This is a genomic window from Paenibacillus agricola (assembly GCF_011440305.1).
Taxonomy (GTDB): Bacteria; Bacillota; Bacilli; order Paenibacillales; family NBRC-103111; genus Paenibacillus_S; species Paenibacillus_S agricola.
Window position 1 is genome coordinate 1 of record NZ_JAAOIW010000008.1, and the last position, 57,671, is coordinate 57,671.

Annotated in this window: 52 protein-coding genes; 22 read left to right on the top strand and 30 right to left on the bottom strand. The window is 46.5% G+C overall.

Translation table 11 applies throughout. From position 1 onward, the window contains the following. Positions 1 to 503 precede the first annotated feature (503 nt). The 6 genes from G9U52_RS20835 to G9U52_RS20860 form a co-directional block, all read right to left on the bottom strand. On the bottom strand, positions 504 to 1,370 hold the full coding sequence (locus G9U52_RS20835; RefSeq protein ID WP_166152591.1) for an inositol monophosphatase family protein: 867 nt from the start codon (positions 1,368 to 1,370) through the stop codon (positions 504 to 506). Between the two features lie 224 nt (positions 1,371 to 1,594). Then, positions 1,595 to 2,365, bottom strand: a complete 771-nt coding sequence (gene fabI / locus G9U52_RS20840) for an enoyl-ACP reductase FabI (RefSeq protein WP_166152592.1) — start codon at positions 2,363 to 2,365, stop codon at positions 1,595 to 1,597. Between the two features lie 131 nt (positions 2,366 to 2,496). Next, on the bottom strand, positions 2,497 to 3,483 hold the full coding sequence (gene uvsE, locus G9U52_RS20845) for a UV DNA damage repair endonuclease UvsE (protein WP_166152593.1): 987 nt from the start codon (positions 3,481 to 3,483) through the stop codon (positions 2,497 to 2,499). 132 nt (positions 3,484 to 3,615) lie between these two features. After that, complete coding sequence (locus G9U52_RS20850; protein ID WP_166152594.1) at positions 3,616 to 3,936, bottom strand: hypothetical protein; 321 nt, start codon at positions 3,934 to 3,936, stop codon at positions 3,616 to 3,618. Between the two features lie 87 nt (positions 3,937 to 4,023). Then, the gene (locus G9U52_RS20855; RefSeq protein ID WP_166152595.1) at positions 4,024 to 5,154 is read right to left on the bottom strand and encodes a D-alanine--D-alanine ligase; all 1,131 of its coding nucleotides are present in this window, start codon (positions 5,152 to 5,154) and stop codon (positions 4,024 to 4,026) included. A 140-nt stretch (positions 5,155 to 5,294) separates the two neighbouring features. Beyond that, a complete protein-coding gene (locus tag G9U52_RS20860; protein WP_166152596.1) occupies positions 5,295 to 6,335 on the bottom strand; it encodes an amidase domain-containing protein in 1,041 nt (346 codons plus the stop codon). Positions 6,336 to 6,605: 270 nt separating this feature from the next. Here G9U52_RS20860 and acnA point away from each other — a divergent pair, with 270 nt between their 5' ends. Further along, a complete protein-coding gene (gene acnA, locus G9U52_RS20865; protein WP_166152597.1) occupies positions 6,606 to 9,314 on the top strand; it encodes an aconitate hydratase AcnA in 2,709 nt (902 codons plus the stop codon). 122 nt (positions 9,315 to 9,436) lie between these two features. On the opposite strand, the gene G9U52_RS20870 is transcribed toward acnA, so the two are convergent. Next, on the bottom strand, positions 9,437 to 13,354 hold the full coding sequence (locus G9U52_RS20870) for an S-layer homology domain-containing protein (RefSeq protein WP_166152598.1): 3,918 nt from the start codon (positions 13,352 to 13,354) through the stop codon (positions 9,437 to 9,439). A 310-nt stretch (positions 13,355 to 13,664) separates the two neighbouring features. Here G9U52_RS20870 and G9U52_RS20875 point away from each other — a divergent pair, with 310 nt between their 5' ends. Next, positions 13,665 to 15,059, top strand: a complete 1,395-nt coding sequence (locus G9U52_RS20875; RefSeq protein WP_166152599.1) for an S-layer homology domain-containing protein — start codon at positions 13,665 to 13,667, stop codon at positions 15,057 to 15,059. A gap of 193 nt (positions 15,060 to 15,252) precedes the next feature. Here G9U52_RS20875 and G9U52_RS20880 read toward each other — a convergent pair whose 3' ends face one another. Further along, positions 15,253 to 15,996, bottom strand: a complete 744-nt coding sequence (locus G9U52_RS20880) for an IclR family transcriptional regulator (RefSeq protein ID WP_166152600.1) — start codon at positions 15,994 to 15,996, stop codon at positions 15,253 to 15,255. Between the two features lie 279 nt (positions 15,997 to 16,275). On the opposite strand from G9U52_RS20880, the gene G9U52_RS20885 reads away from it, so the two are divergent. Further along, entirely contained in the window at positions 16,276 to 17,304 is a 1,029-nt protein-coding gene (locus tag G9U52_RS20885) for an alpha/beta hydrolase (protein WP_166152601.1), read from the top strand. 56 nt (positions 17,305 to 17,360) lie between these two features. Here the strand turns inward: G9U52_RS20885 and folE are convergent, their stop codons facing one another. The 7 genes from folE to G9U52_RS20920 form a co-directional block, all read right to left on the bottom strand. Beyond that, the gene (folE, locus tag G9U52_RS20890; protein ID WP_166152602.1) at positions 17,361 to 17,951 is read right to left on the bottom strand and encodes a GTP cyclohydrolase I FolE; all 591 of its coding nucleotides are present in this window, start codon (positions 17,949 to 17,951) and stop codon (positions 17,361 to 17,363) included. A 24-nt stretch (positions 17,952 to 17,975) separates the two neighbouring features. Further along, positions 17,976 to 18,188, bottom strand: coding sequence for a YneF family protein (locus tag G9U52_RS20895; RefSeq protein ID WP_166152603.1), 213 nt, complete (start codon positions 18,186 to 18,188; stop codon positions 17,976 to 17,978). A gap of 97 nt (positions 18,189 to 18,285) precedes the next feature. Further along, on the bottom strand, positions 18,286 to 19,320 hold the full coding sequence (locus G9U52_RS20900) for an HD-GYP domain-containing protein (protein WP_166152604.1): 1,035 nt from the start codon (positions 19,318 to 19,320) through the stop codon (positions 18,286 to 18,288). 71 nt (positions 19,321 to 19,391) lie between these two features. Continuing rightward, the gene (gene queG / locus G9U52_RS20905) at positions 19,392 to 20,567 is read right to left on the bottom strand and encodes a tRNA epoxyqueuosine(34) reductase QueG (RefSeq protein WP_166152605.1); all 1,176 of its coding nucleotides are present in this window, start codon (positions 20,565 to 20,567) and stop codon (positions 19,392 to 19,394) included. A 52-nt stretch (positions 20,568 to 20,619) separates the two neighbouring features. Beyond that, the gene (gene lepB, locus G9U52_RS20910; RefSeq protein ID WP_166152606.1) at positions 20,620 to 21,213 is read right to left on the bottom strand and encodes a signal peptidase I; all 594 of its coding nucleotides are present in this window, start codon (positions 21,211 to 21,213) and stop codon (positions 20,620 to 20,622) included. A 3-nt stretch (positions 21,214 to 21,216) separates the two neighbouring features. Further along, positions 21,217 to 21,777: a DUF402 domain-containing protein gene (locus G9U52_RS20915; RefSeq protein WP_166152607.1), complete on the bottom strand. Its 561-nt coding sequence runs from the start codon at positions 21,775 to 21,777 to the stop codon at positions 21,217 to 21,219. A 280-nt stretch (positions 21,778 to 22,057) separates the two neighbouring features. After that, positions 22,058 to 22,480, bottom strand: a complete 423-nt coding sequence (locus tag G9U52_RS20920) for a GNAT family N-acetyltransferase (protein ID WP_166152608.1) — start codon at positions 22,478 to 22,480, stop codon at positions 22,058 to 22,060. Positions 22,481 to 22,842: 362 nt separating this feature from the next. On the opposite strand from G9U52_RS20920, the gene G9U52_RS20925 reads away from it, so the two are divergent. The 3 genes from G9U52_RS20925 to G9U52_RS20935 all read left to right on the top strand — a co-directional run bounded on the left by G9U52_RS20925 (position 22,843) and on the right by G9U52_RS20935 (position 25,764). Then, positions 22,843 to 23,460 (top strand): superoxide dismutase, encoded by a 618-nt coding sequence (locus G9U52_RS20925; RefSeq protein ID WP_166152609.1) that lies wholly within the window; start codon positions 22,843 to 22,845, stop codon positions 23,458 to 23,460. Positions 23,461 to 23,935: 475 nt separating this feature from the next. Then, positions 23,936 to 25,054, top strand: a complete 1,119-nt coding sequence (locus tag G9U52_RS20930) for an HD-GYP domain-containing protein (RefSeq protein WP_166152610.1) — start codon at positions 23,936 to 23,938, stop codon at positions 25,052 to 25,054. A 23-nt stretch (positions 25,055 to 25,077) separates the two neighbouring features. After that, positions 25,078 to 25,764 (top strand): Crp/Fnr family transcriptional regulator, encoded by a 687-nt coding sequence (locus G9U52_RS20935; RefSeq protein WP_166152611.1) that lies wholly within the window; start codon positions 25,078 to 25,080, stop codon positions 25,762 to 25,764. Positions 25,765 to 25,791: 27 nt separating this feature from the next. On the opposite strand, the gene mutY is transcribed toward G9U52_RS20935, so the two are convergent. Further along, the gene (gene mutY / locus G9U52_RS20940; protein WP_166152612.1) at positions 25,792 to 26,937 is read right to left on the bottom strand and encodes an A/G-specific adenine glycosylase; all 1,146 of its coding nucleotides are present in this window, start codon (positions 26,935 to 26,937) and stop codon (positions 25,792 to 25,794) included. 68 nt (positions 26,938 to 27,005) lie between these two features. Between mutY and G9U52_RS20945 the strand changes: the two genes are divergently transcribed. From G9U52_RS20945 to G9U52_RS20955, 3 genes are read left to right on the top strand one after another with little or no spacing between them, the layout of a single operon-like run. Next, positions 27,006 to 27,869 (top strand): AraC family transcriptional regulator, encoded by an 864-nt coding sequence (locus G9U52_RS20945; protein WP_166152613.1) that lies wholly within the window; start codon positions 27,006 to 27,008, stop codon positions 27,867 to 27,869. 55 nt (positions 27,870 to 27,924) lie between these two features. Beyond that, a complete protein-coding gene (locus G9U52_RS20950) occupies positions 27,925 to 28,545 on the top strand; it encodes a hypothetical protein (protein ID WP_166152614.1) in 621 nt (206 codons plus the stop codon). Then, the gene (locus G9U52_RS20955) at positions 28,542 to 29,006 is read left to right on the top strand and encodes a c-type cytochrome (RefSeq protein WP_243767476.1); all 465 of its coding nucleotides are present in this window, start codon (positions 28,542 to 28,544) and stop codon (positions 29,004 to 29,006) included. Before G9U52_RS20950 ends, G9U52_RS20955 begins: the two co-directional genes overlap by 4 nt. Positions 29,007 to 29,013: 7 nt before the next feature. Here G9U52_RS20955 and acpS read toward each other — a convergent pair whose 3' ends face one another. The 3 genes from acpS to G9U52_RS20970 form a co-directional block, all read right to left on the bottom strand. Beyond that, positions 29,014 to 29,436 carry a holo-ACP synthase gene (acpS, locus tag G9U52_RS20960; RefSeq protein WP_166152615.1) on the bottom strand — a complete coding sequence of 141 codons (423 nt, stop codon included), beginning with the start codon at positions 29,434 to 29,436 and terminating at the stop codon, positions 29,014 to 29,016. Between the two features lie 319 nt (positions 29,437 to 29,755). Further along, complete coding sequence (nadE, locus tag G9U52_RS20965) at positions 29,756 to 30,565, bottom strand: NAD(+) synthase (RefSeq protein ID WP_166152616.1); 810 nt, start codon at positions 30,563 to 30,565, stop codon at positions 29,756 to 29,758. Between the two features lie 147 nt (positions 30,566 to 30,712). Beyond that, on the bottom strand, positions 30,713 to 31,147 hold the full coding sequence (locus G9U52_RS20970) for a BrxA/BrxB family bacilliredoxin (protein WP_166152617.1): 435 nt from the start codon (positions 31,145 to 31,147) through the stop codon (positions 30,713 to 30,715). 306 nt (positions 31,148 to 31,453) lie between these two features. Between G9U52_RS20970 and G9U52_RS20975 the strand changes: the two genes are divergently transcribed. Both G9U52_RS20975 and G9U52_RS20980 read left to right on the top strand, forming a co-directional pair. Beyond that, entirely contained in the window at positions 31,454 to 32,068 is a 615-nt protein-coding gene (locus G9U52_RS20975) for a DedA family protein (RefSeq protein WP_166152618.1), read from the top strand. A 1-nt stretch (position 32,069) separates the two neighbouring features. Continuing rightward, positions 32,070 to 33,350 carry a BaiN/RdsA family NAD(P)/FAD-dependent oxidoreductase gene (locus tag G9U52_RS20980; RefSeq protein WP_166152619.1) on the top strand — a complete coding sequence of 427 codons (1,281 nt, stop codon included), beginning with the start codon at positions 32,070 to 32,072 and terminating at the stop codon, positions 33,348 to 33,350. A 2-nt stretch (positions 33,351 to 33,352) separates the two neighbouring features. On the opposite strand, the gene lspA is transcribed toward G9U52_RS20980, so the two are convergent. Next, on the bottom strand, positions 33,353 to 33,844 hold the full coding sequence (gene lspA, locus G9U52_RS20985; protein ID WP_243767477.1) for a signal peptidase II: 492 nt from the start codon (positions 33,842 to 33,844) through the stop codon (positions 33,353 to 33,355). Positions 33,845 to 33,955: 111 nt separating this feature from the next. On the opposite strand from lspA, the gene G9U52_RS20990 reads away from it, so the two are divergent. Next, positions 33,956 to 34,465, top strand: coding sequence for a hypothetical protein (locus G9U52_RS20990; protein WP_166152620.1), 510 nt, complete (start codon positions 33,956 to 33,958; stop codon positions 34,463 to 34,465). Positions 34,466 to 34,530: 65 nt separating this feature from the next. On the opposite strand, the gene G9U52_RS20995 is transcribed toward G9U52_RS20990, so the two are convergent. Then, the gene (locus G9U52_RS20995) at positions 34,531 to 35,418 is read right to left on the bottom strand and encodes a cation diffusion facilitator family transporter (RefSeq protein ID WP_166152621.1); all 888 of its coding nucleotides are present in this window, start codon (positions 35,416 to 35,418) and stop codon (positions 34,531 to 34,533) included. Positions 35,419 to 35,773: 355 nt separating this feature from the next. Between G9U52_RS20995 and G9U52_RS21000 the strand changes: the two genes are divergently transcribed. The 3 genes from G9U52_RS21000 to G9U52_RS21010 all read left to right on the top strand — a co-directional run bounded on the left by G9U52_RS21000 (position 35,774) and on the right by G9U52_RS21010 (position 38,322). Then, the gene (locus tag G9U52_RS21000) at positions 35,774 to 36,172 is read left to right on the top strand and encodes a DUF4870 domain-containing protein (RefSeq protein WP_375790269.1); all 399 of its coding nucleotides are present in this window, start codon (positions 35,774 to 35,776) and stop codon (positions 36,170 to 36,172) included. 211 nt (positions 36,173 to 36,383) lie between these two features. Beyond that, the gene (locus G9U52_RS21005; RefSeq protein ID WP_166152622.1) at positions 36,384 to 37,352 is read left to right on the top strand and encodes an aldolase catalytic domain-containing protein; all 969 of its coding nucleotides are present in this window, start codon (positions 36,384 to 36,386) and stop codon (positions 37,350 to 37,352) included. Positions 37,353 to 37,503: 151 nt separating this feature from the next. After that, positions 37,504 to 38,322 (top strand): SPL family radical SAM protein, encoded by an 819-nt coding sequence (locus tag G9U52_RS21010; RefSeq protein ID WP_166152623.1) that lies wholly within the window; start codon positions 37,504 to 37,506, stop codon positions 38,320 to 38,322. A gap of 188 nt (positions 38,323 to 38,510) precedes the next feature. Here G9U52_RS21010 and G9U52_RS21015 read toward each other — a convergent pair whose 3' ends face one another. Next, positions 38,511 to 39,914 (bottom strand): NAD-dependent malic enzyme, encoded by a 1,404-nt coding sequence (locus G9U52_RS21015; RefSeq protein ID WP_166152624.1) that lies wholly within the window; start codon positions 39,912 to 39,914, stop codon positions 38,511 to 38,513. A gap of 482 nt (positions 39,915 to 40,396) precedes the next feature. Here G9U52_RS21015 and G9U52_RS21020 point away from each other — a divergent pair, with 482 nt between their 5' ends. Further along, positions 40,397 to 41,149 (top strand): C40 family peptidase, encoded by a 753-nt coding sequence (locus tag G9U52_RS21020; RefSeq protein ID WP_166152625.1) that lies wholly within the window; start codon positions 40,397 to 40,399, stop codon positions 41,147 to 41,149. A 190-nt stretch (positions 41,150 to 41,339) separates the two neighbouring features. On the opposite strand, the gene G9U52_RS21025 is transcribed toward G9U52_RS21020, so the two are convergent. The 5 genes from G9U52_RS21025 to coxB all read right to left on the bottom strand — a co-directional run bounded on the left by G9U52_RS21025 (position 41,340) and on the right by coxB (position 45,789). Then, positions 41,340 to 41,795, bottom strand: a complete 456-nt coding sequence (locus tag G9U52_RS21025; protein ID WP_166152626.1) for a DUF420 domain-containing protein — start codon at positions 41,793 to 41,795, stop codon at positions 41,340 to 41,342. Positions 41,796 to 41,936: 141 nt separating this feature from the next. Next, complete coding sequence (locus G9U52_RS21030) at positions 41,937 to 42,251, bottom strand: cytochrome C oxidase subunit IV family protein (RefSeq protein WP_166152627.1); 315 nt, start codon at positions 42,249 to 42,251, stop codon at positions 41,937 to 41,939. Position 42,252: 1 nt separating this feature from the next. Then, positions 42,253 to 42,873, bottom strand: coding sequence for a cytochrome (ubi)quinol oxidase subunit III (locus G9U52_RS21035; protein WP_166152628.1), 621 nt, complete (start codon positions 42,871 to 42,873; stop codon positions 42,253 to 42,255). Beyond that, positions 42,870 to 44,723 (bottom strand): cytochrome c oxidase subunit I, encoded by a 1,854-nt coding sequence (gene ctaD, locus G9U52_RS21040; RefSeq protein WP_166152629.1) that lies wholly within the window; start codon positions 44,721 to 44,723, stop codon positions 42,870 to 42,872. Before ctaD ends, G9U52_RS21035 begins: the two co-directional genes overlap by 4 nt. A 31-nt stretch (positions 44,724 to 44,754) precedes the next feature. Then, positions 44,755 to 45,789 carry a cytochrome c oxidase subunit II gene (gene coxB, locus G9U52_RS21045; protein WP_166152630.1) on the bottom strand — a complete coding sequence of 345 codons (1,035 nt, stop codon included), beginning with the start codon at positions 45,787 to 45,789 and terminating at the stop codon, positions 44,755 to 44,757. A 317-nt stretch (positions 45,790 to 46,106) separates the two neighbouring features. On the opposite strand from coxB, the gene G9U52_RS21050 reads away from it, so the two are divergent. From G9U52_RS21050 to G9U52_RS21065, 4 genes are all read left to right on the top strand, one after another. Then, the gene (locus tag G9U52_RS21050) at positions 46,107 to 46,793 is read left to right on the top strand and encodes a YhcN/YlaJ family sporulation lipoprotein (RefSeq protein WP_166152631.1); all 687 of its coding nucleotides are present in this window, start codon (positions 46,107 to 46,109) and stop codon (positions 46,791 to 46,793) included. A gap of 293 nt (positions 46,794 to 47,086) precedes the next feature. Then, on the top strand, positions 47,087 to 49,132 hold the full coding sequence (locus G9U52_RS21055) for a DEAD/DEAH box helicase (RefSeq protein WP_166152632.1): 2,046 nt from the start codon (positions 47,087 to 47,089) through the stop codon (positions 49,130 to 49,132). A gap of 198 nt (positions 49,133 to 49,330) precedes the next feature. Beyond that, positions 49,331 to 49,921, top strand: coding sequence for a guanylate kinase (locus G9U52_RS21060; protein WP_166152633.1), 591 nt, complete (start codon positions 49,331 to 49,333; stop codon positions 49,919 to 49,921). A gap of 246 nt (positions 49,922 to 50,167) precedes the next feature. Further along, on the top strand, positions 50,168 to 51,361 hold the full coding sequence (locus G9U52_RS21065; protein WP_166152634.1) for a virulence factor: 1,194 nt from the start codon (positions 50,168 to 50,170) through the stop codon (positions 51,359 to 51,361). 95 nt (positions 51,362 to 51,456) lie between these two features. Here G9U52_RS21065 and G9U52_RS21070 read toward each other — a convergent pair whose 3' ends face one another. Beyond that, a complete protein-coding gene (locus G9U52_RS21070) occupies positions 51,457 to 52,374 on the bottom strand; it encodes an MBL fold metallo-hydrolase (RefSeq protein ID WP_166152635.1) in 918 nt (305 codons plus the stop codon). A 139-nt stretch (positions 52,375 to 52,513) separates the two neighbouring features. Between G9U52_RS21070 and G9U52_RS21075 the strand changes: the two genes are divergently transcribed. Continuing rightward, a complete protein-coding gene (locus G9U52_RS21075; RefSeq protein WP_207953111.1) occupies positions 52,514 to 52,699 on the top strand; it encodes a hypothetical protein in 186 nt (61 codons plus the stop codon). Positions 52,700 to 52,875: 176 nt separating this feature from the next. Then, positions 52,876 to 53,076, top strand: coding sequence for a toxin-antitoxin system YwqK family antitoxin (locus G9U52_RS21080; protein WP_166152637.1), 201 nt, complete (start codon positions 52,876 to 52,878; stop codon positions 53,074 to 53,076). Positions 53,077 to 53,394: 318 nt separating this feature from the next. Here the strand turns inward: G9U52_RS21080 and G9U52_RS21085 are convergent, their stop codons facing one another. Further along, the gene (locus G9U52_RS21085) at positions 53,395 to 55,551 is read right to left on the bottom strand and encodes an ABC transporter ATP-binding protein (protein ID WP_166152638.1); all 2,157 of its coding nucleotides are present in this window, start codon (positions 55,549 to 55,551) and stop codon (positions 53,395 to 53,397) included. Between the two features lie 49 nt (positions 55,552 to 55,600). Beyond that, positions 55,601 to 57,343, bottom strand: a complete 1,743-nt coding sequence (locus G9U52_RS21090) for an ABC transporter ATP-binding protein (RefSeq protein WP_166152639.1) — start codon at positions 57,341 to 57,343, stop codon at positions 55,601 to 55,603. Positions 57,344 to 57,671 lie beyond the last annotated feature (328 nt).

Genomic DNA, 57,671 nt, shown 5'->3' on the forward strand with positions numbered 1-57,671 from the left:
AGCGTTCGTCCTGAGCCAGGATCAAACTCTCCATTAAGGTAGAACTTGAGTTGCCTCATTCTTTACATCTGGCGAGAACTTGCATTCTCTATTTTACTCACTCGTTGATTCAGTTTTCAAAGGACAATTCTTATTCATAAACCGTTTAATAAAACGTTGATTGCCTTATTTTATTTTGCTCGTTTTACCGAGTTTATTTTATTGGCAACTCAATTACTATACCACAACACTTCGTATAAATGCAAGTGTTATTTTCTTTCATCTTTTTGTGTAAGACCCGATGAATTTCAGTAGCATGTAGTCCGTTTTTAGCGGCGAGAAGTAATATATCATATAGTTCCATTCTAAGTCAAGCCTAATATTAAATTTATATTTCTCGATGACTGCTTTCTGCGAAAAACCCTAATCTACGGGGCTTTTCATGCCACTCTGGAGCAAGAAACCCAAATTAATAAGGCTTCTGCCCGTTCCTTGTAGGGAACAAGCCGAAGCCTCCATCTTACTCACTTTTTAATCGCAACTGCATCTGCCAGCACAAGCTCTTGCTGAAGCTCACCATGGATAGCACCATTAGTTGCTAGAACATTTCGCACCTTCAAATTATAAGGGTTGCCTTCGGTATCCGTTACCGCGCCTCCGGATTCTTGAATCAATAGGGCTCCCGCTGCCATATCCCAAGAATTCAAGCCTATCTCCCAGAACCCACTTAAGCGGCCGGCAGCCACATAAGCCATATGCAAAGCAGCAGAACCAGCGACACGTACATTCCTCACTTTGGGGCATAGTGCATTCAAGCCGCGAAGATTGACAGGAAGAGCACCTTCTCGATCTGCTGGCAAGCCAGTAGCAATCAGGCTGTCAATCAGCTTCGTTTCAGAGGATACCTTCATTCGTTTGCCCCTGACATAGGCACCTTTACCTTTCTCAGCAACGAACAGCTCATTATGGATCGGATTGTAAACAACACCTACGATGACCTCACCTTTGTGAACCAATGCGATAGAAACACTAAAAAAAGGAAAACCGTGCACGAAATTTGTAGTGCCATCTAATGGATCCACAACCCACAAATATTCGGCATCACTTACATCTTTTAATGCTTGTGCAGAAGCTTCGGGCCCAGGCTCCACCCCTTCTTCACCAAGAATTGAATGATGCGGGAAATGGGTCTGAATTAAATTCCGAATCATTTTCTCCGCGCCTTTATCTACTTCCGTTACAAGATCATGAGGGGAATACTTGATTTGCAGGCTGTTGAAGTCCCCTAATTTGCTTTGGATCCATTCTCCAGCCTTAGAGGCCGTATTAATCGCTACTGCCGTAAAGCTTTTACTTCCAACCGTGAAGGACGTATTTCCTTCGTTAGACATTTCTATCAGCCCTTTTTTCTTCCAAGATTTTTTATAGTAGCGATACAACTACTAATCAGTATAGTGAATATACGCTTTAAATGCTACAAAGTTTCATATCGACCGTAGGTTTCACCCATCTCTTCAACAATTTCTCCCCCAAAAAAGCAAAAAACCGTCGAGAACCCCCAACAGTTTTGCCTAAATATCCATTATTCCCTGTATCACTCTATTAAACTTCTGTTTTATACACCTACAATATGATACCCATTATCCACAAAAATAATTTCTCCTGTGATGCCGCGGGACAAATGGCTCATTAAAAAGAGTGCTGTATCTCCCACTTCTGCAACCTCGGTTGTCCGGCGCATCGGAGCTTTTTCCTCAACACTGCGAAGAATCGAGTTGAAATCCTTAATTCCTTTAGCAGCCAACGTACGGATTGGGCCTGCTGAAATCGCATTAACGCGAACATTAAACTGCCCAAGGTCATTTGCTAAATAGCGGACACTCGCTTCAAGAGCCGCCTTAGCCACACCCATTACATTATAATTTTTCATTGCACGTTCTGCACCAAGGTAAGTCATCGTCATAATGCTTCCGCCTTCAGTCATTAACGGGTACATGCGTTGGGCTACAGCCACCAGTGAATAAGCACTGATGTCATGCGCCAATGCAAACCCGTCACGTGAAGTATCGACGAATAATCCCTCAAGCTCCTCTGTTTTGGCGAACGCTATACTATGGACAAGTCCATGAAGCACACCGAACTGCTCCTTCAAAGTAGCTGCCAGCGAATCGATCTCCGTATCAACTGTAACGTTACAAGGAAGGACAACTGTATTGGGTAATGTGCCCGCCAGCTTGCGCACACGTTCCTCTACACGTTCATTTTCATACGTAAAAGCAATTGCTGCCCCTTGAGAAGCAAGCGACTGCGCAATAGCCCATGCAATGCTACGATCATTCGCAACACCCATAATTAATATATTTTTGCCGGATAACAATCCATTCATTGAACAAATTCCCCTCTCCACATCAAAATGAGGCTTCGCCTATCTATTCTTACTCAAGGTACTTCATTTAACTAAATATTTCAAGTAATAATACCCTATGGGTTTTAAAAAAAGCAGCTATGCATAGGCACTTACAGCTTAAAAGACGCTTGATTCAAAATAGTCAAATCTTCTTCCCCGTTAATATCCCTCATGAGCCGGATCAGGGCATCATCCTTCTTTTTGGCCTCGATCATGATGTCTAGACTTGGAGTGTGGGGTGCTATGGCGCGCAAAAAATCCAGCAATGGCTGAGCTTCAATATAATCAGCATGGCCACGCACATCTTTTTCGTTTTTGGGACTGGATACATGGATCTTGGGTGGGAGAGCGTTCTCTGAGCCTTGCTCCTTTTGCCCTTCCCAGGTTTTGAGGATGCGCGTCCATAATGCTGTACAGTCCGCTCCGTCTTCCTCGTGGTTAATTTCGTGGTGATGGATGTCGAGCACCATTGGTGCGCCTACTTCCTCACAAACGTTTAATGTTTCCAAAGCCGTAAAGGTTTTGTCATCATTTTCAATCGTTATCCGTTCGCGAATACGCTCCGGTAGCTCCTTAAAACGTTCAATAAACCGCCCGGCCGCCGCTTTTTTATCTCCGTACATGCCACCGATGTGGATATTGCATTTCGCTGAATTATCTAAGCCCATTGCTTCCAGCATCGTTACATGGCGCTCTAGATCCAACAACGAGCTTTGCAGAACGTCTTTACGCGGCGTGCTCAGCACGGTAAAATGATCCGGATGGAAGCTTAATCTCATCCCGTTCTTAATCGCATAGCTGCCCAGCTCTGCAAAGGATTCCGCAAGCACCTCCATAGGATCCCAGCCCTTGAGCATTTCATGCCCGAGTAGCGGGATGAGCTTAGACGAGCAACGATACATTAAAATATCATAGGCTCGATTATGCTTGAGCAGGCGCAAAGTGTTGTGAAGATTCTCGGCTGCAATGCGTTCTAGCTTGCGTACCGCTGCGTCACGGTCGTTTAATTTGTCGAAACTGGTGGCTGTCATCGTTTTGGAAGGGGATGCATTGGACACCCGCATTGACATTGCGACATAACCAAGACGTACAATCATAATGAAAATCAGCTCCGGTTATCAAGATGTACGGATAGGTTGCCCTAAACCGCCATAAGTTATATAGAAAAAGAAACACCTTCCCGCAGCCTTTTGCCGCGTAAGATGTTCGTGAAAACATGTTATATGGGATCAGATCTGGGCAAGGCTAAAAAACATTTCATAAGCCAAAGCAGTCTGAACACGCGATTCTTCCTCTGTAAGCCTCCGTACCAGCACCATCTCAACCTGAGTGATCTCTTCGCCCTGAAAATTAATTTCGGCAATCGATACCAGAATTTTGACAATAGCTACAGCTTTGTTATCCAAGCTATAAGCGATAACCATTTGACCCGTTGGGAACACGCGAAAGCCGCTTTTGACCATTTTACTGCGGCCATACTCTAATAATTCATAGAGCTCCTGCTCGGATTTGAACTTGCATACGGAATTGAACTCAGTTTGAAATCCCATACGTATTCCCCTTTCACGGCATTGTTCTATAACTATAGCATACGGGAAGTAGGGCAACTACGCAAGCAGGCAAACGAAGTTACAGCTTTATAATTCAAAAGAATATTGTAAACGCTGCTTCTCATTATGGCGCTGCAACGCCAGTACAATCAATTCATCCAATAGCTGGGCATACGGCTTGCCTGTTTCTTTCCATAGCAAAGGATACATGCTAAACGGCGTAAAGCCTGGCATCGTATTGATTTCATTAATAAAAATATGGTTATCTTCTTTACGCAGGAAGAAATCAATCCGGGATAGGCCGGAGCCATCCACTGCCAGGTAGGCGCGAAGCGCAAGCTCCCGCAGACGTTCAGATATATCCGCAGAAATTTCGGCTGGAATAACCATGGAGGAGGTGCCATCTACATACTTAGCTTTGTAATCATAAAATTCGTTAGAAGACAATACTTCACCCACTACAGAGGCTTCAGGCTCGTCATTGCCAAGGATAGCTACTTCAACTTCACGGGCATCGACGTTCTCTTCGACAATGACCTTTCGGTCAAACTGGAAGGCATATTCGACAGCATCAATAAGCTGCTCACGGTTACGGGCCTTATTGATGCCTACACTGGAGCCCAAATTGGCAGGCTTCACGAAGCAAGGATAGCCGATTGATACCTCAATTTCCATAATAAAATAAGCATTGTCTTTCTCCCATTGCTTTCTTGTAAAATGGCGGAACAGGCATTGGGGCAAGCCCTCCTGTTCAAATACTCTTTTCATCATCACCTTGTCCATCCCAACGGATGAGGCCAATACCCCGGCTCCAACATAAGCAATGTTAGCCATTTCCAATAACCCTTGGATCGTGCCATCCTCCCCAAACGTGCCATGCAGCAGCGGGAAAACGACATCAAGCTTATTGATTGAAGCCTGTGAATTCAGATCAACTCCCTGTACATTAGCGTACTGGAGCGAATTAATAATAGGCTGGATCGCCGATACTTCGTCCGTTACCAACGATGGCTCAAAAGCTAATTCAGCCAGATGCTCAGGCGGTCCCTGGAGTTGGGGGCCTGAACGCCACTCTCCCTGTTTGGTTATGTAAAATGGAATAATATCATATTTACTCATATCAATGGCTTTAATTACGGCAAGTGCGGTTTGTAATGAAACCTCGTGTTCCCCAGACTTTCCTCCATAAATTAAGCCAATGCGAATTTTGTCGCTCATAATAACCTCCGAATAAAATATTAGGCATGAAATGTTAAGCATGAATAGTAATAAGGTGAATCCCGTAAGCTAGTATGGATCTGATCAAATGAAATGGAGCTAATTAAATTAACATGCATTTACGCCAAGCTACGCTAATATCAAGGTGCATCTATGACATGCAAAAAGGAGTACCGCGTTTTTTCGGTCCAAGCATATGAATCCCTGTAGCTCCAGTACCGGTGCCTGCTGTTTGTTGTATGGGCATTAACCAAAGGCATTCCATTGGCATCTTTGGCTGTGACGACCGCGCTATGCCGGAAACGCCCGTCGCCCTTCCAATCGTAGCTGATCACATCGCCTAGCTCAAGTAAATCGGCTGTCTCTGCCTCTTCTACTTGCCATCCGCTATGATTATTCATCATATATGCTTGCAGGCTTTGTGCGACTGCCCAACTGAAGCTCCAATGCTCTTGTCCATTATGGCGGCCCCTGTACCACCAGCCGGAATCCCTTTTTCCAGTATAGTGCATTGGGGCTCCTCCTGCAAAGAGACATTGGGATACGAAGTTGGTGCAATCCACTTCAAATTCGATGTAAGCCGGATTTGCCTTATCCCACCATAATTCGGCATATTGGATCGACTTATTGCGGTCATACTTAAATTGCCTAGGGGAGCGATCCAAGTATGGGAGAACCTCATAATTCAAAAAAGGCATTGATGGCAATTTTACGAAGAGGTCATCCTCCCCAGAGTTGCCATATTCCGATATTCGGACTTTATCCGGCAATTGGGTATCCACCCTAATATGATCAGGATGATCACCTTCATGACCTGTAACTTGAATTTGGGTAATGACCCACCTGCCGCCTTGCTCTTGGAGTGTAATCCGTTCCCATTCGACACGTTCCTCCTGGTGCTCAGCAAGCCCAATCATTCCAACTGCTACCTGCCTCAGCCGAACAGCGGCTGTAACGGCCCGAGGCTGCTCTGAGGCCTGCACAATGGTAAGTCTCGCCTCATGCTTCACAGGGAAGAACTGACGGTCCTGATCGGTTTGTGAGGCCCTGGCCAAGCGTTTGATTTGCGCTTGCAGGTACTGGGTATCGGTAACAAAGGGCAGCAAAGGCACCACCGTATAGTCCAAATTCATTTGGTTTTTATAATGAACATATTCATAGAGCGTCGTTTTCCATGACATCCGGCTACCCCCATTTTGAGTGAAATGAACTCTATTTAAGATCGTTCAGGATGAGCTCATAAACGTATTGCGATTATTCCAATATATGAAGGAACACGAGCAATAATGATTCAAATTAGCCTTTACGTAGCGACCTTCAGCATGTATACTTAAACTATAGCAATTATGAAATCGCGTTTCATTGAGTGAAACATAAATAGCGGTTGAATACATTTTCACGATAAGCTCCAAGAGGAACTATGAACTACAATTCAGAGGAGGAACTCAACAATGGCTAGAGAAGATCACTATTCCGTCCGCAAGCCGCTGGAGGTTAATGGAAAGACTTATCATTACTACAGCTTGCCCGGTCTGGAACAACAAGGACATGGCAATATTGCCGCGCTGCCTTTTTCAATTAAGGTGCTTTTGGAGGCAGCTGTTCGCCAATTCGACGGCAGAGCCATCACGGCAGAGCACGTCAGACAAATCGCAACATGGACTGAAGCACGGGACGAGAAAGAAATTCCCTTTATTCCAGCACGTATAGTTTTGCAGGATTTCACTGGTGTTCCCGTTGTTGTTGATTTGGCTGCAATGAGAGATACCGTAAAGCTTGCTGGCGGCGACCCTAAGCAAATCAATCCGCTTGTACCTGTGGATTTAGTTATTGACCACTCTGTAATGGTTGATGCTTTCGGTACTAAGGATGCTTTGGAAACGAATATGAATATCGAATTCGAGCGTAATGAAGAGCGTTACCGTTTCCTTCGTTGGGCACAAACCGCTTTCGACAATTTCCGTGCAGTTCCCCCTGCTACAGGTATCGTCCATCAAGTAAACTTGGAATACTTGGCATCTGTTGCTGCAACTAAAGTTATCGATGGCGAGACTGAAGTTTATCCCGATTCCTTAGTAGGTACGGATTCCCATACCACGATGATTAACGGTCTAGGTATTGTAGGCTGGGGCGTTGGCGGGATTGAAGCAGAAGCAGGCATGCTCGGACAGCCTTTGTATTTTGTTACACCTGAAGTTATCGGCTTTAAATTGACGGGTAATTTGCCAGAAGGCTCAACCGCTACGGATTTGGCTTTAACGGTTACACAAATGCTTCGTAAAAAAGGCGTTGTTGGTAAATTCGTTGAATTTTATGGTCCTGGGCTTAGCAATATCAGCTTGGCTGACCGTGCAACAGTTGCCAATATGGCTCCTGAGTATGGCGCAACGGTCGGTTTCTTCCCTGTCGATTCCGAATCGCTTAATTATTTAAGAAGCACAGGCCGTGAGGAAGATCAAATCGCACTTGTCGAAGCTTACTATAAAGCACAAGGTATGTTCCGTACCGATGATACACCTGATCCGACTTTCAGCGATGTAGTCGAACTGGATATGTCAGCAATCGTTCCAAGCTTGGCTGGTCCAAAACGTCCACAGGATCGCGTTGAGCTTACTTCGATGAAGGAAGCCTTCCACGATATCGTCCGTACACCTATCGATAAAGGTGGTTATGGACTAAGCGATGCCAAAATCGAAGAAGTAGTCGATGTGGTCCATGTTAATGGCGATATTAGTAAAATGGGCACAGGCGCCGTCGTTATTGCCGCTATCACTAGCTGCACGAACACGTCCAACCCAAGCGTTATGATTGGTGCCGGCTTAGTTGCCAAGAAAGCAGTAGCACGCGGTTTAAGAAAGCCTGCTTACGTGAAAAGCAGCTTAACTCCTGGCTCCCTTGTCGTAACCGACTACTTACGTAACGCCGGATTATTGGAGCCTCTTGAAGCATTAGGCTTTTATGTTGCCGGTTATGGCTGTGCTACCTGTATCGGTAACTCCGGTCCATTACCGGATGAAGTCGCCCAAGCTATTACTGATAACGATATGACGGTTGCTGCTGTATTATCAGGTAACCGTAACTTCGAAGGTCGTGTGCATGCTCAAGTGAAAGCTAACTACTTGGCTTCGCCTCCTTTGGTTGTTGCTTATGCTATAGCAGGTACAGTCAACATCGACTTGGCTAATGATCCTATTGGGTATGACCAAGCTAACCAACCCGTCTACTTGAAAGACATCTGGCCTTCCAACGCAGAGATCCAAGAAGCTATTGGTGTAGCGATGAGCCCTAGCATCTATCGCGAGAAATATTCCAACGTATTCCGCGCTAACGAGCGTTGGAACGCTATTCAAATACCAGAAGGCGATTTGTACGAATGGGATGAAAAATCAACCTATATCGCAAATCCGCCATTCTTCGAGCGCCTTGGCGATGGCGTTGCCGATATGGCCGACATTCGCGGCGCTAAAGTGTTAGCCTTGCTTAGCGATTCGGTAACAACTGACCATATCTCTCCCGCCGGTAACATTAAAGCTGACAGCCCTGCTGGTAAGTATTTGATGGAGCATGGCGTTAAAAAAGAAGATTTCAACTCTTACGGCTCCCGCCGCGGACACCATGAAGTGATGATGCGCGGAACGTTCGCTAATATCCGGATTCGTAACCAGGTTGCTCCTGGCACAGAAGGCGGCGTCACGACTTACCTGCCAACCGGCGAAGTGGAATCGATCTATGATGCTTCCATGAAATACCAGGATCAAGGCACGAATCTTGTCGTTATTGCCGGTAAAGAATACGGAACAGGCAGCTCCCGTGACTGGGCAGCAAAAGGAACTTTCCTACTCGGCGTTAAAGCCGTAATTGCCGAAAGCTTTGAGCGGATCCATCGCTCCAACTTGGTCGGTATGGGCGTATTGCCACTGCAGTTCAAACCAGGGCATGGTTGGAGCACTTTAGGCATTACGGGTACGGAAACCTTCGATATTACGGGCTTAGACAATAATGTTCAACCCGGCCAAGATGTAACAGTCACCGCCACCCGTCAAGATGGTACCAACTTTACCTTTGAAGTTGCTGTTCGGCTTGATAGTACGGTTGATGTAGATTACTACCGTAACGGTGGCATTCTGCAGACGGTATTGCGTCAAATGATTGCGGAATAGTCCACTGATAGCGAAAAAATGAATTGAATAAAAGCACTAACAAGTACAGAAATAAAAAGCGTTGGTTTACATCCTCGGATGTAAACCAACGCTTTTTTTATGTGGCTGCTGTTTCAGTGGAGCTAGGATAATGTCGCAGGAAGTGCCTTGGAATATTTTTGCAATATTCGAACCGCTATTTGCCCGATTTCGTCTCTAGTAATGTAAGAAGTCGGTCTAAAGTTCAAAAGTGGTTTCGCTGTACTCGGAAGTGGTGAAACGACGGGACTACCCACCATAATTCCCAAGCTATTAACTGCATCGACAGCCGGTAAATTATAGTAGTCAATGCTATCACCATCTGCAAAAGCTTTAAACACATTCGCTTTGAGCTTCGCATCGTTCATCGCCATCTTGAGGTTCATTGCACGTGATATCATTACGGCTGCTTGTTCACGTGTTACAAAGTCCCCAACTCCGAATATTCTCTCACTAACACCTTGAACAATACCAGCGCGAGCTGCTGTTTCTACACTCTCGTAATCCCAGAGGATGGTTCCTCCCCCACTTCCCGGAAGTACATCATTAAAGGAATTAGTATCATCATAATTCGGCTTCATTCCCAATGCACGAACGAGAATCGTAGCAAATTCACCACGTGTAGCATTTTCCTTTACACCAAAATCATCAGAAAACATAGCATTCATATACCCTTTAGCCAAGAGCGCTTGTAAAATATTACGAGCCCACGAGCTTTTTGTAATATCGTCATAACCAAATTTCAGCTTGCCTACCATGTAATAACCAAACTTATCGAAAGGAACTGTAATGGTTTTAGCCTTGGTATCAACGACACCTCCTAGGTTCTCCCAATACTTAGTTCCTGCTTTATCGCCCATGAAAAATACAGTAACCTCAGAGGCTGCTTGATCTACCACATTATCATCGTATCTCAGCACCAACGTGCCACGTTCACTTGGTGCGATGATTCTTTCCGATTCATACTTTGTAAATGTATTGAGTGAAGGGCCATCCGTAGAGTAGGGAGTTACGCCTCCAGTTACTGATTTATAATCACCTACTAAACGCTCACCTAACCCTCCTGAAATCCAATAAAGGTCGGATATTCTCATAAAGTTCATACGACCCTGAGTGGAAGTGACCAAATTGGATAAAGCCGGGTCAATAGGTATGGCGACTCTTGAACTTGTTCTATCATCTGGGTCCTTACCTACGATCTGGTTATAATCATTCACCAATTCAGTATTACCATCCTTTGGATTAGCAAGCCCGAATAGCAAATCAACTTGTGGCTGGATCTTGCCATCAATAACCCGGCGCAGCACGTTGTTTTTGGGAAAGGTTAATTGGATAGCCTTATCAAAAACAGAATGCTTGGTTCCCATCGGCTCCATGTACATCGCCCCGACTGCAGGATTACTCACATAATTAACAGTGACCGTGTCTGTGAGGTCTCCACTTGGTCTTTTTACTACCACCGCAATCTTGTTTTCAGAATCCGCCTTTAGTCCTGTTAAGGTGTATACATAACGATTCGTAAGGTCATCCCGCAATACAGCTGATTTTCCGTTAATTAATACATCTGTGGCTCCCGCTGCAAGAACATCGAATAAAACAAAGTTCTTATTCACAATGATTTTATCACCTGTGTTGGCTCTAGGTGACAATATCTCGAAAGCTTGCTTCTGACTTAACACAGTCATCGTGTAGCTAGTTGTAGCTCCACTAGCATTTAACATACTAATCGTAAAGGTATGGGTGCCTAATGGAATAAGTACATTATTCAATCGTATTTTAAACGCATTTGAATTCCCAGCAACATCAACCGAGGTATACTCAGGATCAATTACCGAATTGACTTCGCTAACTGTTACAGGCGGAGTAACACGATAAATCTGTGCTCCATCCTTGCTGATGATAACATCGACAGCTCCAGAACCTTCCAAATAGAAATCCATCTTGGTAAGCGATGTAGTGTAGTTATTGTCAGTACCCAATATAAATTCCGGTGATGCCGGCAAGTAATCGGTTTTGGTACTGCTGCTCAAGTTGCCTCTCTGTATGGTAACCTTAGCTGGTGGCGTCAAAGGACGAACATCGAGAATTTTCGGTGTATTGCTATTGACGATATAAAATTTGACTTCTTTCACATACTGGCGTAAATATGGCTGAGCATCCGTAGTATCTCTATAATTAATAATAATTTTCAAAACATTCTCACCAATTAAAAGCGGTCCGGGTCCCACAGGAGCCGTTTCTGGTAGCTTTAGCGCTTCTGCGGTGCTGATCATGCCAGTACTGCTATCTATGATTAAATATGGAACTGCAGCAGCAGTAGGATAATAATCTGTCCAATCTATATTATTAATGATCAACTGCGGCCGACCTTGGAGACCTTGCATTCTATTATCAAAACCAATGGCTGCCCCTTTTAAAACGGGAAGTTCATTAATGGAAAAGACTTGACCTTCGTACAGATTCTCAAGTTCAATGTAGTTTTTGGAGACAAAGGTGACTTTTGCCGTTTTGGAAACGGGATCTGATGACACCGAGAACGCAATGGTTTGAGTACCCTGTGGTAAATCAGTGATCTTAAAAATTTGACCTTTGTTCTTGACATTCCCAGCGTGAATATCTAGATCAACCTCTGTAATAGTAATCGGCGACAATCCGAGTGGCTGAAGAGCCACCTTTAATTCTCCAGCAACCAGCGGCTTGGAGGCTTCTACCAAAACATAAAATTCTGGAGTTATTACCTGAGAGCCATCTAAGGGCTGAGTAAGGACGGTGTCATCAAAAATAGCGGGAGCTGGATCATACTTAGGAATTAACGCAACACTCTTTACGATAGTTTTGCCAGAAGCCCAAATAAAAGGAAATGCATCTTCCACTACGATAGGTGTAGTTGTTCCACCTGGCGCAAAAACAAATTTAATCTTAGCTTCCGCTGACACAACAGAAAGATCCAATGGGACGCCTGAAAGCTCCACTAATTTGAATGCAGAAGCTCCGTACGTATTGGTAATTACAGTACCATCATTGAGCCCCGTTACAGGGGTGACCACTCCACCAACAGTAAGCGTTGTGTTGAGTGTCGTTAATGGAGTGCTGCTGTAGGGAATTAAAAACTGTAGCTTCATTGTAGCTCCAGGGGCTGTGCCTGTAAAAGTTGGCGGGGTGGATGCCAATAAGTCGGTATTGACCTCACCTAGAGGAGGATCACCAGCGGCAACAGAATCTTGCGTCGCTTCAACTATGGTGAATGGGCTAGCCGATGTATAGTAATAGACCTGACGCCTTAATACAACGGAATCCGTAGCATTAGACAGCTTAATCTCCAGCTTGTTGAGCCCAGGCTTTAAGTTAATTGCCGGAGCATCAAACCTGCCATCATTGAGCACGCTCGCTTTGATCCCATCAATGAAAACCGATGTTACATTGGTAGTAGTCCCTTGAATGTAAGCAGAGCTTGAGCGGACTACCAAGCTGGTGCTTTCATTAAGCTCGTAGGTTTCACTATCCGAAAATATTTGCAAGGTGTTAAGAATCGGAGCCCGATCATACAGCACATAGAACACATTCTTAACTGGCTCCAACCCATTAAGACCTGTAAATGTTAATTTGTTGTAACCTTCGAATAATTGTACATTACTTACTTGAAACCTTTTAATGTTGGTTGAAGATACCGATACAGGTGTATTGAACGTCATGCCGATAGGCTCTGTCCATGCCGCTACTCCACTTGGAGGGGTAACCGATACCATTTGCTGCACAGTAAGAGCCATCGAAGTGCTCGTGACCTGTTGAAATATCCCACTAATGGCAATAGTGCTGGAATTGCTAATCATTGCATTAGTACGATTCAAACCGGTTGGCGTAATTACCGGATCTATGGCTGACGAATCAGCTAATTTCTTGTCATCAGGGATGAAGAATTTGATGTCTGCGGCTTGCGCAGCTTGTAAAGGGATAAGGGACAGCAGTAGAGCAAATAAAACGGTATAGTTTATTATTTTCTTCAGATGCTTTACGTATTTCAATGCAATCGCTCCTTTATATTCATTCCTATTTTGAACCTGCCGTTCCTTACACTGGCTTTACTTTCACCACCTTACATGTTGGACTCCCTTTAATATGATTTCACCTGACAAAGAACTCTCCAATAGACTATAATCTTATATCGGCTTGTCCACGAAGTTTTTTTAACAATCACAGAAAAAAGTTCCACATGAACTGGCTTTCCTAAAGATTGCCTCTGAAGAATCGACAGATTCTCTTATATTAGAAGAAATATCAACTTTTCCTTGTGCATTTCCGATATTATAAAAGATAGGATTGGAGGATTGTATAATGATAGGTACACCCGTAAAAAGAAAGATGAAGTCACTCGTTGCGCTGTTAACCCTTGCCATGCTCTTACCCGGACCACCTGCCAAAGCCCAAACTACCTTCAGCGATATCGATATGCAGCAAAAAGCATGGGCGGTCAGCTCCATCTATGTCATGTCGGAGCACCAAGTGCTTACAGGTTATCCAGATGGGACGTTTCGACCCGATGAGACGGTCACCAAAGCCGAATGGACACAGATGATTTACAAGCTATTTAATACATATCGTCCTAATCTGACGGCTACTGGACAGCAGAAGGTTAACAGCCTCTCAGATGTCACAGCTCAGCATTGGGCTTATAAGCCCATCTCGGAGATCTACAACCATTCCTTTCAATGGGGAGTATTTGGAATGGATCCTAGTGGACGGCTGACCTTTCAGCCAGATACTAAGCTAAGCCGCCTTGAGCTGTCTAATCTGCTATATTCCTTTTTCGATACCCGTTTAATTGACCGGCGCCTAAGTCCCAATGATGTCTGCTCCGTTGTGTCCCAGCTGAATGATTTTCCTGTACAAATTTTTAAAAGCAAGGAAGAATATGATGCCGCCGTCAAAGGGGACAAGCGGCTGGAAAGCGTAAATGTCCAAATCACGACCAGCAACGGTGTCTTACCTACCTTCTTCATGGGTACAAGCGTAGCTGATTGCGCCTTCGGTACGGATGGCTTCTCTAATGCACAGGCGAGCGTCCTTGCGAGCCTACAAGCTTCTGGAATTATGACGGCTACGACTGATGGTTATTTCCGTCCATTGGATAAAGTGACACGTGCAGAAGCGGTAACTATCCTAAACCGGATCTACAACTTTCTTAAGAAAAACTATTGGTTACCCGATTACTCCAATATTGATCTTGAACAAGCCAACACGGTTGACCAAAGCAACGGAGGCCTAAGGGGTTCGATCGGTGATTCTTCCAATCCTTACGGAGGCTCAAGTGGAGGCAGCACTTATAGCGGATCCAATCCAAATGCGGTCAAGGTCAAAGATTATTTCAAGCTACAGGGTCCTAATAACAATCAAGGCTCCATTGCCAAGAACCTGAGGAAGGATGGGGAAATTGAAACCGCCATCAGCCCCCAGGATTATAATTACCTGAGCCTTGAATTAGTCAGCCAGGACAAGGCAGAAATGGTCGACCTCTATGTTACGATCGATGGTAAAATTACTCTTATTAAACAAGAAGATATGCCAACGACAATTGCGGTCAACGGTGTTCAATCGGTTGGACTTCGTACACAACTGCGGAATACGTCAATCTCCATTAAAAAGGGAGGAACGGTCACCTTGTCAGTTAGACTGGACAAACAAAACCCCACCCCTGTTACAGACCCAGCCTCACCTATTCCTACGATGTAGGACAACCTGCCTTAAGCCACTGGAACCGCTTGAACGGTTCCAGTGGCTTTTTTGGGGCTCCGGCCAGAGCCTATGCTAAACGAATCCTAACCCTAATCATTACTCAGTTCCTAATGATAAGCAAAAGAACCTTCTTACCCTTACATGTAGGGCGAAGGTTCTTTTTTGTCTTTTCGGAGCCTTCAGGCTCCATTCACCTGACCATCTTGCCCATGCGGCGAGCCGCTTCGAGCAGTACAGGGGCATGCTCCTTCATCTTCTCCAGTGTGAGCCGATTGGACGGCCCACTCACGGCAAGCGAAGCTACCAAGGTGTGGGCTTGGTTGAAGATTGGTACTGCCACTGCCGCCGCTCCAAGCTCGCGTTCCTCCACACTTGTCGCATAACCTTGCGATAAAACATCGGCAAGCTGCTTCAAGAACACACTACGCTCCAGACCAACCGGCATATTTTTAGCCTTCATCAGTGCTTCTTGTACCTGTGGCTCGGCAAAAGCAACCAGGATCTTGCTTGATGCCCCTACATACAGCGGCAGCCTCGCCCCAATCGCGGCAACACGCCGGATCGCTTGGTTGCTCTCCACAGCCTGAATGCGAACCCGCTCCAAGCCATCGCATACATACAGACTGATTGTCTCATCCAACTGGTCTCGCAGCCGCTCCATTTCGGGCAGCAGGATAATAGCCGGGTCGTCACTATGCGTCATATTGGCAGATAGCTCCCATATGCGGAAGCCTAGCCTGTACTTGTCAGTGGCAAAATCACGCACTACAAAGCCTTTTCCCTCTAGGGAAGCAAGCAGTCGATGCACGGTGCTTTTGTGCAACGATACGCGGACGGCGATCTCCGTCAGGCTTAGGTTTGAAGAATCCGTAAAACAAAGCATGATATCCAAAGCACGTTCAACCGCACGCACCGTTAATTTGCCGTCTTCCATAACGCTTTCCCCCGGTTTTCAGTTTCATTTGATGAAACCCTGTTACACATAGTATAACTCATACCTGTCTATATCGCAAAGTGTATTATTGCTTTTTCCTCTATCGGTTAGGCTTCTATTACATCTATATTACAGTAAGTTTACATTTGTCCCGACCGATTGACGGCATTATACTTGCAGTCTTACTATAGAAGTATAGAATTTAACAAATATTCATAACTTTTTATAAATCCAACATACTCATATGTTGCTTAAGTCAGTCAACTAGGAGGGAACCCGATGGAAACAAACCCTTTATCATCTGTCCAATTAACCCCAGCCCAAATAGAAACCGTTCCTAATCGATCGGTTCTTGTCAGACGCAGAGTGAAAGGGATCCTCATCGCCCTCATATCGGTATTGCTGCTGTTCTTCAGCCTTGTGATGGCCTTCCATGCCTATGTCGCTTGGTCTTTGGCCAGACCGCATATTGATCCACTCATTTCCAACCCAACGCTTACATTCGGGGCGCCTTATGAGGATATCCAATTTCCTAGCCTGAATCAAAGCTCGATTTTATCAGGGTGGTATATCCCGGCAGCCAACCCCGTGCCTAATGGCAAAACCGTTATTTTCTCACACGGATACGGCGGCAATAGGGAGGAAATATGGGTGCCTCTGTATAGCCTCGCCCAAGAGCTGTATAAACAAAACTACAACGTATTAATGTTTGATTATGGGTATGTGCAGCCTAAGATTAGTGCCACAGGCGGCTTACGCGAGTCCCAGGAGTTGCTGGGCGCAGTCAAATATGCCAAAGACAAAGGTGCTGAATCTGTATATGTCTGGGGCTTCTCGATGGGCGCAGGCACAGCGCTGCAGGCTGCCCTCCAAACGAAGGAAATCGATGGCATGATTCTCGATAGTACCTTTATCCTAGAGCCAGAAACGATGTACCATAACATGAAACAGATCGCCAACTTGCCTAAATTCCCATCTTTATCACTTGTCCATTTATTTTTCCCGCTTATTAACGGGGTCAGCCTTAACCAGATTCCATATGACAAAGTTAAAGAAGCCCAATATCCGATGCCGATCCTCTTCATTCACGGCATGCAGGACCAACGTGCCCCTTATGAAATGGTGCAGCAAATATTTAATAACCAATCAGCCGATTCAAGCGCACAATTATGGTTATCTCCTAACGACGGGCATGAGCTTATATTTAAAGCACAAAAGAAAAGCTATTTAACCGTCACTATGGGCTTCCTGCAAAGTATGGTCGAGCGCGGCAATAGCCCATCCGTCCATGTCTCCAAAGCTAGCTAAAAGGCTTGCCTCCTTCAAATGAAGGGCGCAAGCCTTTTCTGGTCTTTAGGGGTTTATTAATTCCTGATTAAGGATAAAAATTCCGAACGCAACGCAGCATCCGTACGGAAGGTGCCGCGCACAGCTGAGGTTACCGTTTTACTGCCTGGCTTCTTCACGCCTCTCGAGCACATACACAAGTGCTCCCCCTCTACCACTACCATGCAGCCATGGGGCGTAAGCTCCTCCATCAAGATGTTGGCAATTTCAGAGGTAACACGCTCTTGTACCTGTAGCTTACGGGTTACCGCTTCAACCAAACGCGCAAACTTGCTTAGGCCAGCAATTTTCCCACTCGGGATATAACCGATATGAATGTTCCCAAAGAACGGAGCCATATGATGCTCACATTGGCTGTAATAAACGATGTCTTTTACAATGACTAGCTCTTCATGCTGTTCATCAAAAGCAACGCCCAAGATATCTTTGTAATCCGCTTCATAACCGGAAAAAATTTCCTCGTACATCCGCGTTACCCGGGCAGGCGTTTCCAAAAGCCCTTCACGGTCAACATCTTCTCCTATCAAGCGCAAAATTTCGCGTATATGCCCTTCAATTAGCTTGCGGTTGCGGGCAACACTCGTATTTGTATAATCCTTAGCCGGCATGCTTGGATTCCACCTCTCAAGTCTCTATGGACGAAACTTTTGTTTTTTCATCATTTGCTGTGCTTTGCCAAGCTGCTTCTTGTCCAGGTTATAGCCCATCTTCTTCGCCATTTCCTGCAGCATCGCAGGATTGCTTTGCATATTTTCAAGCTGTCTGCGCAAGTAATACACGCCTGCGAAAAATCCGCCTACAGCACCAACGAGCAAAGTTAGGATCGGGATAATATAGCTCCACATGATTGCTTCATTCACCTCGTTATTTAATAATCGTCCTATCATCATAGCAAATTAAGGGCTGAGGCACAAATGCCTGCCAGCCCTTTTATGACCCATCCTACTGGAGGATATTATCAATAAAAATGGTATTGTGCTTAGCAAGGTCAACCTCGACTACGTCCAGATCTGTGCCGGACTCTGATTTCACAACCCGTACAATGGGGCGTCCAGGAAGCCCTCTATGCTGGCCAACGACGACACCAGTCTCTTTCGTCGAAAGCTTAACCGAGGTGCCTGTTGGATAAACCGAAACCGTACGCAGAAAATGAATGACGATTTCCCTATCCAGTTGACCCCCGGCCAAAACCATCATATGCTCACAAGCTTCATGCGGCAGCATCTGCCTTCCGAGCTCCGACGTTTGGAATAATAGATTATCGTATGTGTTCGCGACCGCGACAATTCTGGCATAAAGATGAATTTGTTCCCCCTGCATGGCTCTTGGCAGGCCGGTGCCATCCATTTTTTCATGATGCTGAAAGGCGGCATGGGCGATAAGCAGGCTTAGCTCCCGCTTGTTTTTCAGGATTTCAAAGCCTCTCCATGTATGATGCTTTTTCAAATCGTCGGAAGTATCATCTGTAATTAATTCTACCTTGCCGATGTCATGCAGCATAGCGCCAATCGATAACTCCCGCAGTTGGCTCATGGGCAGATCCATTTGGATGCCGATTAAAGCCGACATCATGCTCACATTCAAAGCATGTACATACATTTCGTTGTCTTTGGTTCGAATATCGGACAATTGGACGAGCACTTCTTTATTACGCATAACTTCATCCAGCAGGTTGTCTACACTTCCATTAATATGCTTCGTATTAAAGTCCTTGCCCGAGCGGATAGAATGGAAGGTTTCTCCCATCTTCTTCATTATCGCCCGCTTCGTTTCTTCAGAAACCACATCCACAATCTCTATGTCCTCAAACAAAGGATCCTTGATATAAATCATCGTGACCCCAATTCGGTTCAAGGTGTTGATCATATAGACGGTAAGCTGGACACCGTCCGATAGCAGTACGGCACCATTGCCGGAAAAAATAGTTCTACCTAAGTATTGCCCGGGCTCGACATTATCAATGTGTATATATCTCATTAGGCTCTCCGTTCCGAACGTATGAACCAGCTTCAATCCCATGTTGAAAACCCGTTCTTCACGTCCACTGTTTACTCCGACCGTTGATACATTGCAGCATACGCCTTTTCCAATTCCTTACTTACTACCTCGTGCTGTTCGCTGGCTCTGGCTTCCGATATCGCTGCCTCTGCCTGGTGGCCTCCGATTTTCCCCAATGCCCATGCCGCTGAGGCGCGAATTTCCATTCTCACATCGTTCAGGAGTAAATCCCGAAGAACCGGTACGGCAGTCTTATCCTTAAAATGCCCAAGCCCCAGGATCGCATTGCGCTGGATCGGCTTCTTGCCGCGCCAAGCGGCCGAGCTGGATCCAAACCGCTCTTTGAACTCGCGATTGCTCATCGTCAGCAAGGGTAGCAGCAAAGGCTTGACCTGCTCCGCATCCGGCTGTAGCTCAGGCTGGTGGGTCCAGTTCATGCCCTTGTTTTTGGGGCATACAATTTGGCACGTATCACAGCCATAGAGGCGGTTTCCGATTTTCCCCTTCATCGCATCATCTTCAATATGCCCTTTAGTCTGGGTCACGAAAGAGATACAGACCTGTGCATTTAACTGCCCCGGACCCACCAAGGCTCCTGTCGGGCAGGAGTCGATACATAACGTACAGTCGCCACAGCTTTCTGTGACAGGTACATCGGAGGGCAATGGTAAATTGGTGACTATTTCCCCTAAGTAAACCCACGAGCCAAACTCTGGCGTTATGACGCAGCAGTTTTTGCCTACCCAGCCAATACCAGCCCGCTCCGCAACAGCGCGGTCAACCAAGGCTCCAGTATCGACCATGCTCTCCATCCTTGCTGTTGGGACGCGCTCACGAATCCAGGCTTCAAGCCGCTGGAGCCGATTGCGCAGCACTTGATGGTAATCCAAGCCCCATGCCGATCGGGAGAGCATCCCCCGATAAGCGCCTGGCTTGGAACGTGGTGCATCCATCAGCTTGGAAGGATAGGCGATGGCTATCGATATAATAGACCGGGGCTCTGCCAGGTTAAGTGCCGGATCTGTTCTCTTGTCGAGATCCGGCTCCTCGAAGCCGGATTCATAGCCTTTTGCACGATGCTGTAAAAGAATCGATTTCAGCTCAACAAAAGGCTCCGCGCTGGAGATGCCTAATTTATCAATCCCAAGTGTCGAAGCTGCTTCCTGCATGTCTTGCTTGAGCTGGTACCAGAACTGACGGTTTCCAGGACCTATAGCTTCCGTCATGTTGTGGATCACCCCATTGTATAGAAGAGTCTGGATTTCGAAAAACTAAATCTTAAAGAATCTTGATTTTAGAAAACGGCCATAGTATCATCTCGGCACGCCCTTCAACTTTATCTACGGACACGGCTCCAAAGCTACGGCTATCATTGCTAGCATAACGATGCCGGTTATCCCCCATGAGGAAGACTGAACCTGCCGGAATCGTCATGGACTCGAAGCGGCCATCCTCGATAGGCGAATCCGTATAACTTTCCGCCGTTAATAAACCGTTAATATATAATTTGCCCTGCTGAATACGGACTTCATCCCCGGCTACAGCAACAATACGTTTGACCAAATACGGCTGTTTAGCCTCCGTGTTATTAGGCTCCTTCACCACAATAACATCCCCGCGTCCAACAGTACCGATGTAACGGATGGTCTTATTAATAAACAACCACTCATCTTCCTCAAGAGTAGGCTGCATGGAGGCTCCTTTTACCGTGGAAAGATGGAATCCATATTGATGGACTACAGCTACAACAAGCAAGGCGATCGCGATGGATTTGATCCAATCCCATACTTCCGCCAATAACCCCGAATGTTCTACAGCCAATATTTCTCCTGAGTGCTTCTCATTTGGCTTTTTGGAAGTAAAGATGCCCATATCCTAAGCCTCCGTTCCTTGGCCTTTCCACTTTTCCCATTCTCTGTAATAGTAACGAACCCATTCTTCATGGAAGGGCGCCTGCCCCTGCTCGATCCGTTTAAGCAAATCTCTAAGTCCTTGCTTTACCTTAGACTCTACAATGGCGGAGTAATGGTACAAAAGCTTGTGCTGTTCATATTCATCCTGGTCAACCACATGGACAGCGCCATTCGGCATCTGGATTACATCCAGATCATAATCAATATAGGTAATAATATTGCTATTCAAATAGGGGGGAGAAGCAACATTGCAATAGTACCGAACACCTGATTCTTCTAGCAGCGCTACAACATTAAACCATTGTTTAGGGATAAAAAAAGAAACGCCAGGAATCCGGCTAACCCACTCTTTTCCATCGGCCTCTACAATTTTAGTCTGGCTGTTAATGAGAATCATCATGGACTCAGATTTATGCGATTCATGGTGAAGCGACTCAGGAACCAACGCATTCTCAAGCCACATTCGGTGCAAATGGCCATCATGCTTAAAGCTTTTAATGATATGAGTGGAAAAATTCTCCATAAGGTCCATACCCTTCTATTTTAACGTAAGACCAATGGAGGCAATAGAAGCTTACAAGATGTGGCAGGCGGTACGGTTTGTTAAGCCCTCTTTGTTCGCTTCGCTCTTTTTGGTATTCAATCATTCTTAGTTATATCTTGCATCTTGCACGTTCCTGCCGTAAATAATACCACATATAGTTCACTGAAAACAGTTAATCTAACACAAAAAAAGCACAGCCTCCGCTGTTAGCGAGCAGACCATGCCCTAATAAACACCCTTGTTCCAGCAAATTCGGTTATTACCCGTTTACAATGCTTAAGCGGTGTGGTGAACGCGAAAAATCGGTAGCTTGGTAACCGGCTGATTCGTAAACCGGCAAAACCACTTCATTATGAATGTCTACAGTGATCATAATCTTGCGAACCTTGCGTTGTAAAAAACGCTGTCTCATCGATTCGATTAAAGCTTTGCCATACCCACGGCGCTGGTATTCTTGTCCAACGGCAATGCGGTAATAATATCCGTTGTTATTGTCGATTGTACCTATAATAACACCCACGATTTGTTCATTTTCGATAGCAATAAGTACAAGTTCACTATCCCATGAAAGTTGTCTTGTTAAAGCCTCCATTGTTTCTTCATAACAGGCTTCGGTTAATACGTGCTTGAACAACTCGGTAACAGCAACATAGTCAGACAAATGGAAGGAACGAACAAGCATTATTTGGAACTCTCCCCACGACAAATTTTATAGGCTTTATCTAGTATAAAATACGACAAATCCAGCCATATTCCTTCTTATTTATTAGAAAATACATAAAAAACTTCATATATCTTTAGCAATCTCATGAAAGCGCTATATATTAAGCGTTTTCAAGGAAGATAACTAAAACACTTACAAAATATGGAGTATTTTTAGAAATTCGTTGAAATAAAAGGGTATATGAATCCTCATTTAAAGAAATCATAATTTTGTATCTAAGCCTGAAAGGTACTTAATATACATACATGTTGCTTTTATATCGAATATAGGAGATAATAGGTATGAATTGGAACTTACATATACTTTAGGAGGTAATACGAATGGCTCACCAATTACCGGCTTTACCTTATGCAAACAATGCTTTGGAACCACACATCGACGAAACAACGATGATGATCCATCATGATCGTCACCACAACGCATATGTTACCAACCTGAATGCTGCATTGGAAGCCCATCCAGACCTTGCTTCCAAAACCATCGAAGAATTAATCGCTGACTTGGACAGCCTTCCTGAAGGTATCCGCGCAGCAGTTCGTAACAACGGTGGCGGACATGCCAACCACTCCTTGTTCTGGGAAGTTATCGGACCTAATGGCGGCGGCGCACCATCCGGCGCATTAGCTGATGCTATTACTTCTGAGCTTGGCGGATTCGACAAGTTTAAAGAAGATTTTGCAAAAGCTGGCGCTACTCGCTTCGGCAGTGGCTGGGCTTGGCTTTCCGTAACTCCAGCAGGCAAGCTTGTTGTAAGCAGCACGCCAAACCAAGACAGCCCTATCTCCGAAGGCAACACGCCAATTCTGGGTATGGATGTTTGGGAGCATGCTTACTACTTGAAATACCAAAACAAACGCCCTGATTACATCGCCGCTTTCTGGAATGTAGTTAACTGGGACGAAGTCGCTACACGTTATGCCGCAGCTTCAAGCAAATAAGTATCCATATTGAAAAGGAGGGGCACTATGCCCCTCCTTTTTTTGTCTATACCTTTGGAGCTCTGAATGGCTGCCCTTGACCCCTTATCAGCACCAGCAATATCCACATGCTAGTTTAATGGCAACATTTCCGCAATTAGATTTTATTTCAATGGTGAAAAGCCTGTCATACTGCGAAAAAAACAAACAAAAAAACGCTGCCTAGGCAGACGGGTTGGTTAGCACTATGGAGCTAAGAAAATTAAAGAATCTGACCGCCACCGCAATGTTAGGAAGGGGCTGCATGCGTCGGATCGCCTTGCTATCGGTACAAGTAATTTGATATTCTCTTGGCTTTTGTAGCATTTTACACAGAAGTATGTCTAAAGATGTGGAATAATGTAGCTACGAACACATGACCTACGACTCATAACAGATGACATCTAGACTACGTCAACGTGTCCTTTATACTAGTAACGTAAAGGTGGCTGGTGCTATGAGACTACTTCCTCTTGCCATGGTTAAACCGGGAATGCGCTTGGGTAAGCCGATTATTTCTGAAAAGGGACAAATTTGGATAGGTTATAACATGGAGCTCAGTCAATCTATGATTAACAAGCTGATCCAATTAGGCTACCAGCAAATATATATAGTGGACAAGAGGACCGATGATATTTATATAGAAGAGGTCCTACGGGAAGAAACACGGAGCTTGCTTAGCGGACAATTAATGCGCACCTTCCAGACCTTGCAGGCCTCTAGGTCATTAACGCTGGGGGATCGAAACGTCTTATCCAAAACCGCCCATCGCTGTATCGGATTAATCAGAGAAGATTTGAAATCCTATACAAGGCCCTCTGCCGATACGATTATGCTTATGGTCTTAAATCGGAGCTCCTTCTCCATTGTCGAGCACTTTTACCAGAACGCACTCCATGTATGTGTGTACGCGATTCAAATTGGTATGATTGAAGGCTATAGCTCTGTAGACCTGGAGGCTCTTGGACTTGGCGCCATGCTCCATGATATTGGCAACTCACTGGTCCCCCAAGCCCTGTTAACCAAAAAATCCTCGCTCACCAAGATGGAATTTGCCCAAATCCAAAAGCATACCGAGCTTGGCTTTAAGCTGCTGCGTGAAATACCCGGCATCCCGATCCTTTCGGCTCATTGCGCCTTGCAGCATCATGAGAAGGTAAACGGTACCGGATATCCGTTGGCATTGGCCGGCACCCATGTACATCCCTTTGCCCAATGGGTCGGATTACTGGACGCTTATGATGCTATGACCAATCCTCGGCCCTATCGTGCCTCTTTGCCACCCGACCATGCATTAGAAAATCTTTTCACGGGAGCCGGAACGTTGTATGATAAGAGTAAGGTGGAATTTTTCCGAAATAAGGTGGCCATTTATCCCGTAGGCCTTAGTGTTCGCTTAAGCACCGGACAAACCGGCATTGTTTCCAAAATCAACCCGTCGTTCAAACAGCGACCTGTGGTAAGGGTTTTGACCAATGAGCATGGTGAACAGCTAAGACATCCTGAGGAAGTGGATTTATCAAGCCATCTTCACATCATGATCTATCATATCGGAGAGGAAGCATTCGTTCATTAAGCCAGAAAAGAGATGAAATCCTTATGGTAAGTTTAGTCCCATTATTGCAACGTGTTCCTTTATTTCAGGATTTATCGGTCAGTGAGCTCGAAATCATTGCTCCACTGTTTGTAGAGCGCGACTTCAAAAAAGGTACAATCTTGTTTTTCGAAGCGGATTTGGGTGAAGAGTTTTTCCTGATCCAATCAGGTGTCGTCAAAATTTATCGGATCGATTATGCGAAAGAGATTATCCTCGCACTGTTTCGTGATGGGGATTTTTTTGGAGAGATGTCGTTAATCCAAAAGGGCCTAACCCGCTCTGCTACAGCAGAAACCTTGGAAAACTGCAAAATCTATACGTTGATACGCTCGGAATTTTTCCAATTTCTCGAACGGAGCCCAAAGCTCAGCCTTCGGCTGCTTGAGGTTACCATGGAGCGGCTCCGTAAAGCCAATGAGCAAATCTATGACCTTACATTTCTTGACGTTCGCATGCGCATCATTAAAGTCGTCTGCCGGCTTGCTGAAGAGCATGGCACCATTAAGCAAGGAAACTGGATGATCAACATGAAGCTGACCCACCAACAGATAGCCAACCTCGCCGGAACCGTCAGGGAATCGGTCACGAAGGTGCTGCAAGAGCTGCAGGAGGATCAAATCATCGTCATTGAGAAAAAAATGATTTACATCAAAAAGATGGAGGCTATGAAAAGGCTGCTTCCTCTTTAATTTTTTTCTTAAGGTTTCTTCTTGAGCTTACTTCTTGCTACAGGACGCAAAGTATTGATTTAAAATTTTCAAAAATACATTCGGGAACGCGTAAGCTTCCATCGCCTTGCTGTCTACCCATTGATAGTGAGTAGGCAGCAGCATACCTGCATCGGTTGGCAACACGCCAGGCTCCATGCTGCACAACACAATTTGCATATCCCAATGAATATGGCTGAAGGTATGCTCCGCATGCATAAACCAACGTTCCGGAACAACACCAATCGTCTCTTCAGCAAGCTGCTCTACCAGCAGGTCAAACAATACGGGTACAGCCTCCGCAGAGGAGGGCTGGGCTTCCTTGTAGCTAAATGGCACTTCCGTATGGGGCAGCTCCCACATCCGGGCAAGTAGCCCTTCCTGAGGCCGCTGACGGATTAAGACTTTGCCTGCATGGTCTCCACTCCCTGCAATTAAAGCAGCCATACGCCATTCGGGGCGAGGCGGCTTGGCTTTCTTCTTAATCGGCAGCTCCTCCTCCATTCCCGCTTCGCGGGCTGCACAATGCTCCATCACAGGACAGGTCAGGCAAATTGGAGAACGAGGCTTGCAAACCATTGCGCCCAATTCCATTAACGCTTGATTGAAATCACCCGCTGTGCCCTCCGGAATTAATTTTTGCGCGAGCTTTTCCATCAGAATGCGCGTCTTGGGCTTCATAATATCTTCCTCAATCAGAAAATATCTCGATAATACTCGCATGACATTGCCGTCTACAGCAGGCTCCGGCTTGTTGTAAGCTATGCTTAGAATCGCTCCTGCTGTATAGGGCCCCACGCCTCGAAGCGAGGAAATTTCCGCCTTCGTATTCGGAACCGTACCTTCATAACGCTCGTGGACCTCGCGAACCGCTCCTTGTAAATTACGTGCCCGCGAATAATAGCCCAAGCCCTCCCAAAGCTTCAGCACATCCTCCTCAGGCGCTTCCGCCAGCGCTTGAACCGTCGGAAACCGTTCTACGAAACGATGAAAATAAGGAATCACCGTGTCTACACGCGTCTGCTGCAGCATAACCTCCGATATCCAGATATAATAAGGGTTTTTACTTCTACGCCAAGGAAGATCCCTCCGATGCCGGAGGTACCAGGAGAGCAATTCGGTTGAAAAATATTGTTGTTTATGTGTCTTGTCCATGTGTTCTCCTTCCATTAGTAGATGTTATGGTATAATAAATCGCAGCTTTTAGTAAAGGAGTGAGAACGTTGTTGACTCCCGGCGAACTGGCAGCCCGACTGAACAAATTAGTCATTTCCCTGCTGCTTGTCGGCCATCAAAAATGCAGCCCCGAGTGGCGCCAACTGCCCAGAGCCATCAGGCATCATTCGATTTGGCTAATTATTAAAGGAAAAGGCAGCTTCACGATTAACGGCACCCATTATCCGGCAGAGCCCGGCAAGTTTTTCTCATTCATTCCCGGTATGGAAGTCGAACGCGAAACCGATCCCGAGCAGCCACTGGAGTATTATTTCTTCCGTTTTCATTATACGGAAACTTTTGACGAGAAGGAACAGTGGATTTCCCGAAGCTCTGAGGAATCGCCATTTCCACTGGCGGGCATGTATACCGTACACAATGCACCACAGCTTATTTATTTGTTCGAGCAATTGGATATATTATGGAAGCGCAGAGGGCATATGACTGCTATGCGGCGAAAAATATTACTGCTGGAGTTTTTTTTGACGCTGATCCAGGATTTCCGTGCACAAAAAGTTGCCGGAAATACCACAGCAGCCATTGAGCTGACCCAGGATTATATGGTTGTCCATTATCAAGAGCCCTTAACGCTGGAGAGTTTGGCTCAAATGGCGGGCTTAAGCATCAGCCATTATTCCCGGCTGTTCAAAAAATATATCGGCTACAGCCCCATCGATTATTTGACCCATCTACGCGTCGATCGCGCCAAGGAGCTGTTAATGCTGTCCGATTACCGCCTGAAATCGATAGCGAGCAGTGTAGGATATACAGATGAGTTTTATTTCAGCCGTATTTTCAAAAAAGTAACCGGCGTTTCCCCCCGCGACTATGCGAAGAAGCATCGGATTGTTACGGCAGCGGACCGCAATTAAGGGCGTAAAGAACGCAAATGACGTAAAGAACGCAAATGACGTAAAGAAGGGCATATTGAAGGACGCAAAAATAGAGGTGATCTTTGGAATGGTGAATACGGAGCAAACTATTAGCGAAAAACAGGCGCTACTGCGAGATATACGCTGGTCGCGTCCCTATATCGTGTTTTTTATCATTTGGGGTAGCCAGGGACTCCTAGCCGCAGTCTTGGAATTTCTGGAGCAATGGTTTCCTATCGGCCGTTGGGGGCTAGTGCTTGTAGGCATCGCAATTGCCGCCAGTCTTTTCGCTCTATGGAGGATTAACCAGAGCAAGCAAGCAAATGTAAATAAGGCTGCCCGAGGTGCTCAAAGCAATAAAGGCAGAGCAGTGGTTCCTGTGCTGTTAGCGGTAGGCGCTGTATGGACAATGGGATATGTACAAGCTATCGACCCGCTGTACACGCCTTTGTTAAAATCATTTATTCTTGCCGTTGGTTATGCCCAGCTAGGCGTCTGGTTAGGAAAACCATTTATTGGGATGGGAATTTGGCTATTCGTGTTAACTATCGTCGTTGCTGTTGAATATCTAGGGCTCGCATCGGTTTTACTCGGAGGATTCGGCGGGGTTAGCATGCTGGCCTCAGGATGGCTGCTTTATATCGGAAATAACCAATTTAAGGAGGAAGCGGGATGAGTACAGCAATGCAAGTATCAATGGACAATTTAAGGGACAATTCGATGGACAAATCAATTAGTACATCGATCCGTACAACTAGGAAAAAATTACTTTTACCTATGACTATGACCGCTGTTTCACTGCTGTCCATTGTTATCCTGTCCGGTTGTGGTAACCCGTCTCCCAATGCTGCTGAACCATTCGGTGGCAATAAAACGGCAAATACAGCCGAAGCCATGGTTGGTGCATCCGAGCAGGTTCAATCGCTCTACAAACAGAGCTGCCTTTCCTGCCATGGCAACACCTTGGAAGGCAGAGTTGGTCCCAAAACCAATTTGCAGCAGGTCGGAGAACGACTAAGCAAGGAGCAAATCTCCAAGCAGATCGCTAGTGGTGGCAATGGAATGCCGGGCTTCGGTACCAAGCTTACACCAGAGGAAATAGCGGCACTCACCGATTGGCTTGCAACCAAGCAATAGGTTGTACTTAAAGATCCATTCCCTGCTTATTCCCGTCCCGCTCCTTATTCTCCACCACCACATAAGCCATAGCCGTCGATTCGGTATGGGTAATGCTAAGGTGGATAATGGTGTTTGCACTTGTTAGCTGCAGCCGTTGCAAAGCGTCCTCGCTTACGCAGCATATAGGCTTGCCCAGTTCATTGGGCAGCACTTCAATATGCTGCAAGGACACCTGCTTGCCAATTCCGCAGCCAAGCGCCTTGCTCACAGCCTCCTTGGCGGCAAACCGACCTGCTATAAACTCGGCCAAGCGCCCCTTGCGTTTGGCCGCCAGTGTCTGTTCACCAGCAGTGAGCACCCTCTTGGCAAAGCGCTCCCCTGAACTTCCCTCAATAATCGTTTTCACTCTGGCGATATCCACTAAATCGATCCCAATCCCTATAATCATTCCAGATAAACCCTCTCTTCTGCCCTTTTTCGTTAATCTAGTTGCTAATATCCGACTAGACCCTTATTTTACTGGAATTTCTCCCACTAATATTTGCGAAAACCAGCCTTTTTTCGGATTAGCTCCTTTTCCTCACTGTAATTGACCTAAGTCACGCTCCCGATCCCCCCACTACTGTCCAGCGTGTCCCGGAGGGACGGGAGCCCCGAGAACACCATAGCCATGCCGCACACCAAGGGGAGTCCAGAGGGCACAGCCCTTTGGGTCCCTCCCTTATAGGGAGGGTGGGGAGGGTCAAGCCAAAGGCCACAGCTAAGGGTCATACCCCCGGTATGCTCCCCCGCTTATGCTCGGTCCCCTTATACTGCTTCTCCAGCTTCTCTTGTGCTGCAGGGTCAATTTCCTTGCCTTCCAAATAATCGCTGTTGGCATCATAAGTGATGCCAAGCTCAGCCTCATCAGTCTGCCCTTCCCATAGGCCAGCTGTCGGCGCTTTAGCCAGCACGCTTTGCGGCACACCAAGCGCCGCTGCAAGCTGGCGTACCTGGCGCTTATTCAACGTGCTAAGTGGTGTAAGGTCGACGGCTCCGTCGCCATGCTTCGTGAAAAAACCGGTAACCGCCTCCGAGGCATGGTCGGTTCCAACCACGAGCAGATTCAGCTCAAACGCCAATGCATATTGCAGCACCATGCGGGTTCTCGCTTTCACATTGCCTTTACCGCTGCGGCTAATATGACGGTGCACGCCGATTGATTTCAGCCCGTACTCAGCCTCTAAGGCAATCTCGTTAACGGTTTCCTCAATATTGGTCTCGATCTTATATACGAGCCCGAATGCTTCTGCAACCGCATAACTATCAGCGATATCAGCTTGCTCACCGTAAGGCTGGAAGACGCCAACCGTTTTATACTCTCTGCCCTTTTCCGCTGTAAGCTCATCTGTAGCTTGTTTACAAAGCCCTGCTGCAACTGCGCTGTCAATGCCCCCGCTGATGGCGATCAGCAGCCCGTCCATTCTGGCTTCCCTGACATAAGCCTTCAAAAAATCTACCCGATTGCGAATTTCTACATCCACTTGAATAATCGGTTTCACGCCTAGCTTGGCGATAATTTCCTGCTGCAAACTCATTGCCATTCCACCTCTTCTAAGGATTTTCCATCTAAGGCTTATACCCAACTAGCTATTGTTACAAAAAAACTCCCACAGCAGCCTATGGAATCCATAAGCCGGGGGAGTTTTCGTATATCGGAAGCCTTCATGTATGCTTACGGCTTCCTACTTACAGAAATTTTCAAAAGCGCTTGTCAGATCTGTTGCAATCAAGTCTGCAGAGCGGTCTTCAATTTGGTGGCGTTGAATGAAATGAACCAGTTGGCCGTCCTTGAACAAAGCAATGGATGGCGAAGAAGGTGGGTAAGGCGCCAAGTATTCACGAGCCTTAGCTGTTGCTTCTTTATCTTGTCCAGCGAATACCGTGAATAAATGATCCGGCTTAATTTCGTTTTGAAGCGCCTTGGCTACGCCAGGCCTGCATTGGCCAGCAGCACATCCACATACAGAGTTAATAACAACAAGGGCTGTGCCTTTTACATCTGCAAGATTAGCAACTACATCCTCAGGTGTGCGCAGTTCTGTGATTCCGATGCGGGTCAAATCATCTCTCATCGGCTGTACCATATCTTTCATATACGATTCAAATGACATAGACATCGTTTGTTCAGCTCCTTTAGCTACATAACTATATAAAAACTATTCTAAGTACTATTATACAACGGTCTAGTAGGAAAGCAAAGCACCTATTATTTTATTAGTGGCTGAAATTTGCGGATTTATTGTAAACAGATGAAGTGCTTTGTGCAAAATGTCCGTCTAAGCATGTATAAAGATGTAAAAAGATTTTACGAAGATTAAGCATAGGCTTTGTACGGGACTGGATGAGGCTGGTCGCACTTTGCTGTGCAGGACTTTTATTGGTATATTAAAGGGAAGCCTATTGGACAAAAAGGGAGCTTAACTATGACTTATGATACATTGATAACAATGATCGGACAATATGGGTATGCGGCATTGTTTTTTGCTCTCTGGCTTGGTATTGTGGGTATGCCTATTCCAGATGAAGGCATTGTTATGACGGGCGGCGCTGTAGCAGCGAGCGGCTTGTTACGAATAGTACCGGCATTTTTCCTTACTTATTTAGGTGTTGTATCGGGTTTAACACTGGGATATATCCTGGGTAGGTACGTAGGCACACCTGCACTGGATCGAATACGGCGCAAGAAAAAGCTCGCCGTCTATGTGGAGAAATCGGAACAGCTTATTGAGCGTTATGGCTCCTATGCACTTGTGATCAGTTACTTTTTGCCGGTTGTCCGCCATATCATTCCCTATTTAGTTGGGATTAATAAAATGACCTTCCGTCGTTATGCATTAATTTCGTATTCTACAGGATTGGTCTGGACGTGTGCATTTTTCACCTTAGGCTATTTTGCGGGAGACCAGGTTCCAGCCCTGGCCGGATTTGTTTCACGTTATGGCTTGCAGCTATTATGGCTGCCTGTAATCCTTATCATTGTGATCATTATTGTTAAAAAATATAGAAGCAGCCGTTTGTTAAATAAAGGGAGACAATGAAATGAAGTTTGATGTAATCGTGATTGGTGGAGGCTCGGCAGGGCTTATGGCAAGTATCGCAGCAAGCAGCCACGGTGCGAAGGTATTAGTAGTCGATAAGGGTGACAAGCTAGGGCGCAAGCTGGGCATATCTGGCGGTGGGCGCTGTAATGTGACGAACAATAAGGATATCGAGGAAATGATCAAAAATATTCCCGGCAACGGGCGTTTTCTCTATAGTGCCCTCACCCAATTTGGGAGCAAGGATATTATAGCCTTTTTCGAAGGGCTCGGAATTAAGCTGAAGGAAGAGGACCGCGGCAGAATGTTCCCTGTGACCGACAAAGCGAAAAACGTCGTTGACGCGTTGGTCAATAAGGTCAGGAGCCAGGGTGTCAGTATACAAATACATGCACCTGTGGCCGAGATTTTGTATAAGGATGGCAGGACGGCAGGGGTTCGTATGAAATCGGGAGAAACGATTGCTAGCCGCTGCGTCATTATGGCGACAGGCGGCAAATCCGTGCCGCAAACCGGTTCAACTGGCGACGGCTATCCCTGGGCAGAGAAGGCCGGGCATTCCATATCGGAGCTTTTCCCTACCGAGGTGCCCATCACCTCTAACGAGGCTTTTATCCGGAGCAAGGAGCTGCAAGGGCTCTCACTGCGAAATGTAACCCTGTCTGTTTGGAATCCGAAAGGCAAAAAGCTAACTGAGCATGAAGGTGATATGATTTTCACGCATTTTGGAATCTCGGGACCGATCGTGCTGCGATGCAGCCAGTTTGTAGTCAAAGCGCTTAAGCAATTCGATGTCCGAACCCTCACGGTGACGATTGACCAGCTTCCTGAGAGAAGTCTTCAGGAGGTATTCGATTATACATGGGGACTAGCTCGGATCGACTCCAAAAAAGCGATCAAAAACGTGCTTAAAGCGGTATTACCAGAGCGGCTAATTCCGCTAATGCTGCATAAAGCGGAGCTTAAAGAGGATACAACCTACGACAATATTCCCAAGCAGCCATGGCTGGAGCTGTGCAAGCTGATCAAGGCATTTCCTATCCAGGTTAATGGCACTCTTTCTATTGAGGAAGCTTTTGTGACAGGAGGAGGCATCAACCTTAAGCAAGTAGATCCCAAAACGATGGAATCGAAGCTGATGGACGGGCTTTATTTTTGTGGCGAGGTTCTTGATATTCATGGGTATACAGGCGGCTATAATATTTCTGCAGCTTTCGCCACTGGGTTTACTGCCGGGAAAAGCGCCGCTCTTTCCTTAAACGATAGCACTGTCCTTCCCTAAGCTCAAGCTTGTTGCTTATGCTCGGAACGCTCCATGACATAAGCTCGCACCATAGCGAATACCATACATAAAACGCCGATATTAATGGCCATATCTGCCAGATTCATAATCCCTCTGCCGGAACCAAATGCCAGGAAGTCCGTCACCGAGCCAAAAATAACGCGGTCAATCCCATTGCCAATTGCGCCTCCGGCGAGAAAGCCTGTGCCAATGTCCATCCATTTTCCCCGAAGCTCGCCTTTTTTTCGATAGTACATAATACCCGCAACAAATAAAATCGCTATAACCGCAAAAAGCCGTGCATATCCTGGGAATAAACCGCGGGCCATCCCGCTATTCTCAATATAAGTGAACTCCAGAAGACGGTGGAACGGAACAGTTTCTCCAAGCTCCATAAAGATTCTCACGCAAATTTTGGATATCTGGTCAATCAAAACTACAGCAATGGATATCATATAAAAGAGCATCGCGGCTTCTTCCTTTCTAAGTTTCAAATCCCCCTCATTGGGAGTTTAAAATTTACCAAGTATTTTATAGGTTTGATCCGTTTCAATAGGCTTAAACTGCGTTAAATAGAAGTATCAAGATTGCGAAGGAGAACAACAATGAGAAAATTTATGCTAACCATCATGATTACTTCCTTATTCTCAATTTTAATGGCGGGTTTTGCCTCGGCTGCTACGGATGGCGGGTATGCTCCTGTACCTAAAAACATGGATACACGCTCTGCCTATATCCAAGATATTTATGTTAAAAATGAAAAAACCTATATGGTTGTTGATTATATTGAATGGTATGAAGGTAAGGAAGCTGACCAAGTGTTTGCCAAGAGAGAGTCGGAATTTGGACTTGACGGTGCACCAAGCGGTTATTACATCATTAATGATAACACTAAACTACGAACTTTTGAAATCCAGGCCGACTCTGCTGTGTTCATGCAAATTTATAACCGCACAGGCAAACCTGGCGAGGCCGATATCGTTTGGAATGAAAGTATCGCATTGTCCAAGTTTAAAGAAATTTTTGCTAAAGATGCGATCTTGCATGAATATCCTTATCATCTGTCTATTCAAAACGGAAAAGTATCCAAAATCATTCAACAGTTTATTCCATAAAAAGTTTATGATAGAAACTTATTTTCACCAAAAATAAAGAAAAGCATTAGAACCGTAACATGGCTCTAATGCTTTTCTTTATTATGCTCTGAATATGGCTCTACATGAACATGCACATTATCGATACTATGCTGCTTATGCATACGTCTCTCAATATCATCACTAATATCATGGCTTTGCTCCACGCTAAGATCCGCGCTGACCTCGACTACCACATCTAGCAGCACACTGCTTCCGTGGACACGGGCACGAATATCCCTGATGCTTTTTACGCCTGGCGTTTTGCTCACTGTGTCCTGGAACACTTTCAAGCGCTGGTCGTCGAAGCCATCTGTTAAGGCATGCGTAGCATTGTAGAAGATGTCCCAGGCTGTCTTGCAAATCACCAACCCGACAGCAAATGCGGCAATTGCATCCAACACCGGATAGCCAAATCGTGAACCTATAATACCAACAGCTGCTCCGATACTGACGAAAGCATCTGAACGGTTGTCATAAGCCGCTGCCATCAGTGACTGGTTGTTGATACGTTTGGCAAGCCTCATATTGAACATATAAACGCCCCACATGAATACAGCCGACAATATCGCAGTCCAAGCGGCCAGCATGTTGGGTGCCTCATGGCCACCACTCATAAAGCTTTGGCCCGATTGGACCAGAACCTGGATGCCAGCAGCAAACATAATGAAAGAGGCCACCAGCGAAGCAATGGTCTCTGCCCGCATATGGCCATAAGGATGGTCATGGTCGGGTGGCTTGCGGGAAATACGTAGACCTATTAATATCGCCATAGATACAATAATATCGGTTGTATTGTTAATACCATCGGCAGTTAGCGCCTCAGAGCCCGTAAAGTAGCCCATAGTAATTTTGATGGCGGATAAAAAAATATAAGCGGCGATACTCAACCATGCGCCCTTCTCACCCTGCTTCAGATTATCATATGCGTCCACGAAAGACTCTCCTCCAGACCATGGTGAAAAACATGCTCGTTTTCTTTAATGTCATCATAACAAACGAAAACCTTGTGGGTCTAGAGAAACAGTGTTACCCTGACAACGAAAAATAGGTGCAGCGCAACTTTGTTTTCCATGGACAATCATTTTCACCTGGCGCACATCTACAAAAAACTGAAAATAGATCGATGTATATAAGTTTTTAATGGGAAAATAGCCCTTTTCCCTTATTGTCCCCCTCCATCCGGTATCTATTCTGAATAAAGTAAACATACGCCTATAGCTCTCCGCATAGGATGAATACTAAACAGCAACGTATATTCTGTTTAAATTATGAGAAGAGGTGACTGTTTTGTCTTTTGAACCTGAGGATCCGTTACGTAAATCAAATCCATCATCTAGCGGACCAAGTAGTGGACCAAGCATCAGTGAGCTTACGGTTGACCCGGCGGATGCCAATGAGAACAAATGGGTCGGGGTTCTGGCTTATATCATCTTTTTCATTCCATTACTTGTTGCCAAGCAATCAAGATTTGCTATGTTCCATGCGAATCAGGGACTATTACTCCTTCTGTTATGTGTTGCCGCCAATGTTATTCTTGGATTTATTCCAATTATAGGCTGGATTTTACTTCCGTTCGCTAATCTAGCTACGCTCGGTCTAGCAATATATGGCATTATTCAGGCAGCTAATGGGTTAATAAAGCCGTTGCCAGTTATCGGTAACTACATACTAATCAAAACACCTTAATATGATTTGGAAAAACAAGCCAACTTCTCTTATGAAGCTGGCTTGTTTTTTTATTGACAAGATTGGCTATATTATGGCATTATAGAAATAACAAATCACTTTACCACTTGAAAGCTTAAAAGCCTAAAAGTACTAAAGATGATAAGCAGGGATTGAAAGCAGGCCGCTGCAACCTGACTAACACCGTTATACGGAAAAGGGGCAAATTCGAATGAGTAAACAGCTAAACCACAAAATTTTGGATTGTACAATTCGTGATGGAGGTCTAGTTAATAACTGGGATTTCAGCGTGAAAATGGTTCAGGACATGTACGCAGGCTTAAGTGAAGCCGGTGTGGAATATATGGAAATTGGCTATAAAAACTCCGCTAAGCTACTAAAAGGTGCAGATGCCGGCCCATGGCGCTTTTTGAATGAGGATTTTCTGAAGGAAGTCATCCAAACCAAAACCGAAACGAAGCTATCCGCATTGGTGGATATTGGACGTGTCGATGAGAATGATATTTTGCCGCGTGAGCAAAGCCACCTGGATATGATTCGCGTTGCCACTTACATCAAGGATGTAGACAAAGCGATTGAGCTAGTGAATAAATTCCACAGCTACGGCTACGAGACCAGTATTAATATTATGGCGCTTTCCCACGTTATGGAGAATGAGCTTACCGAAGCCTTCGAGGAAATTGGCAAAAGCCCTGTAGACGTCGTTTATGTCGTTGACTCGTATGGAAGTATGGACAATGGCGACATCGATTATTTGGTATCCAAGTTCCAACGTCTGCTCCCTAACAAAAAGCTAGGCGTCCACATGCACAACAATATGCAATTGGCGTTCTCCAATACCTTGATTGGCGCTTCCAAAGGCGTGGAGTACCTGGATGCTTCAGTTTACGGCATGGGACGCGCAGCTGGCAACTGCCCAACTGAATTGCTGGTTAGCTATTTAAAAAATCCAAGATACGAAATACGCCCTGTCTTGGATGTAATCGAGAAGCACCTTATCCCTATGCGCGAGAAAGTAGAATGGGGCTATATTATCCCTTACATGATCGCTGGTATGCTAAACGAGCATCCGCGCGCTGGAATGGCATTGCGCTCCAGTGATGATAAAGACAAGTTTGTCGAATTCTACGATAAGCTGACTTCTCCAGAAGCTATGCCAACCAATCACCATTCCGATTAATTCATATTAAAAGATACAGCCACGAAGCTTCCGGAACCGCTGAACATCCAGTGGATCAGGGGGCTTCCTTGTTTTATAAGTAGTGCCCTACTATAAAATAGCCAGTCCCCTTTCAAAATGTGAGCTTCTCAAAAATAAAGGAGGACCTAGCATGCAGCCTTCTATAGTCTATAAAATACCTTCGCGTCTCTTGAACCCTGCCAGTGGTTATCTGACTGGCTACAGCCACACGCTAAATCCTTATGCCGGCTGTTCCTTTGCCTGCTCGTACTGCTATGTCCGTGAAATGCCTATAGCCAAATTTCGTGGGGATGCTTGGGGTACGTGGGTAGATGTAAAACAAGAAGCGGCGGAAAAACTGGCTGCCGAATTGGTAAAGGCCAAACGTAAGGGTCCCGTAACCATCTTCATGTCATCCAGTACGGACCCCTACCAGCCAATCGAATATAAGGAACGCATAACTCGCTCCTTGCTTGAAGCCATGGTACACGAACAGCCGGAGTTCCTGTTCTTACAGACCCGCAGTCCGCTCGTCACAAGGGACATTGACCTGCTGCTACAGCTGAGAGGGCATGTACGGGTCAGCATGACGGTCGAAACCGATCTGGAGCCTATTCGCCGTGCTTTCACACCAGCAGCGCCACCGATCGCTGCAAGGCTGCTGGCGCTGCATAAGCTCGTCCAAGCTGGTGTGGACGTACAAGCGACCATTGCGCCCGTCCTTCCCTGCTCCGGAAGCTTTGCTGCACGCTTGCGGAGCATCGTCGATCGCGTATGCATCGACGATTTCTTTATGGGGGACGGCAGCCTTGGCAAACGTACCGGACGGCTTGGCATCCAGCGAATCTACAAAGAGCTGCAATTAGGCGGCTGGTATAGCCCGGATGCTTATTTGCAGGTGCTTGCCCAGCTGCGCGAGCATTTTCAGAAGGAGCAGATTTACGTAAGCCAAGCAGGCTTCTTGCCTTGATCAGGCTGAGCAATGCGCGCTGCTTGGTCTGTTCCAGGGCATTCCTCGGGTATTAATCAGCCGACGACCAGGCCGAAGCCTGATCGTATTCATAGCCATAAAACCGCGGCCTAGCATATGAAAGGTTCGGCGTATCTAGGCAAAAAGGGCTGTCCGTTGGGACAGCCCTTTTTTGCCATACTCAAGCTTTAACGGAAATCCGGCGGAATCCGGCGAGCCACTCCCGTACGAATAGCTGCCTCGATAACGGCATGGCGCACATTGGTTACCACCTGCTCGTTAAAGATACTCGGAATAATATACAGCTCATTAAGCTCTTCGTCACTCACTACAGAAGCAATGGCACGGGCTGCGGCAAGCTTCATTTCCTCATGGATACGGCGAGCTCTGCAATCAAGTGCCCCTCTGAAAATACCAGGGAAGCAAAGTACATTATTGATCTGGTTCGGAAAGTCACTCCGTCCTGTAGCCATCACACGCACATAAGGCTGTGCCAACTCTGGGTCAATCTCTGGCTGTGGATTGGCTAAAGCGAAGACAATCGCATCTTTGGCCATCGATTGGACATGTTCGACTTTCAATAAGCCAGCACGCGAAACGCCGATAAATACATCAGCGCCTTGAATGACCTGCTCCAAGCGGCCTGCTACATCCTCCACTTGAGGTTGCTCGGCAAGCCACTGCCACATGGGCTGGTCGTATGTTCCCCCGCGTACAATTGCCCCATCACGGTCTACAGGCACAAGCCGCTGCAATCCGGCAGCCAACAGCATCTTGCAAACCGATACACCCGCGGCGCCTATGCCGTTAACTACAACACGGATCGACTCGATGGGTTTGTCCACAACCTTCAAAGCATTGATTAGCCCAGCCATCATAACGACAGCCGTTCCGTGCTGGTCGTCATGAAAGACGGGAATATCCAGCTCCGCCTCCAAACGGGATTCAATCTCAAAGCAGCGTGGCGAGCTAATATCCTCCAGATTGATGCCTCCGAAGATCGGGCTAATGGCCTTAACTGTACGGATGATTTCCTCCGTGTCCTTTGTATCCAAGCATATCGGGAAGGCATCTACGCCAGCAAGCTGCTTGAATAGCATCGCCTTTCCTTCCATAACCGGAGCAGCAGCATGCGGCCCGATATCGCCTAGTCCCAGCACTGCCGTACCATCGGAAATTACGGCTACTGTATTACGCTTAATGGTAAGCGAATACGCCTTCAGCGGATTCTCGTGGATCGCTGTGCAAACACGAGCCACTCCTGGTGTATATACACGCGACAAATCATCACGATTTTTGATCGGCATGCTAGGTTGAACGGAAATTTTTCCGCCCAGATGAGCCAGAAATGTCCGGTCGGACACGTTGATTAATGTGATACCCTGCAGATCTTTAATTGCCTGAACAACCTCGGCTTCAATTGAATCCTGCACATCGACGGTAATATCCCTGACAGAAGATTCCTTGCCTACGCGAATAACGTCGATAGAAGTAACGTCTCCACCTGCCCGGCTAATGACCGAAGCTACATCTCCAAATGAGACTTGGTCATGTGCTAATTCTACTCGCAAAATAATACTTGTATTAGCCATAGTTTCCTCCTTGTAGTTCATCATATAGAACCTAGTTCTATATGATGTTTTTTATTATCATATCATGCCAGGTTATTCGACACAATCCCTTTCCTTACGCTTGCTAAATATAACCTGAAATAGAACTATTACACGATTGCCAACATTTACCTCTAAATAAAGATGTTTCTAAAGTCGATAAATAGGATACCCAGCTAAATCTGGGACTGGCTACGAACCTTTGTAAACATAGGCCATCGAGACTGCATTTGTTCCATGATCTAACTCCATTGTGTCTTTAACAAGGCAGTACTGTCAAATCGAGGTTTTGAATGGCCGTAGTTAACATTTTTTATCATACCCTGCGCCAAACCTGGATTCTAGCAACACAACTAATCGAAAAATGAAGATTATAGAAAGTTTATGGATCGGTTTGTTGCGAAGCCCAGAATCTGTTACATATAAGGTTTGAATACAACAACGAATACTGGAGGTATTACATTTTGAAAAAACAACTTGCGACACTGCTACTAGCCACCACTCTTACTACAGGAATAGGACTACTCTTACCCGTACAAGCAGATGCAGCATCAGCCGTCATTGTCAACAGCGTGAACTTCAGAAGTGGAGCATCTCTCGATTCGAACAGCAAACGATTTTTAAAAACAGGAGAAACGGTTGAAATTCTCTCCAAAGTTAATGATTATTGGTATAAAGTCCGTGATTCCAAAAACGTCGTTGGTTATGTATCTACTAGCAGTAAATACATACGGACGTCTTCATCCGAAAGCGGTGGCGGAAGTAGCGGTGGTGGAAGTACCAGCACCCGCAATGCCATTATCGAAGCAGGCAAAAAATATTTGGGCACCCCTTATGAATTCGGCTCTGACCGTTCCAATACCCGTACCTTCGATTGCTCCGACTTTGTGCGCCAAGCCTTTAAGAATGGCGCTAACATTACCCTTCCAAGCGATTCAAGGCAACAAGGCCAATATGTCCGCGACAAGGGTTCAATCAAGACCAATTGGAGCAGCCTGCAAGCTGGGGATCTCATGTTTTTCATGGAATACAGAGGAACTAGTGCCTCTGCTTATCCTAGCAATACATCCAATCAACGTATTACACATGTTGGTATCTATCTAGGTGATGGTAAAATATTGCACACTTATTCGAAGGAATCAGGTGGTGTACGCATAGATTCTATTGATAACAAACATTGGGAGCACCGCTTTATCTTCGGAGGCAGTGCACTATAATTCGCTTTGCCCTGCTATACGTAAATGGTTTCAGCGCCTTGCTCCGCTAGGCGTGCAAAAGCTCGAAAAGCCCCTGCAAAGAGTTGCAGGGGCTTTTCGGCCTTGCACCTTTACAAGGGCTTTCTACTATACATATTTGTGACACCTATGTCTTATACGCTCCCTTGGGCGATCTAGCTCCACAACCATGCTAGAACCCAAAGATCGCATTGATCACGGGTTTCGTTTCTCCTCCCGGATACAGGAGATACAACAATATAAACACGGCCACCCCAGTAGGCGCCGTCAATAGCCAGATAACAGCCGCCCAGCGGCCAACTTTACGATGCCTGGCAAAATTCTTATTAAAGGCAAGTACAAGGGTTATTATGCCAAATACGCCGCCTGTGGTAGCCAAGGTGATATGAAAAAACAAAAATAAATGGTAGGCCAGCTTTAAATGTTCAGGTCCACCAAAGCTAGTGTTGCCGACAAATAGCGTTCTGGACATATATACAATAAAAAAAGCGAGCGCGAAAGCAGCACCCCAAAGCATAAGCTTCTTATGTGTTGCCCGGTTCCCTCTCAAAATATGAAACCAACCACAGGCTACAAAGATCGCACTAATGACAATAAAAGCTGTACTAATCGTTGGTAAAATAGGCATCCGCCTGCCCCCCTAACCATTCCTTATGTATGGTTCAAGCACAATAGAGAGAATGCATTAATTACTTAATTTACTATGTGAAAAAAAGTACATAGTAAAAAAAAACAAGAGGCTTTTATTTCTAAAAGCCTCTCTCTTCTCTTACCACCACATCCAGTATACGGCTGCTGCTACTGCTGTTACAGCAACAAACGCTCCGAATAGGATCCCAATAATCGGAAATAGGTGACCTCTTTCCTTCATGTGCATCCAGTAGGTTAGCTGGAATATACTTTGGACAATGCCCAGTCCGACCAAAAACATAATAAGGAATGAACGGTCTAAGCCACCATAGAGGACAGCGGCAAAAGCCAGCATAGTTAATAGGATTGAAATGATATATGACAAATAATGGTTTTTGGGGCTTTCCACTTTATGCCGTTTATTTGCTGGAGTTGCGTGCGAATGGCTGCTCATATTATGGTCCCACCTTCCCCATCAAGTACACTACAGTGAAGATAAATATCCAAACAACGTCGATAAAATGCCAGTACAATCCAGCTACATAATACTTAGGAGCTGTAACTACAGTTAACCCTTTTTTGAAGGATGAAACAATTAGCAAGCCAATCCACAGAACCCCAAATGCAACGTGTGCTCCGTGAAAACCAACTAATGTATAGAATGAGGTGGCAAAAGCGCTTCTGGTAAAGGTATGCCCTTCATGAACATATACGAAGAACTCGTAAATTTCCAGACCCAAAAATGCCAAACCAAGTAAAACGGTAACGCCCATCCATACATTTAACATCTTCAAATCATTACGGTGCATCGCCATTGTAGCAAATACACTGGTCAAGGAGCTTGTTAGCAAAATAAAGGTAGATATAGCCACAATCGTTAAATTAAATATTTCTTGTCCGGTAGGCCCATCAGGTACTTGGTTACGCAAGGCTATAAACGTTGCGAACAACGTACCGAACAATACGCACTCTCCGCCTAAGAAAAGCCAGAAGCCCATAACCTTATTCTTGCCTTCTAGTGTTGCCGTTTCCGGGTGAGGTGGCAGTGCACCGCCTACTTCATGATGCGCACTCATGCCTTAGCCCCCTTATCATCTTCAAGTTCTTCCGGCTCAATGTGGTAACCTTTGTCATCATATACGGATCTAAGGAACATACAACCAAACATAATAACACCGCCGATAATAGAAACGGAATAGGTGTGGTACATAAATCCGAATCCTGCAATAAAGAATCCGATCGAGAATACTAATGGTAAAATAGATGCTGAAGGCATATGGATGGGGCCAATAGGTTCAGCCGGCGTCATTTCTTTGTTGCCTGCCATTTTTTCCTTCCAAAGTGCATCTAATCCACGCACAAGCGGTGTCTGTTTAAAGTTATATTCCGGTGCTGGTGACGGAATTGACCATTCCAAAGTACGACCATCCCACGGATCTGCAAGCGCATTTTGTGGCTTGCGTGCTGTAGCAATGATGTTGATTAAGAAAACGATCATTCCGATGCCCATTAAAAAAGCACCAATCGTACTAATAAAGTTTCCTTCTTCCAATCCTTGCCCCGGCTGGTATGTAAACACCCGGCGCGGCATTCCCATTAAACCCAAGAAATGCTGCGGGAAAAACGTAAGATGGAAGCCTACAAAAAAGGTCCAGAAATGTATTTTACCTAAGGTTTCATTAAGCATACGCCCGAACATCTTTGGCCACCAGTAGTAGCATCCGGAGAATAAACCCAAGACAAGCCCACCAACAATAACATAGTGGAAATGCGCTACGACAAAATAAGTATCATGATACTGGTAATCCGCAGGAGGAACCGCAAGCATAACCCCTGTCACACCACCCATAACAAATGTTGGGATAAACGATGTGGCAAAAATATTGGCTGTTGAGAACGTGATTTGACCGCCCCAAAGCGTAAATAGCCAGTTAAAGATTTTCACACCAGTAGGCACGGCAATTGCCATTGTAGCAATCGCGAAGATTGCATTACCTACAGGACCAATACCCGTTGTAAACATATGGTGAACCCAAACCATGAAACCCAAAAACCCAATTAGGGCCGTTGCAAATACCATGGAGCTGTAACCAAAAAGGCGTTTTTTAGAAAATGTACTAACAACTTCGGAAACAATCCCGAATGCCGGCAAAATTAGGATATACACTTCGGGATGCCCGAATATCCAGAATAAATGCTGCCATAATACAACATTACCGCCTCTAGATATATCGAAGAACGCCCCATCGAATAATCGGTCAAACATTAATTCAACCAAACCAACTGTAATAGCTGGAAAAGCGAATAAAATTAATGCTGAGGTGATAAATATTGTCCAAGTAAACATCGGCATTCTCATGTATGTCATACCAGGAGCACGCATATTAATGATCGTTACAAGGAAGTTAATACCCCCGATTAGTGTACCCAATCCAGCGATTTGCAGACCTAGTACATAAAAGTCCACGCCGTGATAGGCTGAGGTCGCATCAACAATGGTTGATAAAGGGGCATATGCTGTCCAGCCGGCTGCTGGAGCTCCGCCTAGGAACCAACTAACATTCAGCATGACTCCACCAAAGAAAAACAACCATAACCCAAGAGCATTTACAAATGGGAATGCAACGTCACGTGCGCCAATCTGGAGCGGGACGATCGCATTCATAAAAGCGAAAATAATCGGCATCACCGCGAAGAAAATCATCGTCGTTCCGTGCATGGTGGTTAAGGCATTAAATGAATCGCCGATAAAAATCTTCTGGTCAGGAAATGCAAGCTGAATCCGGATCAGAATGGCTTCAAGACCACCGATCAAGAAAAAGAAGCCGCCTGCGATTAAATACAAGATACCGATTTTTTTATGGTCAACTGTAGTTAACCAGTCCATAAGACCGGTGTAGTGCTTTACTGGATGAGAATGATCCAACGTGTTTACCTCCTTTGTACCAAGATGTGCTTTATTTCAAGGTATTCAAATATTTGATAACGTCATTAATTTGTTGTTCCTGCAGCGGTTTGCCACCCGTAGGACCAAACGCTGGCATTTTGTTGCCTGGTTTAACGGATTGCGGATTGCTAATCCATTCATGCAAATTCTGGTCATTCATTTCTCCCCGAGTCTTAACGCCTGCAATCATCTCACGTGCTGCAAAGCCGTTGAGGTTAGGTCCGACTCCGAGTCCTTGAGGACTAACGGCGTGACAGGCAAGGCAATTATCTTTGAAAATTTGCTCGCCGTTTTTCGCACCGGTATCGGATGCTGCAACAACGGATGGAGCTTTCATTTTGTCGACCCATTTGGTAAAGTCAGCTTCGGTCTTAGACACAACCTTAAAATCCATTAATGCATGTGAGGCTCCACAAAGCTCCGCACATTTCCCCATGAACACTGCCGCATCATCCGCTTCAAAATACAAGATGTTAGTCATGCCTGGGTTTGTATCTTGTTTACCGGCTAATGATGGTACCCAGAAGGAGTGAAGCACATCAGAGGAAGTAATCTCAAAAGCGATTCTTTTGCCTTTGGGAATAACTAAATCTTGTGCCGTAGCAATACCCAATTCCGGATATTCAAATTGCCACCAGAATTGATGCGCAGTCACTTTAACATGAATAGCATCCTTGTTACCCACGTGGTTCTCCGCAAGCTTCACGGTGTAGGTTACGGTTGGGACAGCCAAAATAAGCAGCAAAATAATAGGAACAACCGTCCAAATAATTTCTAGGACATGGCTTCCTTCTACTTGCTTCGGAATGATATCCTTGTCGCCTTTTTTCTTCCGAAAGCGTACGAGTACATAAATGTAGATCGCAAATACGACTATGGTTACCAGAACCATGATGCCAAGACTCAGCTCCATTAAAAACATCTGGTCTCGGGCGACTGGACCTCTCGGTCTCAAAGCGGACATTGTATCGTTCCCGCAGCCCGATAAAAGCAACATCAACCCGAAAAGAGGGATATAACGCCACAGATTTTGCCAACGATTCATCTTATTAATCCCACCTCTAAAGCAAATATTTTTCGAACAAAAGGTCACATATTGTCAATGAACCTAATCACCATATTAACTATAAATTCGTACCCCTTTTTTGTCAATCAATCTCGTGAAGTTCACAAATTGTTCTCAACCTGCGCCGCTCCTCACTTTTTTCATATGGCCTCTCTGATTTTATACCCACAAACGGATAGTTTTATGCACCTTGAAGTATTCATTTATTGACGTATAATTTCCGCAATTTGATCCATGCTATTGGAAAAACCATTTAGGAGCAACTAAGCCCCATTGGATATATAAGGAGGAATTGTATGAATAACAGGCGTTTTGGCCTAGCCATTTTATGCTTTAGCTGTTTAATCGGGCTCTGCGGCTGCTTTAGCTGGTATGATCAAAACAGCGCCACGAATTATGGAAGCAGAAATGGAGAAACTCGACAGGATACGACAAGGGCCTACCAAACCGAGCAACAAAATTCGCTAGTATCACACCAGCATTCGACACTTGAAATGAATCCATTTTTATCCGAGCAGGTTGCTGCTATGGATGGTGTGAACAGCTGCATCGTGATGATGGCAGACCAAACTGCTTATGTAGCAATCATGATTGACAATACGGCCACCGGTACAAAAAGCACTCCGACGGAAACGAATAATGGGGGAACGGTCAGAGGTTTGTATAATCCCAGCACTCCTTTTAACGATTATGCAGATCCCAACCTGCTTGCCACGGGCACCAATTCCTATGATACCGTAAAAAACCATGAGCAAATCACGCACTTATTTAAGCAAAAGATTGCCGAAAAAATCCGTTTGCTGAATCCATTGGTGTCCGATGTGTATATTTCGGCGAACCGCGACTATATCAATGAACTGAACCGTTTAGCGCAGGAGGCTTGGAAAGGGCAGGATTTAAAGCCATACCTACCCATGTTTGACTCTTTATCGGAACGTATATTCGGAACATTGCCAACCATCCCTACCCAGTCTGAGCAATAGAGAAATTTAATAAAGCCTGGAAATGACCCAGGTTAAACTACCCAGAGCAGCCTCCGCCCCCTTCGATGTTCCCTTTCATTATATAAATGAAGGAACCTACGGGGGTTTTTGACGTTGATTGTGAGGGAAGCTGGTTTCTTTTTCCTACCGATTCCTGTAGAATGCAAGGTAAGAGCCTTGAAATTTACGCACATTAAATGGTTTGGTCTAGATAAGCCGGTTTGCACGTATAAACTGCAGTTGCAAGATGTGATCAAGGAATGAACCAAATAGATGAAGGAGATTAAACAACAATGAAATCCAATTTTACCAAGCTAGGTGTTAGTGAAGAGCTAGCAGAAGCCTTAGCACAGCAAGGCTATACCGAACCCACGCCAATCCAGAAGGAAGCAATTCCCGTCGTTATGGCTGGGCACGATGTTATTGCGCAAGCCCAAACTGGGACTGGCAAAACATTAGCTTTTGTATTGCCTATACTGGAAAACTTCGACCCGGTCAAAAATTACACCCAAGCGCTGATCATTACGCCAACCCGTGAACTGGCACTTCAAATTACAGCCGAGGTACAAAAATGGGCTCCGCTCAAAGGAATGAACGTACTCGCTGCTTATGGGGGTCAGGATGTCGAACGGCAGTTAAAAAAGCTGGCGGGCACGATTCACCTGATCATAGCGACTCCAGGACGCCTACTAGACCATATCCGCCGGGAAACGGTCATGCTGGGAAAGGTAGCTACCTTGGTACTCGATGAAGCCGACCAAATGCTCCATATGGGCTTTCTTAAAGATGTTGAGGAAATCATCATACAAACACCTGTCAAACGGCAAACCTTGCTATTCTCCGCCACAATGCCCACACCGATCCGTAATCTCGCCAAAGGCTATATGAGATCCCCACAGGAAATCAAAGTAAAAACGAGACAAATTACTTTAACGGAAATTGAACAAATTGCAATTAAAACCACAGATCGTGGTAAACAGGAAGCACTTGTTCATTTAATGGAGGAATTCCGTCCTTATTTGGCAATGATTTTTTGTCGCACTAAGGTGCGGGCTGCCGAATTGAATAAGGCTTTGCAGGATCTGGGCTATGTTTCTGATGAGCTGCATGGTGATTTAACGCAAGGTAAACGCGAGCAGGTCATGAAAAGATTTCGCGATGCCAAAATCCAATTCCTTGTAGTCACCGATATCGCATCGCGTGGCCTTGATGTTGAAGGCATTACTCACGTATTCAACTATGATATGCCCCATGATACCGAGGCTTATATTCACCGGATTGGCCGCACAGGGCGGGCAGGACAACGCGGCATGGCGGTCACGATGATTACGCAGCGCGATATGCGCACGCTAGCGGAGATTGAGCAAGGCATCAATGCCGAGCTGCCTATCCGTACCATGCTAGCTGATGGCGAGCTAAGCGCCGAGCAAACAAGCGGCCGGACAGGCGTTGTTGCACGCAGGGGCGTGACCGACCGCGTCAGCATGAGCAACGAACGCTCCGAGCGCTCAAGCGGCGGACCGCGCGGGCGTGGCGGCAGCCGCAGCGATGGCGGCGAACGGCGTGGCGCGGCGCCAAGCGGCGCACCGGCACGAAGCCGTAGCGGCTTCGGCGGGCACACCGCCGGCGTACGCGGCGGCGCGCGTGTAGACGCGGGCGGCTGGCGCAAGCGTGAGGGCGACGATGCAGGCGCAGGCGGCGAGCGCTCGGCACGGGCCGGCGGCGCACGCGGCGGTGAAGTTGGGCGTGGGCGCTTCAGCGCGGAACGCGCAGGCGGTACCGCGGCGGGACGCACACGCACAGGCGGCAGTGCAGCGGGCGGCGCAGGCAAGCCGGAGCGCGCAGAGCGTGGCGCGGCGGCGGGCTATGGCGCCAAACGCGGCGGCAGCGCACCAAGCGGCGGACGCGCCGATGCGGAGCGCGGTGGTAGCGGCGGTGCAGGAAGAAGCCTCAGCGGCATCTTCGGCAAGGTCGGCGCTCCGAATCGCAATAAAGACCGCGAATACGGCTCCCAAGACCGTGGAGCCGGCGCGGCTAGCCAGTCTGATTCCAGCACCTACCGGTCTTCTTCAGGCCGCAGCAGTAGCGGGTCGGACGCAGCACGCCCATCCCGCGATGGCGGTGAATGGACGACCAAGCGCGATGCCCAGCAGCGCGGCAAAGCAAGCGCAGGCCGCGGAGCAGCGGGAGCAGGGCCACGCAGCAGCGACCGTTCTGCAGGCGGCGGACGGCAGGATCGCCCGGCGTCCGGGAAGCACGGGTCAGCCCCCGTCAGCAGGGCAAGCCGCCCAAGCAGCGGAAGCAAGGGCAGCGGTCCGCGAGGACGTAGCGGACGTTGAGCGTTGGAGCTAGGCAATAGAAACTGAACCTGTGGTATTACCTTGAAGCTGATACAGCTTCAAGGCTTTGCCACCTGGTTGCAACATGAATATGGTCTGGGTGTAACCTGGTTTGAGCTCTTTACCCTAAGAAGAAAACCATGTAAAATATAGTTCATATCCATAGTCCTTAATATTGCCAAACCTAGGAGGGCTTCTATGTACGAATTAAAAGATCATGATATTATTTTTGTCTTTACCGGCCCCAATGGCGCCGGACGAAAGACTGTAGCGCAAATGTCAGGTAATACGCTAGGCATGAGGCAAGTGATTTCGTACACAACAAGAGCACCCCGATCAGGTGAAGAAAATGGACAGGATTATCATTTTGTAGACCGAGAAGTTTTTGTTGCAGCCCAGCAGGCCAACGAATTTATTGAAGTCATTGAATTAGACGGTAATTGCTACGGGGTTAAGGAGCAGGACTTGGCTGACATGCTGGAATTATACGGTGTGGTCTATCTCGTCCTTAACAAAGATGGGGCTGAAAACGTCAAAAAACGGTACGGTCGAAAAGCGACCCGCATTTTTATCTATGTAGATCGTCAAACGATTATCAAACGTGAGGAATTGCGTGGAGAATCGGCTGATATCATTGAAAGATCCACAGCGCATTATGATGAAGAGCTTGCCTACAAAGAGCAATGCGAGCATATTTTTGAAAATCTCGATTTGGCACATACGGTTTTCGATTTAACCAAAACGTTGGATGAGCACTATTTACACCGTAATTTAGTGGATAAGGATTAAATACGCTAACCGGCTAGCTGCACTTAATAATTAATCAAATCATGTGGAAGCTCACATACTAAAAAGACCGGTGCCAGCCTTGCAGGCACATACGGTCTTTTTTGGGCTCCACACTATTTTCCGATTTTCCAATTTCTGATTACGATTATTTTCTGATTACGATTATTTTCTGGTCATGCCCCCCCATGCATATTTGATGGAGTCAAATGCTGATTTTAATATGGTTTTAAGAAAGGTGGCCCTTTCATGCACATTGTGTCCATAGAACCGACCCCTAGTCCCAATACGATGAAAATCCAAGTAAACGAACGGATTCCCGATGGCATCCGTACTACGTACGCCAAAGCTAACACGGCTGCTGCGCCTGCTTTTATCCAAAAGCTACTCGCCATCCATGGCGTCAAAAGCGTTTACCATGCCGCTGATTTTATTGCGGTTGACCGCATGGGCAGCGCAGATTGGCAGCCAATCCTTGCGCACATTCACGAAGCGCTTGGCGGTGCCTCTGCTACGATACAGCCACCAGATCTGGCCAGCAGCACCAACTCCCAAAGCCAAGCAGCAGGAGAAGGGTCTCAAGAGGATGCCCACTTCGGTGAAGTGCAGGTGCTGCTGCAGCATTTCCGCGGGATTCCGCTGCAGGTGCGTGTCCAAAGCGGCATGGAGCAGCAGCGCGCAGGACTGCCTGCCCGCTTCAATGAAGCGGCTATCCGCGCCGCCTCTGCTTCGCCCAACCTGATCAAGGAGCGAACCTTGGAGGATTGGGGGATCCGCTACGGTGAGCTTAAGGAAGTGCTGGAGGAAATCACGCAGGAAATTGATGCTGCCTACGATGAGTCCCGGCTGCAGTCCTTGGTTACCCAGGCGCAGCAGCTCGGGGGGGACGTGGTTGAAGGCGTTGCTGCTGTGAGCTCGGCGGGGCGTGCAACTTTATCCAAGGCGGAATTAGTGCAGCAATTGGCTGATCCCGATTGGAAGCAGCGGTATGCTGCCCTCCAGCAGGTTAAGCCATCGGCAGAAACCCTTCCGCTGCTGACTCACGCCTTGGAGGATGAAAAGCCTTCGATCCGCCGGCTCGCCGCGGTTTTCCTGGGTGATTTGAAGGATACCATGGATGTCCTTCCTTATCTGCAACGAGCACTTGATGATAAATCTGCATCGGTCAGGCGTACCGCTGGCGATACCTTATCGGATATCGGCAATCCCAATGGAATCCCTGCGATGATGAAGGCCTTGCTTGACCCTAACAAGCTGGTCCGCTGGCGCGCGGCGCGTTTCTTGTATGAGGTTGGCGACCAGCAGGCGCTGCCTGCCCTGCACCAAGCCGAAGATGACGCCGAATTCGAAATCCGCATGCAGATTAAATTGGCTATTGAGCGAATCGAAGGCGGCCATGCCGCTGAAGGGTCCGTCTGGCAGCAAATGACACGAAGGTCTTAATTGCAGGCTGAGAGAGAAAAGCTTGAACATAAACAAAAGCGATGGAGACCTATTTTGTTAGGCTCCACCGCTTTTTTGCATGTCCCGAGCTGCCACTATACAAACAAAGTTTCTCCAAGCAAAAGAATTTTGAGCCTCTCCCGCTCCAATTGCAGCCTTTTCCATTCTGCCTGCAACAGCCCTAACGCTTCCTCAGGCGTATCATTGGCGAGTTTAAAGGTGCCGTAATGCATAGGGATAAATGTGTTCGCCTGCAAATCCACAAAGGATTTGACCGCCTCCTCGGGCGACATATGGGCATTGCTCATCACTTGCACCGGGTCATAGGCTCCTATGGGCAGGATCGCTTGGTCAATATTGAATCGCTCCCCAATCTGCTTGAAGCCTTGGAAATACGCGCTGTCTCCGGCAAAATACACGCTTCCTTCGCTTTCTCTGCCTTTAATGACCCAGCCTCCCCAGTGTGACGTGTTGGTATCAAAAAATGTACGCCTTGTCCAATGCTGAGCGGGGACGAATGTAAATTCGACTCCATTGATTCTTGTGCTTTCCCACCATGACAGCTCCGTGGATTGTTGGAATTTTTTGCGCATAAATAAGCTTTTCAAGCCCACCGGAAGCAGGTATCTGGCGCCTCTCCCGATTTTTTTGATAGTCGGAAAATCCAGATGGTCATAATGGGCATGTGAGATTAACACCACATCGATCCGCGGCAAATCAGCAAAAGGGATGCCTGGCTCCGTCAGCCGCTTTTTTATCCCCATCATTTTGGCATACACAGGATCTGTAAGTATATTTACATTATCTATTTGGATAAGGAATGTAGAATGCCCAATCCAGGTTATGGTCGTTTTATGGTCGTTTTCCTTAAGCAATTCGTTATGAATTTGAGCATGGTGGGGGATAAAATAGGAACGGGACATCTTCTTCTTTTTTGTCATCCACTTGTAGACATGAAGAATAGATTGCTTGTTTTTTTTAATATTATCTAAATTCGTATATCTGATTTTCATAGTTCCTCCTATGCCCCTTGCCCGTTTGTGGGATGCTTCTTCAACTATAGCCTTTTCTTCACCCTGACGCAAAGCAAAAATGCTGCCTTTTACGCTATTAATTGCTGGAATCTCGTTTTGCCGTAAATAGAAAACTGCTATGATGGAAGAATACCTGGCAGACGATGAAGGAGAGATTAATTTGCGCAAACCGATTGATGCCTTTATGCTTGCTACGCTTACAGCCCTTGCAACGGCTATGCTGTCTAGCAGCCTGCTGTTTCCCCCCATATACAGCATCCGCCGCTTCGTCAAAGGAACAAAAACCCATTCAATTAGTTATTAACGGAGAAGTGCAGACTTTGACGCAGCCGATCCTCATGTTTCATGATATTTCTTATGTTCCAGCACGACTTTTTTTGAGAAGCTAGGCTATTCCGTCTCTTGGGACGATAATTCAGGTGCCCTGTCAGCTAATAAACTGGGCACTACGGTACCCATACACCAAGGACGGATGTTTTATTGGTTAATCAATTGGTCGTGCGGATATCACAATTTTCCATGCTAGAGGACAAAATGCACCGTGAATATACGACCGATGGCTGCCTGTATTATGAAGGCGAGTTCCGCAGCGATAATAAAGAGGGCTACTGCAAAATTTTCTATGCCGATGGCACGCTTTATTACCAAGGGAGCTTCCGTGAGGTGGGGATGTCACACTAGACCAATATCTGCATGAGCGTAGATAAGACCTTGCTGCACCGCGCGCAGACCCCAAAAGCGCGGTGGGACAATATGTGTGGGCAGTCAACCACACACGCCCCAAAAAGCACCGTAAGCAGATAGCGATAGCCGCCTCTGCTTACGGTGCTTTTTGGGTTATGGCAGCCTGCTGCGGCTGTGCCAAGCAGGCTCACTTAGCATGAGCCTGGCCTGCCTGGCTTAGCTTGAACATGGTTTTCACAGCTTTAGTTAGTTTAGCTTGGCCTTTGCGAGCTTACTCTGGCTGGGTTTAACCTAGCCTTTAGGCTTGCCTCTCTGCTAAGCCAATTGTCCGGCAGGATCCTGCTCCCCGCCCTTCTGCAGCTGGTACATCTGGTGGTAGCGGCCCTTTTGCTCCATTAGCTGCTCATGGTTGCCGCGCTCCACGATTTCGCCGCGGTTGAGCACGAGGATCAGGTTTGCATCGCGTATTGTCGATAGCCGATGCGCGATGATGAAGGTCGTTCTGCCTTCACTAACCACATGGAGCGCCTTCTGGATCAAGCTCTCAGTTTCGCTGTCGATGCTGGCGGTCGCTTCGTCAAGAATTAGGATTGAAGGGTCAAAGGCAAGCGCACGCGCAAAAGAAATGAGCTGCCTTTGCCCGGCTGAAAGTGTGCTGCCGCGTTCTACAACCAGCTCATTGTAGCCGTTAGGCAGCTTTTCGATGAACGATGCCGCTCCTACATCAATGAGCGCCTGCTTGACTTTATGCTCATCAATCGCTTCGTTATATAAGCCTACATTAAACTTGATATCGCCCGCAAATAGGAACGGATCCTGCAGTACGATCCCCATATGCTTACGAAGCGCTTGCTTGGATGTTCCGGCGATACTGCGCCCGTCGATGCGAATCTCCCCTTGGGACGGTTCGTAAAAACCTAAAAGCAGATTCATAATCGAGCTTTTGCCTGAACCCGTATGGCCGACCAGCGCCACGGTTTCGCCTTTGTTCGCCTCGAAGGTAATACCGCGCAGCACCGGCTCCCCTTCCTTATAACCAAAGGTTACATTATCAAAAGCGACATGCCCATCCGGCTTGGCAATGCCAATGGCCGTCTGTAGCTCCACCCCCTCCAGGTCAAGGATGTAAAACACCTTCTCTGCCGAAACTATTGCACGTTGGGCGTTCGTCAGCTGGTCAAAGATACCAATAATCGGTTGGAAAAACCGCCCCAAATAATCAATAAAGGCATAAAATACACCAAATGAAATCGCAGCCTGCAGCGATTGCCCACCAAAATACCAGATCGTGCCCGCTGTAAATAAAGAGCCCACCAAACCGGTGAAATTCCGCGAGGATAAAGAAAACACCCGAAAATTTTTCATATTACTGCGGTATCTGTCTTCATTTAACACTTCAAATTCCTTCAAGCGTGCCTTCTCTTGGCGAAATATTTGTAGGATCGGCATCACGGCAATCGATTCACTAATCATGGCGTTCATATCGCTTAAACGGGCACGCATGACCGTAATATATTTTTGGGAAAACCTTACATGTAACCACATTACCACTATAAATAATGGAATGAACACCAATGTGACCAAAGCAAGCCGTACATCAAGCAAAAATAAGGCTACATAGATACCCATTAGATGGATGATGCTTACCACGAACGTTGCCATAAAGCTCATAAACAGGTCGCGGATGGCCTCTGTATCATTGGCGATACGGGAAACCACCTGGCCTATCGGGGTGTTATCGAAAAAGCGCAGCGGGATTTTTTGGATATGCCGCATCAGGTCCATTCGCATCCGTTGAATGATCCGCAGTGCCGTGGATTGCAGCGTATACGCTTGGATATAGTGCAAGATGCTGGAGAGCAGAAGCAGCCCGATAAATAATCCCAGCCAGCCCATAACAGGAGCAACCTCATATTGGTAGAGGAGCGCCACTTGCTCCGCGGAGAGCTTACGCGCTGTATGCAGCTCTGGTGCTGCCCCATTACGAATCACCTGCACCGTTACTTGCGTTACATCCATCGTTGGCGTTGCATTCGTGCCAGCGGCTGTACCTGGGACTGTCCCCTGGCTTCCGGCATCTGGCACCAGCGACCAATTCCCGTCAAATTGCGTGGTGGAATTGATCAGGTACATACCACTTTCCAACTGCATAAAGCGGACTTCCCTCCAACTAGGAGCAAGCTGCTTTCTTGCTTCCTCCTGATCGGGATGCTGCCAATCACTGCGAATATAGCGCAGCCCGTTTAATTCTACGTATTTTCCACCTGATACAAGAGCCGGGGAATCCTTCCCTTCATACCAAGGCAGCTGTACACTGCTGATATGTTTATCTATAATCGTTTTAGCTATGTAAGGTCCTCCAAGCTCGGCGGCAACTGCACAGCAGAGCACAAGCAACGCTGCTGCAATACGAAGCTTATAGATCATCGCGTAAGCGGCCAGCCTTCTGATTACCGTTTGTTTGGGTTCCATGATTCACTTCCTTTCGCGCTTAGCGCTGTTATCCAAGCTTTGCCTTGCTTCAGCCCGTGAGGCTGGCTTCCATCTGCTGACGGTCAAACTGCTCTTTGTACCAGCCACCGAACAGCATCAGCTGCTCATGCGTGCCTTCTTCAATGATGCGCCCATCATCCAGCACAATCGTCCAGTCCGCATGCATAACAGCCGACAAACGATGTGTGGCGATCACCGTCGTTTTACCTGAACGCTCCTTGCGAAGATTGGCCAATATCGCGCTCTCCGTCCGGGCATCAACCGCTGACAGTGAATCATCGAGGATTAATATTTCCGGATCGACCAGTAAAGCTCTCGCAATGCTCACCCGCTGCTTCTGGCCTCCAGAAAGCATAACCCCATTCTCGCCAACAATCGTATCCAAGCCTTCGGGAAGCTGCTCAACATCCTTCGTGAAGGAGGCCATCTCTACAGCTTTACCAATCTCTGCTCCAGTAGCTTCGGGTTTGCCTAAGGCAATATTATCGCGAATCGGCTTGGATAAGAGCAGATGCTCTTGTGGCACATAGCCCATCCAGCCACGAACCTGCGCAAGCGAAATTTGCTCCAACGGAACCTCGGAGATAAACAGCTTCTCCGGCTCAATCGGATACTGCCGCAGCAGCTGCTTGAGCAGTGTGCTTTTGCCGCTGCCTGTGCGGCCGACAATCCCGAGGGTCTGCCCACGCTCCAGCTGCAAGGAAATATTACGCAAGCTATCGTGTTGGGAGCCCGGATAACGAAAGCTTAAAGCTTTCAGCTCAATTCGGCCAGGCCGCTCCACGTCCACGGTCGATACAGGGTCCACAACATCGGCCTGTTGGGCAAAGCTGACCGCTAATCGGTCAACGGAAGCCGTCCCACGCTGCAAAATATTTATAAACTCGCCAAACGCAATCATCGGCCAAATCAGCATGCCTAAATAAATATTGAAGGAAATCAGCTGGCCCAGCGATATTTGGTTATGAAACACCATATAGGAGCCGTAACCAATGCCAATCGTATAGCTTAACCCCACAATCGTTGAAATGCTAGGATGGAATAAAGCGTTGATCGCGGCTACCCTCATATTTTTGTTCATAACATCTTTGGTCACTTCATCGAATTTGTTAATATCATGCTCCTCTTGGACATAGGATCGAATGACTCGCATGCCGGAGATCGATTCCAGCGCATGGTCATTCATCTTGCCGAAGGAGCCTTGGGCTGCCACAAAACGTTTACGCATCTGCTTCCCCAGAATGCTAATGACGAACGTCAAGAAAGGCAATGGAATCAAAGCCGCTAGCATCAGCTTGTAGCTGATTAGCGATACCATCGTAATGAGTACAACGGCTGTGCCTACTAACGTATTGACCAAGGTCATGACCCCATACCCCGCCGTCTGCCCAATCGCCAAAACGTCATTGGTGGCAAGTGCCATCAATTCGCCCGTCGTATTTTTCTGGAAAAACGAGGGTGACATCTTTGTCATATGCTGCAATAGCCGGCCTCTCAGCAGCCTTTCAAGCAAGATGGAATTACCGAACAGCGTCGTTATCCATATGTAAACCATGATGTAAACAAACACGGCCAAACCCACCAACAGCAGAACATTCCGGTACAGCTCGGGCTGCGTCAAGCCGCCTGTCCGTATTTGGTCGATGACGTTACCGATCATTTTGGGTGGAATAATACTTAATATATTCACCGTAGCCATCAGCACAATGGCCATCACATACCTGCCCCACTGCTCTTTAAAAAACCACGACAATCTTCCTATAAAAGACACGGTTATTCCCCCTTTGCGATTAACTTCATGAATATGTGCATCTACCTACCATACCATATCCAAGAGTTTCCGGCATGGGAATTTATGTTTAAAATTAATCATTCCGCTTACCTCCAGCATTATAACCATTTACAGGGTACGTAAAAACCAACATGCAGCTCATGATATGCAAAAAGAAACCCATACCGTTTCCGGCGAGCTTCTTTAGGTTATATTGGGAGTTATCAGGCTTTTTCCCATCCTGCTGACAACGTATCAGAACCCTAGCTGTAATAAATATCACAGACTCCATCCCTGTTTTCCTGTATGATGTTTATAATTAGATTGG

Coding starts and splice junctions, on each gene's coding strand:
- G9U52_RS20855 (WP_166152595.1), bottom strand. CDS start 5,154: ATGAGCGACAAAATTCGCATTGGCTTAATTTATGGAGGAAAGTCTGGG.
- G9U52_RS20975 (WP_166152618.1), top strand. CDS start 31,454: ATGACTTATGATACATTGATAACAATGATCGGACAATATGGGTATGCG.
- G9U52_RS20880 (WP_166152600.1), bottom strand. CDS start 15,996: ATGGAAGACGGCAAATTAACGGTGCGTGCGGTTGAACGTGCTTTGGAT.
- G9U52_RS21030 (WP_166152627.1), bottom strand. CDS start 42,251: ATGAGCAGCCATTCGCACGCAACTCCAGCAAATAAACGGCATAAAGTG.
- folE (WP_166152602.1), bottom strand. CDS start 17,951: ATGCCGGCTAAGGATTATACAAATACGAGTGTTGCCCGCAACCGCAAG.
- G9U52_RS21070 (WP_166152635.1), bottom strand. CDS start 52,374: ATGAAAATCAGATATACGAATTTAGATAATATTAAAAAAAACAAGCAA.
- G9U52_RS21025 (WP_166152626.1), bottom strand. CDS start 41,795: ATGCCTATTTTACCAACGATTAGTACAGCTTTTATTGTCATTAGTGCG.
- G9U52_RS21005 (WP_166152622.1), top strand. CDS start 36,384: ATGAGTAAACAGCTAAACCACAAAATTTTGGATTGTACAATTCGTGAT.
- G9U52_RS20895 (WP_166152603.1), bottom strand. CDS start 18,188: ATGTGGAGCTATATTATCCCGATCCTAACTTTGCTCGTTGGTGCTGTA.
- G9U52_RS21010 (WP_166152623.1), top strand. CDS start 37,504: ATGCAGCCTTCTATAGTCTATAAAATACCTTCGCGTCTCTTGAACCCT.
- G9U52_RS21060 (WP_166152633.1), top strand. CDS start 49,331: ATGTACGAATTAAAAGATCATGATATTATTTTTGTCTTTACCGGCCCC.
- G9U52_RS21075 (WP_207953111.1), top strand. CDS start 52,514: ATGATGGAAGAATACCTGGCAGACGATGAAGGAGAGATTAATTTGCGC.
- G9U52_RS20920 (WP_166152608.1), bottom strand. CDS start 22,480: ATGCTTGTTCGTTCCTTCCATTTGTCTGACTATGTTGCTGTTACCGAG.
- nadE (WP_166152616.1), bottom strand. CDS start 30,565: ATGAGTTTGCAGCAGGAAATTATCGCCAAGCTAGGCGTGAAACCGATT.
- coxB (WP_166152630.1), bottom strand. CDS start 45,789: ATGAATCGTTGGCAAAATCTGTGGCGTTATATCCCTCTTTTCGGGTTG.
- G9U52_RS20875 (WP_166152599.1), top strand. CDS start 13,665: ATGATAGGTACACCCGTAAAAAGAAAGATGAAGTCACTCGTTGCGCTG.
- G9U52_RS21085 (WP_166152638.1), bottom strand. CDS start 55,551: ATGGAACCCAAACAAACGGTAATCAGAAGGCTGGCCGCTTACGCGATG.
- G9U52_RS20955 (WP_243767476.1), top strand. CDS start 28,542: ATGAGTACAGCAATGCAAGTATCAATGGACAATTTAAGGGACAATTCG.
- acnA (WP_166152597.1), top strand. CDS start 6,606: ATGGCTAGAGAAGATCACTATTCCGTCCGCAAGCCGCTGGAGGTTAAT.
- G9U52_RS20885 (WP_166152601.1), top strand. CDS start 16,276: ATGGAAACAAACCCTTTATCATCTGTCCAATTAACCCCAGCCCAAATA.
- G9U52_RS20915 (WP_166152607.1), bottom strand. CDS start 21,777: ATGGAGAATTTTTCCACTCATATCATTAAAAGCTTTAAGCATGATGGC.
- G9U52_RS20860 (WP_166152596.1), bottom strand. CDS start 6,335: ATGTCATGGAAAACGACGCTCTATGAATATGTTCATTATAAAAACCAA.
- G9U52_RS21050 (WP_166152631.1), top strand. CDS start 46,107: ATGAATAACAGGCGTTTTGGCCTAGCCATTTTATGCTTTAGCTGTTTA.
- lepB (WP_166152606.1), bottom strand. CDS start 21,213: ATGGGCATCTTTACTTCCAAAAAGCCAAATGAGAAGCACTCAGGAGAA.
- G9U52_RS20850 (WP_166152594.1), bottom strand. CDS start 3,936: ATGGGATTTCAAACTGAGTTCAATTCCGTATGCAAGTTCAAATCCGAG.
- G9U52_RS21035 (WP_166152628.1), bottom strand. CDS start 42,873: ATGAGTGCGCATCATGAAGTAGGCGGTGCACTGCCACCTCACCCGGAA.
- mutY (WP_166152612.1), bottom strand. CDS start 26,937: ATGGACAAGACACATAAACAACAATATTTTTCAACCGAATTGCTCTCC.
- G9U52_RS20980 (WP_166152619.1), top strand. CDS start 32,070: ATGAAGTTTGATGTAATCGTGATTGGTGGAGGCTCGGCAGGGCTTATG.
- G9U52_RS20970 (WP_166152617.1), bottom strand. CDS start 31,147: ATGTCTATGTCATTTGAATCGTATATGAAAGATATGGTACAGCCGATG.
- G9U52_RS20835 (WP_166152591.1), bottom strand. CDS start 1,370: ATGTCTAACGAAGGAAATACGTCCTTCACGGTTGGAAGTAAAAGCTTT.
- G9U52_RS21015 (WP_166152624.1), bottom strand. CDS start 39,914: ATGGCTAATACAAGTATTATTTTGCGAGTAGAATTAGCACATGACCAA.
- G9U52_RS20935 (WP_166152611.1), top strand. CDS start 25,078: ATGGTAAGTTTAGTCCCATTATTGCAACGTGTTCCTTTATTTCAGGAT.
- G9U52_RS20990 (WP_166152620.1), top strand. CDS start 33,956: ATGAGAAAATTTATGCTAACCATCATGATTACTTCCTTATTCTCAATT.
- G9U52_RS20900 (WP_166152604.1), bottom strand. CDS start 19,320: ATGAGATATATACACATTGATAATGTCGAGCCCGGGCAATACTTAGGT.
- queG (WP_166152605.1), bottom strand. CDS start 20,567: ATGACGGAAGCTATAGGTCCTGGAAACCGTCAGTTCTGGTACCAGCTC.
- uvsE (WP_166152593.1), bottom strand. CDS start 3,483: ATGATTGTACGTCTTGGTTATGTCGCAATGTCAATGCGGGTGTCCAAT.
- G9U52_RS20930 (WP_166152610.1), top strand. CDS start 23,936: ATGAGACTACTTCCTCTTGCCATGGTTAAACCGGGAATGCGCTTGGGT.
- acpS (WP_166152615.1), bottom strand. CDS start 29,436: ATGATTATAGGGATTGGGATCGATTTAGTGGATATCGCCAGAGTGAAA.
- G9U52_RS21065 (WP_166152634.1), top strand. CDS start 50,168: ATGCACATTGTGTCCATAGAACCGACCCCTAGTCCCAATACGATGAAA.
- fabI (WP_166152592.1), bottom strand. CDS start 2,365: ATGAATGGATTGTTATCCGGCAAAAATATATTAATTATGGGTGTTGCG.
- G9U52_RS21055 (WP_166152632.1), top strand. CDS start 47,087: ATGAAATCCAATTTTACCAAGCTAGGTGTTAGTGAAGAGCTAGCAGAA.
- G9U52_RS20925 (WP_166152609.1), top strand. CDS start 22,843: ATGGCTCACCAATTACCGGCTTTACCTTATGCAAACAATGCTTTGGAA.